51 protein-coding genes are annotated in these 49,130 nt (G+C 66.0%); 15 read left to right on the top strand and 36 right to left on the bottom strand.

Going from position 1 to position 49,130, the window contains the following annotated elements; translation table 11 throughout:
* The 6 genes from HCU76_RS33545 to accD all read left to right on the top strand — a co-directional run.
* Positions 1-1,297: FimV/HubP family polar landmark protein (locus HCU76_RS33545; protein WP_305729965.1), on the top strand; the 1,297-nt coding region annotated here is incomplete at its 5' end.
* A 28-nt stretch (positions 1,298-1,325) separates the two neighbouring features.
* Positions 1,326-2,138, top strand: a complete 813-nt coding sequence (gene truA / locus HCU76_RS33540) for a tRNA pseudouridine(38-40) synthase TruA (protein WP_213959515.1) — start codon at positions 1,326-1,328, stop codon at positions 2,136-2,138.
* 29 nt (positions 2,139-2,167) lie between these two features.
* Positions 2,168-2,842 carry a phosphoribosylanthranilate isomerase gene (locus tag HCU76_RS33535; RefSeq protein WP_256354663.1) on the top strand — a complete coding sequence of 225 codons (675 nt, stop codon included), beginning with the start codon at positions 2,168-2,170 and terminating at the stop codon, positions 2,840-2,842.
* A 56-nt stretch (positions 2,843-2,898) separates the two neighbouring features.
* On the top strand, positions 2,899-4,182 hold the full coding sequence (gene trpB, locus HCU76_RS33530) for a tryptophan synthase subunit beta (RefSeq protein WP_213959517.1): 1,284 nt from the start codon (positions 2,899-2,901) through the stop codon (positions 4,180-4,182).
* Positions 4,179-5,024, top strand: coding sequence for a tryptophan synthase subunit alpha (trpA, locus tag HCU76_RS33525; protein ID WP_213959518.1), 846 nt, complete (start codon positions 4,179-4,181; stop codon positions 5,022-5,024). Before trpB ends, trpA begins: the two co-directional genes overlap by 4 nt.
* A gap of 185 nt (positions 5,025-5,209) precedes the next feature.
* Entirely contained in the window at positions 5,210-6,082 is an 873-nt protein-coding gene (gene accD / locus HCU76_RS33520) for an acetyl-CoA carboxylase, carboxyltransferase subunit beta (RefSeq protein WP_213959519.1), read from the top strand.
* Positions 6,083-6,164: 82 nt separating this feature from the next.
* On the opposite strand, the gene HCU76_RS33515 is transcribed toward accD, so the two are convergent.
* From HCU76_RS33515 to HCU76_RS33480, 8 genes are all read right to left on the bottom strand, one after another.
* Entirely contained in the window at positions 6,165-6,836 is a 672-nt protein-coding gene (locus HCU76_RS33515; protein WP_213959520.1) for a GntR family transcriptional regulator, read from the bottom strand.
* 23 nt (positions 6,837-6,859) lie between these two features.
* The gene (locus HCU76_RS33510; RefSeq protein WP_345944808.1) at positions 6,860-8,164 is read right to left on the bottom strand and encodes an FAD/NAD(P)-binding oxidoreductase; all 1,305 of its coding nucleotides are present in this window, start codon (positions 8,162-8,164) and stop codon (positions 6,860-6,862) included.
* Complete coding sequence (locus HCU76_RS33505; RefSeq protein WP_213959559.1) at positions 8,161-8,403, bottom strand: (2Fe-2S)-binding protein; 243 nt, start codon at positions 8,401-8,403, stop codon at positions 8,161-8,163. The genes HCU76_RS33510 and HCU76_RS33505 overlap by 4 nt, the downstream gene beginning before the upstream one ends.
* An 11-nt stretch (positions 8,404-8,414) precedes the next feature.
* Positions 8,415-9,521 carry an FAD-binding oxidoreductase gene (locus tag HCU76_RS33500; RefSeq protein ID WP_213959522.1) on the bottom strand — a complete coding sequence of 369 codons (1,107 nt, stop codon included), beginning with the start codon at positions 9,519-9,521 and terminating at the stop codon, positions 8,415-8,417.
* 204 nt (positions 9,522-9,725) lie between these two features.
* The gene (locus HCU76_RS33495; protein ID WP_218511697.1) at positions 9,726-10,661 is read right to left on the bottom strand and encodes a 4-hydroxyproline epimerase; all 936 of its coding nucleotides are present in this window, start codon (positions 10,659-10,661) and stop codon (positions 9,726-9,728) included.
* A 6-nt stretch (positions 10,662-10,667) separates the two neighbouring features.
* On the bottom strand, positions 10,668-11,801 hold the full coding sequence (locus tag HCU76_RS33490) for a branched-chain amino acid ABC transporter substrate-binding protein (RefSeq protein ID WP_218511696.1): 1,134 nt from the start codon (positions 11,799-11,801) through the stop codon (positions 10,668-10,670).
* A 44-nt stretch (positions 11,802-11,845) separates the two neighbouring features.
* Positions 11,846-12,760: a dihydrodipicolinate synthase family protein gene (locus tag HCU76_RS33485; protein WP_218511695.1), complete on the bottom strand. Its 915-nt coding sequence runs from the start codon at positions 12,758-12,760 to the stop codon at positions 11,846-11,848.
* Positions 12,761-12,918: 158 nt separating this feature from the next.
* Positions 12,919-13,470 (bottom strand): YggT family protein, encoded by a 552-nt coding sequence (locus tag HCU76_RS33480; RefSeq protein WP_218511694.1) that lies wholly within the window; start codon positions 13,468-13,470, stop codon positions 12,919-12,921.
* 131 nt (positions 13,471-13,601) lie between these two features.
* Here HCU76_RS33480 and HCU76_RS33475 point away from each other — a divergent pair, with 131 nt between their 5' ends.
* From HCU76_RS33475 to HCU76_RS33455, 5 genes are all read left to right on the top strand, one after another.
* The gene (locus tag HCU76_RS33475; protein WP_218511693.1) at positions 13,602-14,252 is read left to right on the top strand and encodes an LON peptidase substrate-binding domain-containing protein; all 651 of its coding nucleotides are present in this window, start codon (positions 13,602-13,604) and stop codon (positions 14,250-14,252) included.
* A gap of 152 nt (positions 14,253-14,404) precedes the next feature.
* Entirely contained in the window at positions 14,405-15,964 is a 1,560-nt protein-coding gene (gene lysS / locus HCU76_RS33470; protein WP_218511692.1) for a lysine--tRNA ligase, read from the top strand.
* Positions 15,965-16,139: 175 nt separating this feature from the next.
* Positions 16,140-17,408, top strand: coding sequence for an Hsp70 family protein (locus HCU76_RS33465; RefSeq protein WP_218511691.1), 1,269 nt, complete (start codon positions 16,140-16,142; stop codon positions 17,406-17,408).
* 13 nt (positions 17,409-17,421) lie between these two features.
* Complete coding sequence (locus HCU76_RS33460; protein WP_218511690.1) at positions 17,422-17,946, top strand: YgjP-like metallopeptidase domain-containing protein; 525 nt, start codon at positions 17,422-17,424, stop codon at positions 17,944-17,946.
* 69 nt (positions 17,947-18,015) lie between these two features.
* Positions 18,016-18,813 carry a bifunctional 2-polyprenyl-6-hydroxyphenol methylase/3-demethylubiquinol 3-O-methyltransferase UbiG gene (locus tag HCU76_RS33455; protein ID WP_218511689.1) on the top strand — a complete coding sequence of 266 codons (798 nt, stop codon included), beginning with the start codon at positions 18,016-18,018 and terminating at the stop codon, positions 18,811-18,813.
* A 163-nt stretch (positions 18,814-18,976) separates the two neighbouring features.
* On the opposite strand, the gene HCU76_RS33450 is transcribed toward HCU76_RS33455, so the two are convergent.
* From HCU76_RS33450 to HCU76_RS33335, 24 genes are all read right to left on the bottom strand, one after another.
* Entirely contained in the window at positions 18,977-19,906 is a 930-nt protein-coding gene (locus tag HCU76_RS33450; protein ID WP_218511688.1) for a glycosyltransferase family A protein, read from the bottom strand.
* Between the two features lie 12 nt (positions 19,907-19,918).
* Positions 19,919-20,716, bottom strand: coding sequence for a 2-keto-4-pentenoate hydratase (locus tag HCU76_RS33445; RefSeq protein ID WP_218511687.1), 798 nt, complete (start codon positions 20,714-20,716; stop codon positions 19,919-19,921).
* Between the two features lie 14 nt (positions 20,717-20,730).
* Entirely contained in the window at positions 20,731-21,801 is a 1,071-nt protein-coding gene (gene nagZ, locus HCU76_RS33440; RefSeq protein WP_218511686.1) for a beta-N-acetylhexosaminidase, read from the bottom strand.
* 58 nt (positions 21,802-21,859) lie between these two features.
* Positions 21,860-22,252, bottom strand: a complete 393-nt coding sequence (gene acpS, locus HCU76_RS33435) for a holo-ACP synthase (protein ID WP_213959535.1) — start codon at positions 22,250-22,252, stop codon at positions 21,860-21,862.
* 76 nt (positions 22,253-22,328) lie between these two features.
* On the bottom strand, positions 22,329-23,102 hold the full coding sequence (locus HCU76_RS33430; RefSeq protein ID WP_213959536.1) for a pyridoxine 5'-phosphate synthase: 774 nt from the start codon (positions 23,100-23,102) through the stop codon (positions 22,329-22,331).
* Positions 23,099-23,872 (bottom strand): DNA repair protein RecO, encoded by a 774-nt coding sequence (recO, locus tag HCU76_RS33425; RefSeq protein WP_213959537.1) that lies wholly within the window; start codon positions 23,870-23,872, stop codon positions 23,099-23,101. The genes HCU76_RS33430 and recO overlap by 4 nt, the downstream gene beginning before the upstream one ends.
* Before the next feature lie 164 nt (positions 23,873-24,036).
* Complete coding sequence (era, locus tag HCU76_RS33420; protein WP_213959538.1) at positions 24,037-24,996, bottom strand: GTPase Era; 960 nt, start codon at positions 24,994-24,996, stop codon at positions 24,037-24,039.
* A 114-nt stretch (positions 24,997-25,110) separates the two neighbouring features.
* Positions 25,111-25,794: a ribonuclease III gene (rnc, locus tag HCU76_RS33415; protein WP_213959539.1), complete on the bottom strand. Its 684-nt coding sequence runs from the start codon at positions 25,792-25,794 to the stop codon at positions 25,111-25,113.
* 18 nt (positions 25,795-25,812) lie between these two features.
* Positions 25,813-26,172: a DUF4845 domain-containing protein gene (locus tag HCU76_RS33410; RefSeq protein ID WP_213959540.1), complete on the bottom strand. Its 360-nt coding sequence runs from the start codon at positions 26,170-26,172 to the stop codon at positions 25,813-25,815.
* A gap of 433 nt (positions 26,173-26,605) precedes the next feature.
* The gene (gene lepB / locus HCU76_RS33405; protein ID WP_213959541.1) at positions 26,606-27,595 is read right to left on the bottom strand and encodes a signal peptidase I; all 990 of its coding nucleotides are present in this window, start codon (positions 27,593-27,595) and stop codon (positions 26,606-26,608) included.
* A gap of 159 nt (positions 27,596-27,754) precedes the next feature.
* Positions 27,755-29,566, bottom strand: a complete 1,812-nt coding sequence (lepA, locus tag HCU76_RS33400; protein ID WP_213959542.1) for a translation elongation factor 4 — start codon at positions 29,564-29,566, stop codon at positions 27,755-27,757.
* Between the two features lie 522 nt (positions 29,567-30,088).
* Positions 30,089-31,579: a DegQ family serine endoprotease gene (locus HCU76_RS33395; RefSeq protein ID WP_213959560.1), complete on the bottom strand. Its 1,491-nt coding sequence runs from the start codon at positions 31,577-31,579 to the stop codon at positions 30,089-30,091.
* 92 nt (positions 31,580-31,671) lie between these two features.
* Positions 31,672-32,748, bottom strand: a complete 1,077-nt coding sequence (locus HCU76_RS33390; RefSeq protein ID WP_213959543.1) for a MucB/RseB C-terminal domain-containing protein — start codon at positions 32,746-32,748, stop codon at positions 31,672-31,674.
* A 23-nt stretch (positions 32,749-32,771) separates the two neighbouring features.
* Complete coding sequence (locus HCU76_RS33385) at positions 32,772-33,452, bottom strand: sigma-E factor negative regulatory protein (RefSeq protein ID WP_213959544.1); 681 nt, start codon at positions 33,450-33,452, stop codon at positions 32,772-32,774.
* 14 nt (positions 33,453-33,466) lie between these two features.
* A complete protein-coding gene (gene rpoE, locus HCU76_RS33380) occupies positions 33,467-34,144 on the bottom strand; it encodes an RNA polymerase sigma factor RpoE (RefSeq protein ID WP_218628392.1) in 678 nt (225 codons plus the stop codon).
* A complete protein-coding gene (locus tag HCU76_RS33375) occupies positions 34,141-34,632 on the bottom strand; it encodes a hypothetical protein (RefSeq protein ID WP_213959545.1) in 492 nt (163 codons plus the stop codon). Before HCU76_RS33375 ends, rpoE begins: the two co-directional genes overlap by 4 nt.
* Before the next feature lie 16 nt (positions 34,633-34,648).
* Positions 34,649-35,893: a beta-ketoacyl-ACP synthase II gene (fabF, locus tag HCU76_RS33370; RefSeq protein ID WP_213959546.1), complete on the bottom strand. Its 1,245-nt coding sequence runs from the start codon at positions 35,891-35,893 to the stop codon at positions 34,649-34,651.
* A gap of 94 nt (positions 35,894-35,987) precedes the next feature.
* Positions 35,988-36,227, bottom strand: coding sequence for an acyl carrier protein (gene acpP / locus HCU76_RS33365; protein ID WP_140843300.1), 240 nt, complete (start codon positions 36,225-36,227; stop codon positions 35,988-35,990).
* A gap of 105 nt (positions 36,228-36,332) precedes the next feature.
* Positions 36,333-37,076, bottom strand: a complete 744-nt coding sequence (gene fabG, locus HCU76_RS33360) for a 3-oxoacyl-ACP reductase FabG (RefSeq protein WP_213959547.1) — start codon at positions 37,074-37,076, stop codon at positions 36,333-36,335.
* A complete protein-coding gene (fabD, locus tag HCU76_RS33355; protein WP_213959548.1) occupies positions 37,073-38,032 on the bottom strand; it encodes an ACP S-malonyltransferase in 960 nt (319 codons plus the stop codon). The genes fabG and fabD overlap by 4 nt, the downstream gene beginning before the upstream one ends.
* A 52-nt stretch (positions 38,033-38,084) precedes the next feature.
* Positions 38,085-39,062 (bottom strand): beta-ketoacyl-ACP synthase III, encoded by a 978-nt coding sequence (locus tag HCU76_RS33350; RefSeq protein WP_213959549.1) that lies wholly within the window; start codon positions 39,060-39,062, stop codon positions 38,085-38,087.
* Positions 39,062-40,150, bottom strand: a complete 1,089-nt coding sequence (gene plsX / locus HCU76_RS33345) for a phosphate acyltransferase PlsX (RefSeq protein WP_213959562.1) — start codon at positions 40,148-40,150, stop codon at positions 39,062-39,064. Before plsX ends, HCU76_RS33350 begins: the two co-directional genes overlap by 1 nt.
* Before the next feature lie 61 nt (positions 40,151-40,211).
* Positions 40,212-40,394, bottom strand: a complete 183-nt coding sequence (gene rpmF, locus HCU76_RS33340; protein ID WP_213959550.1) for a 50S ribosomal protein L32 — start codon at positions 40,392-40,394, stop codon at positions 40,212-40,214.
* 178 nt (positions 40,395-40,572) lie between these two features.
* Positions 40,573-41,121, bottom strand: a complete 549-nt coding sequence (locus tag HCU76_RS33335; RefSeq protein ID WP_213959551.1) for a DUF177 domain-containing protein — start codon at positions 41,119-41,121, stop codon at positions 40,573-40,575.
* Between the two features lie 98 nt (positions 41,122-41,219).
* On the opposite strand from HCU76_RS33335, the gene HCU76_RS33330 reads away from it, so the two are divergent.
* Genes HCU76_RS33330 through HCU76_RS33320 form a run of 3 tightly spaced genes read left to right on the top strand, consistent with a single transcriptional unit; the run spans position 41,220 to position 43,714 of the window.
* Positions 41,220-41,801, top strand: a complete 582-nt coding sequence (locus tag HCU76_RS33330; RefSeq protein WP_213959552.1) for a nucleoside triphosphate pyrophosphatase — start codon at positions 41,220-41,222, stop codon at positions 41,799-41,801.
* The gene (locus tag HCU76_RS33325) at positions 41,798-42,556 is read left to right on the top strand and encodes an SAM-dependent methyltransferase (protein ID WP_213959553.1); all 759 of its coding nucleotides are present in this window, start codon (positions 41,798-41,800) and stop codon (positions 42,554-42,556) included. The genes HCU76_RS33330 and HCU76_RS33325 overlap by 4 nt, the downstream gene beginning before the upstream one ends.
* A gap of 3 nt (positions 42,557-42,559) precedes the next feature.
* Complete coding sequence (locus HCU76_RS33320; protein ID WP_213959554.1) at positions 42,560-43,714, top strand: MFS transporter; 1,155 nt, start codon at positions 42,560-42,562, stop codon at positions 43,712-43,714.
* A 3-nt stretch (positions 43,715-43,717) separates the two neighbouring features.
* On the opposite strand, the gene HCU76_RS33315 is transcribed toward HCU76_RS33320, so the two are convergent.
* From HCU76_RS33315 to HCU76_RS33300, 4 genes are read right to left on the bottom strand one after another with little or no spacing between them, the layout of a single operon-like run.
* Positions 43,718-44,761, bottom strand: coding sequence for a S49 family peptidase (locus HCU76_RS33315; protein ID WP_213959555.1), 1,044 nt, complete (start codon positions 44,759-44,761; stop codon positions 43,718-43,720).
* A gap of 14 nt (positions 44,762-44,775) precedes the next feature.
* Positions 44,776-45,144: a Rieske 2Fe-2S domain-containing protein gene (locus HCU76_RS33310; RefSeq protein WP_213959556.1), complete on the bottom strand. Its 369-nt coding sequence runs from the start codon at positions 45,142-45,144 to the stop codon at positions 44,776-44,778.
* Positions 45,145-45,168: 24 nt separating this feature from the next.
* Entirely contained in the window at positions 45,169-45,837 is a 669-nt protein-coding gene (locus HCU76_RS33305) for an HAD family hydrolase (RefSeq protein WP_213959557.1), read from the bottom strand.
* Complete coding sequence (locus HCU76_RS33300) at positions 45,830-46,843, bottom strand: RluA family pseudouridine synthase (protein WP_213959558.1); 1,014 nt, start codon at positions 46,841-46,843, stop codon at positions 45,830-45,832. The genes HCU76_RS33305 and HCU76_RS33300 overlap by 8 nt, the downstream gene beginning before the upstream one ends.
* Positions 46,844-47,387: 544 nt before the next feature.
* Here HCU76_RS33300 and HCU76_RS33295 point away from each other — a divergent pair.
* A partial coding sequence (locus HCU76_RS33295) for an Rne/Rng family ribonuclease (protein WP_218511685.1) occupies positions 47,388-49,130 on the top strand: 1,743 nt, incomplete at its 3' end.

Raw genomic sequence — 49,130 nt, 5'->3', positions numbered from 1 at the left:
GCCCGCGCCTGCCGCAGCCAAGCCGCCGGCCGCCACGCCGGTGAAAGCGGCTGCACCCGCCGAGCGCGGCTTCTTCGCGGAGTTGATGGACAGCCCGCTGATGCTCGGCGCCGCTGCGCTGGTCGCCCTGCTCATCGGGTTCCTGCTCTACCGTGTGCTCGGCCGCAAGCGCCAGGACGCGGGCGACAGCGTGTTCCTGGAGAGCCGCATCCCCAAGGACTCCTTCTTCGGCGCCAGCGGTGGCGAATCGGTCGACACCAAGAACCGCGGCGCGACCGCGTCGTCGCTCTCGTACTCGCCAAGCCAGCTCGATGCCGGCGACGTGGACCCGGTGGCCGAAGCCGATGTCTACCTCGCCTATGGCCGCGACCTGCAAGCCGAGGAAATCCTGCGCGAGGCCCTGCGTGTCACGCCGGAACGCACCGCCATCCACCTCAAGCTGCTCGAGATCCATGCCAAGCGCCGCGACCTGCGCGCCTACGAAGCCCTGGCCGCCGACGTGCACAAGCTGACAGGCGGCACCGGCACCGAGTGGAACCGCGTGGTCGAGATGGGTCGCGAACTGGACCCGGGCAACCCGCTGTACCAACCCGGCGCACGCTCGCTGCCAGCGAGCGCGGCGCCCCTCTCGAGCGCGGACGACAGCCCGGTCACCATCCCGATGGAACCCACGGCCGTGCGGGCCGCACGCGAACCCATCGCAGCGCCGCCGGCCTTCGTGGCATCGGTAGCGCCGCTCGACTTCGACCTCGATCTGAGCAAGCCCCCGGTTGCCAAGGCGCCCGTGCAGCCGGTTCCGATCCCGGTCGCCGTCCCCGTGCCCACGCCGCCAAGCGCCAGCCTGCCGCCGGCACGTCCAGCCGTCATCCCGGACATCGACGACTACGAGCGCACCGTGCGCGCCCCGCTCGACGACGGCCACCAGCACACCGAGTTCGCCAACGATTTCGACACGGCCCCCGCCGCGCTGGAACCGATGCGCCGCGCCCCCTCGCACCACGACGACGAACGCACCCAGCCGGCCACGCTGCGCGCCGGCCTGCCCGGCGATTCGGGCTTCATCGAATTCGACATGAGTTCCATGACCGGCCGTGCGCCGCTCGAAACCAGCCGGGGCAGCCTCGAAGGCCATGACGACCCGCACGAGAGCCCGCATGCGATCAAGCTGTCGCTGGCGCGTGAACTGCAAGCCATCGGCGATGCCGAAGGCGCTCGCTCGCTGGTCGAGGAAGTGGCGGCCGAAGCCACCGGCGACCTCAAGGCCGAAGCCAGGCAGTTGCTGACGCAGCTCGCCTGAACCATGCCCCGCCCATGACCGTTGCGCTGTGAGGCTGGCCCTCGGCATTCGCTACAACGGTCAGGGCTACCAGGGCTGGCAGAGCCAGCTCTCCGGGCTGACAGTGCAGGACAAGCTGGAGAAGGCCCTGGCGGACTTCGCCCAGCGACGCATCGGCACCCTCTGCGCGGGTCGCACCGATGCCGGTGTACACGGCATCCTTCAGGTCATCCATTTCGACACCGACGTCGAGCGCACGCCCAACTCCTGGGTGCGCGGCACCAACCGCTTCCTGCCGGACGACATCGCGGTGCAATGGGCCGTGCCGGTGCCCGACGAGTTCCACTGCCGCGCGCAGGCGCTGGCGCGCCGCTACCTGTACCTGCTCTCGCAATCGCCGGTGCGGCCGAGCCTGGAGGCGGGCCGCGTCGGCTGGTCGATGCGCGCCTTGGATGGCGACGCCATGCGCGCTGCTGCGGCGCTGCTGGTCGGCGAACATGATTTCAGTTCGTTCCGGGCGTCGGCCTGCCAAGCGAAGTCGCCGGTGAAGAACCTGCGCCGCATCGAGGTCCAGCGCATCGGCGAGGGCGAGCGCTGCCGCTGGCAGTTCGAATTCGAGGCCGACGCGTTTCTGCATCACATGATCCGCAACATCATGGGCTGCCTGGTGCGCATCGGCCATGGCGACGAGCGGCCGGAGTGGATCGCCGAGGTCTTGCAGGCACGCAGCCGCGTCGTCGCCGCGCCGACGTTTTCTCCCGACGGGCTCTACTTCCTTGGGCCGTTGTACGACGCCAGGTGGGGCTTGCCGGCCGAGGCGACGATGCAGTCCGACCGCCCTGCCTATGATGGCTGGGCATGAGCGCGGCGCCACGCTGCGCCAGCCAAGAAATGACCCCCACGACCCGAATCAAGATCTGCGGGCTGACCCGCGAGCAGGACGTCGATGCCGTCGTCGAAGCCGGCGCCGACGCGATCGGCTTCGTGCTCTACGCCAGGAGCCCCCGCGCCGTGAGCGCCGAACGCGCGGCCGCACTGGCTTCCCGGCTGCCGCCCTTTGTCACGCCCGTGCTGCTGTTCGTCAATGAAGGCGCCGCCACCACCATTGCATCGCTCGCCCGCGTGGCAGGTGCCATGGCCCAGTTCCACGGCGACGAATCGCCCGCACAATGCGACGAAGGCGCCGGCAACGGCCGATTCCGCTACATGCGCGCCGCCCGCATTCCGATCGGTGCGGCCGGCGCGGCCTTCGACCTCGTAAAATACGCGGCTGATTTCTCCAACGCCCAGGCCATCCTGCTCGACGCGCATGTCGACGGATTCGGCGGAGGCGGCAAGGCATTCGATTGGTCACTCCTTCCACACGTCGCAAACGCTCACCTCGTCTTGTCTGGTGGGTTGTCGCCTGCCAACGTCGGCGATGGCATCCGTGCGCTGCGCCCGCGTTGCAAGACGCTGGCCGTTGACGTGAGTTCCGGCGTGGAAGCCTCAAAGGGCATCAAGGACGCCGGCAAGATCCGCGAATTCATTGCCGCCGTACGCGCGGCGGATTCGACCGCCACCTGACCGTCGCACCCCATGTTTCCTCCGGGCGTGGGCTGCGGCCAACGAGCTAGAGAAACATGGACACCACCACCTACCAGCAACCCGACGCCAGCGGCCACTTCGGCCCCTATGGCGGCACCTTCGCCAGCGAGACGCTGACCCACGCGATCAACGAACTGCGCGATGCCTACGCGCGCTTCAAGGACGATCCGGCCTTCCTCGCCGAATTCCACTACGAGCTGAAGCACTTCGTCGGCCGGCCCTCGCCGGTCTACCACGCGGCGCGCACCAGCCAGGAAATGGGCGGCGCCCAGATCTACCTGAAGCGCGAAGACCTCAACCACACCGGCGCGCACAAGATCAACAACGTGATCGGCCAGGCCATGCTGGCCAAGCGCATGGGCAAGCCGCGCGTGATCGCCGAGACCGGCGCCGGCCAGCACGGCGTGGCCACAGCCACCATCTGCGCGCGCTACGGGCTTGAATGCGTGGTCTACATGGGCAGCCAGGACGTGAAGCGCCAGAGCCCGAACGTCTACCGCATGAACCTGCTGGGCGCGACCGTGGTGCCGGTGGAATCGGGCAGCAAGACGCTCAAGGACGCGCTCAACGAGGCCATGCGCGACTGGGTCACCAATGTCGAGAACACCTTCTACATCATCGGCACCGTGGCCGGCCCGCACCCGTACCCGACGATGGTGCGCGACTTCCAGAGCGTGATCGGCATCGAGTGCGTCGACCAGATGCCGGCCATGCTGGCGGCGCAGGGCATCACCGGCGAGGCGGAAGGCAGGCAGCCCGACGTGGTGGTCGCCTGCGTGGGCGGCGGCAGCAATGCGATGGGCATCTTCTACCCGTACATCCCGTTCAGGAACACGCGGCTGATCGGCGTGGAAGCGGCCGGCGAAGGGCTCGACAGCGGCAAGCATTCCGCCTCGATCCTGCGCGGCAGCTCGGGCGTGCTGCATGGCAACCGCACCTACCTGCTGCAGAACGAGGACGGCCAGATCACCGAGACGCACAGCATCAGCGCCGGCCTGGACTACCCCGGCGTCGGCCCCGAGCACGCGTACCTGGCCGACATCGGCCGCGCCGAATACGTCGGCATCACCGACGAGGAAGCGCTGCATGCGTTCCACTACCTGTGCCGAACCGAAGGCATCATCCCCGCCCTTGAATCCAGCCATGCGATGGCCTATGCGATGAAGCTTGCGAAGACCATGCGACCCGACCAATCGATCCTTGTGAACCTTTCGGGTCGCGGCGACAAGGACATCGGGACGGTGGCCGATTTGTCGGGCGTCGATTTCTACGACCGCCCGTCGATGCGCGGCCTGCAAGTAAAAGGAGGCAAAGCATGAGCCGCATCGCTGCAACCTTCGAGGCGCTCCAGAAGCAGGGCCGGCGCGCGCTGATCCCCTATGTGACCGCCGGTTTCCCCTTCGCCGACATCACGCCGGAGCTGATGCACGGCATGGTCAAGGCCGGCGCCGACGTCATTGAACTCGGCGTGCCTTTCTCCGACCCGATGGCCGATGGGCCGGTGATCCAGCAGGCCGGTGAGAGGGCGCTGGCGCTGGGCATCGGCATGAGGCAGGTGCTGGCGATGGTCGCCGAATTTCGAAAGTCCGACGCGCAGACACCGGTGGTCCTGATGGGCTACGCCAACCCGGTCGAGCGCTACGACGGCATCCACGGCAAGGGCGCGTTCGTGCGCGATGCGGCGGCAGCCGGCGTCGACGGCGTGCTGATCGTCGACTACCCGCCGGAAGAATGCGAGGACTTCGCGGCCGCGCTGCGCGCCGCCAACATCGACCTGATCTTCCTGCTGGCCCCGACCAGCACCGACGAGCGCATGGCGCAGGTGGCACGCTTGGCCAGCGGCTATGTCTACTACGTCTCGCTCAAGGGCGTGACGGGCGCGGGGCACCTCGATACCGACGCGGTCGGACAGATGCTTCCGCGCATCCGCAGGCACGTGAGCATTCCGGTGGGCGTGGGCTTCGGCATCCGGGATGCGCGCACGGCGCAGGCGGTGGGCGCGGCAGCGGACGCGGTCGTGATCGGCACCAAAATCATCCAGTTGATCGAGGAACAGCCGCGTGACAAGGTGGTTCCGGTGGTGGGCGAGTTCCTGGCGGGGATTCGCCAAGCGCTGGATTCGCTGCCGGCGGCTACCGCGAAGGGCGTGGCTGGTCGATAATTGATCGTTTCGCCCTCACCCCGGGCCTCCCGGCCCTCTCCTGCTTGCGGGAGGGGAGTGAGCAGAGGGGCTGGTCGATGACTCCACGTTTTTCCCTCACCCCGACCCTCTCCCGCTTGCGGGAGAGGGAGTGAATGGTCAAGAAGGTGCCCTTCTTGAATTCTCAGGATTCCAGGATTTCTTATATGAGCTGGCTTGAAAAACTGCTTCCGTCCAAGATCGTCCAGACCGACCCGAGCGAGCGTCGGCAGGTGCCCGAAGGCCTGTGGATCAAATGCCCGAGTTGCGAGACGGTGCTTTACAAGACCGACCTCGAGCACAACCAGAATGTCTGCCCGAGCTGCAGCCATCACCATCGGATCGGCGCCCGCGCGCGGCTCAACGCCTTTCTCGACGCGGAAGGCCGCTACGAACTCGGCCAGGAAGTGCTGCCGGTCGACGCGCTCAAGTTCAAGGACAGCCGCAAATACCCCGAGCGCCTGAAAGAAGCGCTCGAGAGCACCGGCGAGACCGATGCGCTGGTGGTCATGGGCGGCTCGGTGCACTCCATCAGCGTGGTGGTCGCCTGCTTCGAGTTCGAGTTCATGGGCGGCAGCATGGGCAGCGTGGTCGGCGAGCGCTTCGTGCGCGGCGTCGAGACCGCGATCGAGCAGAAGGTGCCCTTCATCTGCTTCACCGCCACCGGCGGCGCGCGCATGCAGGAAGGCCTGCTGTCGCTGATGCAGATGGCCAAGACCAATGCGGCGCTCACGCGACTGGCCAAGAAGGGCTTGCCCTACATCAGCGTGCTGACCGACCCGACCATGGGCGGTGTCTCGGCCGGCTTTGCGTTCGTGGGCGACGTGGTGATCGCGGAGCCCAAGGCGCTGATCGGCTTTGCCGGCCCGCGCGTCATCGAATCCACCGTGCGAGTGACCTTGCCCGAAGGCTTCCAGCGCGCCGAGTTCCTGCAGACCAAGGGCGCGATCGACTTCATCAGCGACCGCCGCGAACTGCGCAAGACGATTGCCAGCACGCTGGCCATGCTGCTGCGCCAACCCGCCGACGCGGTGTCCTGAAGTCCTGTGGCAACACCGACGGCCCGGCAAAGCCGGTTCCGTGGTGTTCCCGGGATTTGGCGGCCCCGGTTTCCGACGCCGCTTACTTGTCGATGACCCGTCGCGCGAATCTCTCGAGGTAGTCCAGCAACTGGTTGGCGCCGGCCACGGCCGCGGCCTCGTCGCCCGTGGCGATGCCTTCTGCGAGTTTCATGTGCATGCGCGCGGCTTCGCCGATCTCGCCCTCGTGCTGGTAGGCGTACCAGAAGCGGCGGCATTGCACGACCAGCGGCACCACGCACTTGACCGCCGACTGGTTGTGGCTGGCCTGGTGGTTGACCACGTCGAGTTCGTGGTCGGCCTGCATGTAGTCATGGAGATTGCCGCGCGACGCGGCCTTGATCATCTTCCCGGCGCGCAGGACGATGGCCTTGCGCTGCTCGGCCGTGGCCCGGCGCGCCGAACATCCTGCTATCAGGCACTCCAGCACGCGGCGCGTCTGGATCACGTCCAGGTGGTCGGCCAGGTCGATGGATGACACCAGCAGGCCGCGACGCGGCTGCTGCACGACCAGCCCGCTGGACACCATGCGCAGCAGCGCCTCGCGCACCGGCGTGCGCCCCAAGCCCGTGCGCTCCACCAGGTCGCCCTCGACCACGGGGCTGCCCGGCTCGAGTTGCAGCGTGGCGATCAATGCCTCGATGGCGTCGTACGCGACGTCCGCGGCGCGGCGCTTGGACGGTGCGGGAGAGGCTGCGGGGGCGAGTGAAGGCATGGCGGGGGCGCTGTCTGCGGGCCTCATTCTCCCTGCGTCATGGGGGAATCCGGAAGCGGCGGCGCGAAGCCGGCAAGGGTGGAGGCGCGCACCGGCGACAACGGGGGACGCGGCGTCCCTGGCGACCAGCCAAACAGAAACTGCGCCGCCGCCCCGCAGACCCGACCTTGGCAAGCTCCCATGCCGCAGCGCGTGTGCAGCTTGGCATCGTTCCAGTCGGCGCAGCCGGTCAGCGCGCCCAGCGGCACGTCCTCGCAGCGGCAGAAGACGGTGTCCGGTTGCGCCAGCGTGCGAATCCCTGCCCCGGGCGAGAAGCGGCGATGCAGTTGCACGGCGAAAGCGTCCCAGCGTGCCAGCGCCTCGCGCATGCCATCCGACGGAATGGTGCGCCCCACCGCCGAATGCCCCGCGATCGCACCCTGCAGCAGCGCCCGCTCGCTGCCGCCGATGCCGGTGCATTCGCCGGCGGCGAAGATGTCCGGCACGCTGGTCGCCTGGTTGGCATTCACGTTGAGCGCGGGTCCGCTTGGCCGCGGCGTGACCGCGCAACCCAGCATGCGGCCCAGTTCGGTGTTGGGCACCAGGCCGAAGCCGCATGCGAGGCGATCGCAGGCGAACTCCTCCATCCCGCCGTGCCCGCGCCGAAGCGTCACCGATGCCAGGCGACCATGGCCCCGGGCCGAAAGCACGTGGGTGCTGCTGCGGTAGCCCGGGTGCATCAGGTTCAGCGCCTGCAGCGCCTTGCCCGGCCACCGCGCCAGCTGCGCAGCGAAACCGAGCACGTCGCGCAGCGGGGCCTGCTCCGCCACGCGCAACACCCTGGCGCCAGCCTGGGCGGCGGTGGCAGCCGCGGCGAGCAGCAAGGGCCCGGTGCCCGCGACCACGATGCGTTCGCCCTTGACCGGCATGCCGCCCTTGATCAACGCCTGCAACGCGCCGGCGCCGGTCACGCCGGGAAGGGTCCAGCCTGCAAAGGGCAGCAGCAGTTCACGGGCGCCCGTGCACAGGATCAGCTTCTTCCATTGCAGCAGCCACCCGCGTTCCGCGTCTTCCAGCAACAGTTGCCGCGCGCGGGGCGCAGCGACCACGCGCGTGCCACAGTGGACGCGGATGTTGGCGCGCTGGACCATGGCGTTGCGGGACTCGCGCGCCGCCGCAGGCAGCTCGACGCCCGGTCCATCGCGCCAGATCTGGCCACCCGGCGCCGGGTTGTCGTCGATGACGACCACCGAGCCCCCGCCGAAAGCCGCCGCGACCGCCGCGGCCATGCCTGCCGGGCCGGCGCCGATGACGAGGACATCGCATTCGTCGAGCGTGAGCTGGGTCACGTCAGTGTCTCCACTTGCATTCCGGCGACGCAGGCGGTCTGGCAGGCCAGGCGGCGCGCGCCGTCGATGGTCACGCGGCATTCCTGGCAGATGCCCATGCCGCAGAACGGCGCACGCAGTTCGCCACTGACGGAGCGACGCGCCACACCCAACCCGGCGACGTCCGCGATGCGCAGCGCAGCGGCCACCGAACTCCCGGCCGAGACAGCGACTGGTTTGCCGTCGATTTGCAACACGATGGACGCATGCTTCATGCCGCAGTCGCCTGTACAAAGCGCCCTGCCGCGTAGGGCGCCGGGTCGAAAGCCGCGGTGCGCCCCGTCATCAGGGCGGCCAGCAAGTCGGCGCTGCCCGTGGCGGTGGTCACGCCCAGGCCTTCATGCCCCACGGCCAGCCAGAGGCTTTCGCGCGAAGGATGCGGGCCCAGCAGCGGCAGGCTGTCGGGCGTGGCGGCGCGCAGGCCGGTCCAGGTTCGCAGGATGTTGAGCCCGGCCAGCCCGGGTACGTAGTCCATCGCGCGCCCCAGCATCCGGGCGAGCATGTCGGGCTCCACGCGCGGGTCGACCGTGTCGAACTGGCGCGACGAGCCCAGCAGCAACTGGCCGGTGGGCCGTGGCTGCAGGTTGAAGGCGACCGAGGGCTTTTCGCTGTGGTGCGCGCTGGTGACGTAGCCCAGTTCCACCAGCTGGTGGTGCACCGTGCCGGGGTAGCGGTCGGTGATGGCGAGATGACCCTTCTTGGGACGGATCGGAAGCCCGGGGCACAGTTGCGTGGCCTGCATGCCGTTGGCCAGCAGCACTTGCGGCGCCTGGCGCAGGCCGCCGCCGACCAGGCGCACGCGGCCGTCCTCGATGGCCTCGACCTGCGCATGCTCGACCTCGATGCGTCCACCACCCTGGGCCAGCAGCCAGCGGGCGGCGTTGGGCGCGTAGACGATCGCGTCGCCCGTGACTTCGAGCGCTCCAGCAAGGCCTGCCCGCAGCGCCGGCTCGGCGCCTGCCAGCGCTTGCGCATCGAGCATGCGGCAGGCGACGCCGTGCAGCGCCAGTCGCGCCTGCTTGTCCTCTGCGGCCGCCATCTCGGCGGCGTCGCCTGCGATCCAGAGCGTGCCGCAAGGACTCCAGGCGCAGTCGGCGGGCATGCGCGGCGCGAGGCCGCGCCACAGTTCGAGGGAGCGGCGGCTGAGTTCCAGTTCCGCCGGGTTGTCGTCCATGACGACGAGGTGCCCCATGCCGGCCCCGGTCGCGCCACCCAGGCGCGCATCCAGCACATGGACCCGCAGCCCCGCCTGAGCGAGCGCATGGGCGCAGGCGGCGCCCACGATGCCGGCGCCAATCACCAGAACATCAGCGTGCATCGGGAAGCCGACCGCGAGGCGTCGGAAGGCGTGGAAATTTCGTGGCGAGGGCGCCGCGGTTATCAAGCGATCGACGCGGCGTCGAAAGACGTGAAGATTTCGCAGCGAGGTCGCCGAGGTCGGGTTGAGGCGCGGAACTGCACTCTCGTGCAGTGAGCACCGCAGACCCGAGATCGGTGGTCGCAGTAGAAATATTCACGCCTTTCAGGGGTGGATGCCCCAGGCGAATGGATCGTCGTCATCGACCAACAGGTTGGCTTCAGCGCTGATGTGCGCACGGCCGCGCAGCGTGGGAACGACCTGGCCGCCGACCATGGCGTAGCTGGCCTCGAACACGCTGCCGATCACGCTGGCCTGGCGCCACACGTCGCCGGGCGCCAGCTTGCCGTCGGCGGCGAGGCAGGCGACCTTGGCGCTGGTGCCGGTGCCGCACGGTGAACGGTCATAGGCGTCGCCCGGGCACAGCACGAAGTTGCGGCTGTCGGCATCGTCAGTGGGGCCGGCGAAGAGTTCGATATGGTCGATCTCGGCGCCATCGGCGCCAGTGACGCCCTGCGCCGCCAGGGCCGCGCGTACAGCGACCGTGTAGGCCGTGAGCGCGGCGAGGTTGTCGCTGGCCACGCGCTGCCCGTGATCGCTCGCCAGGAAGAACCAGTTGCCGCCCCAAGCCACGTCGCCATGCACGCGATCATGGCCCGGCACGTCGACCGGCACCTGCGCCAGGTGGCGATACGCCGGCACATTGCGCACGCTCACCGAGCCGTCGTCGTGCAGCGTCGCGGTGACAGTGCCGACCGGCGTCTCGATCCGGTGGTCGCCGACGCCGATGCGCCCCATGTGCGCCAGCGACACGACCAGGCCGATGGTGCCGTGCCCGCACATGCCGAGGTAGCCGGTGTTGTTGAAGAAGATGACGCCGGCCGCCGCTTCGGGCGAGACCGGCTCGCAAAGCAGGGCGCCGACGACGACGTCGCTGCCGCGCGGCTCCAGCACCGTGGCCGCGCGCCATTGGTCGTGGTCACGCGCCAGCAGCGCCTTGCGCTCGGCCATGCTGCCGCGACCCAGGTCGGGGAACCCGCCGATGACGAGCCGCGTCGGTTCGCCGCCGGTGTGCGAGTCGATGACCTGGATGCGGTGCATGTCGATTCAATAGCTCGCGAGGGGCGTCGGCGCGGCGTTCTTGAACGTCGACACCGTGATCGGCGCCTGCGTCATGTTGCCCTTGTCGTCATAGCTGTAGGTGCCGACCGCGCCCTTGTAGCTCGTCTTGTTGAGGTAGGCCGCGACCTTGTTCTGGTCGACCGAACCGGTCTTCTCGATGGCCTCGCCGATGAACATCAACTGGTCATAGAACGAGGCGGCGTAGGCATCCGGATCGAGGTTGAATCGCTTCTTGAACTTGGCCTTGAAGGCCGCGCCGCCGGCCGCCTTGTCGAGCATCGTGCCGCCCTGGGCGCAGTACACGACGTCGTTGACCGCGTCGCCGCCGATCTTGCCCATCTCGGGGCTGCAGAGCGTGTCGCCGCCCAACAGCTTGGCCGACATGCCCAGGCCCTTCATCTGCCGCACCATCGGCGCGGCCTGCGGTGCGTACCCGCCGAAGAAGATGGCCTGTGGGTCCTGCGCCTTCAGGCGCGTGAGGATCGGCTGAAAGTCGACCGATTTGTCGGTGGTGAACTCCTGGCCCAGCACGGTCAGGCCCTGCTTCTTCGCTTCCTTGACGAACTCCTCGGCCACGCCCTGGCCGAAGGCGGTGCGGTCGTCGATCACGCCCACCTTGGTGGCCTTGAGCACCTTGGCCGCGTAGACGGCCATCGCGGAGCCGATCTGGTTGTCGCTGGCGATGATGCGGTACAGGTTCTTGTAGCCGCCCATCGTGACCTTGGGATTGGTGCCCACGGTCGACACCAGCGTGTCGCCCTGGCTGTAGACGCGCGACGCCGGGATGGCCACGCCGGAGCAGTACGGTCCCATGACGAACTTGACGTTGTCGTCGACCAGTTTCTGCGCGACCGCGACGCCGGCCTTGGCATCGCACTGGTCATCTTCGGAGACCTGCACGAACTTCAGCGTCTTGCCGCCGACCGCGATCTTCTTCGCGTTGAGTTCCTCGATGGCCAGGCGCACGCCGTTCTCGTTGTCCTTGCCGGCGAATGCGTTCGGCCCCGACAACGGCCCGGTCTGCCCGATCTTGACGACCTGTTCCTGCGCCATCGCATGACCCGCGAATGCCACGGCCGCGATGGCCGCCACCGAAACGATATTCCGCTTGTTCTTCATTCCCTTGTCTCCTTCAGTTTGTGGAAAGTCCAACCGGTTTGCCGTCAGGCCACCGATTGATATTGAACCGGCCGCGTCGCCAACGCCTTCTGCACGATCGCTTCGATGGCTTTGCGCTCGTCGCCGATCAGCGGCAAGCGTGGACGACGCATGTGCTCGGTGCCGACACCGACCAGCACATCGATCAGCTTGAGGTTCTGCACCAGTTTCGTCGATACGTCGAGGTGGAGCATCGGTGTCATCCACTGATACAGCTTGAGCGCCTCGGCAAACTTGCCGGCCTTCATGAGGTCGTAGAGCGCCACCGTCTCGCGCGGAAAGGCGCAGCCGACACCGGCCAGCAGGCCATCGCAGCCCAGCGCCAGGCCTTCGTAGGCCAGGTCGTCCACGCCGAGGAACAACTGGTAGCGGTCGCCCAGCGCATTGCGCAGGTCGGTGATGCGGCGGATGTTGTCCGTGCTTTCCTTGATGGCCGCGATCCATTGGCAATCGGCCAGTTCGACCATGTGCTCCGGCTTCAGGTCGACGCGATAGGCGACGGGATTGTTGTAGACCATCACCGGCTTCTGCGCCGCCTCGGCCATGGTTCGGACATTCAGCATTGCCTCGCGCGCATCGGCCACGTAGATGACTGACGGCATCACCATGAAGCCGGCCACGCCGAGCTTGTTGGCCCCGTCGATGTAGCGCAGCGCCTCGCGCGTGCTGGTCTCGGAGACATTGGCCAGCACCGGGATGCGACCGTTGGCGGCTTCCAGCGCGACGCGGGCGACTTCCAGCTTTTCCTCCAGCATCAGCGTGCTGGCTTCGCCGAGCGAGCCACAGGTCACCAGGCCGTGGATGCCGTTGCGGATCTGGAAGTCGATGTGCCGCGCGGTGCCTTCGGCATCGATGCTTTCATCGGCATGGAACTTGGTGGTGACGGCAGGGAAGATGCCTTGCCAGCGGGGGGTGCTCATTGCGTGACGCTCCTGGATTGGGGGCATCGCGCTCCGTGGCGAGGCCTGGAAGCGAGTTTAAATATATTAGCAAGATATCAACGATATCTTTTACCGCCTGTAGCAATCTCGTGCACCGCGACCGGCAAGGCGCAGCCTCGGCCCCTCTCCGGCTGCCCTCACCCCAAGTGCATTGCCCAGCCCCGCAGGTCGACCAGCACGAAGGCGACGATCTGCAACAGCACCACGGCGATGAGCGGCGTGAGGTCGACGCCGCCGATCAACGGCACATAGCGGCGCAGCGGTCGAACCAGCGGCTTGGACAACCGCGCGATCAGGTCCTGCAGCATCGACGAAGCCCCGGGCACCCACGACAGCACGGCATAGACGATCAGCAGCGCCATCAATCCCGAGACGGCCAGCCGCATCAAGTCGACCAGCGCCACCAGCGGCAGGGTCGTCCAGCGCGTCGCCTCGCCCATCCACATCAGGAACAGGCACTTCACCAGCACCAGCAGCCAGGCCGCCAGGGCGCTCGGTAGGTCCCACCGGCGAAACGGCGGCACCACCCGGCGCAGCGGCACCACGATCCAGTCCGACACCGCGAATACGAAGCGTCCCAGCGGATTGCCGAAGGGCACACGCTGGTATTGCATGTAGAGCCGCAGCAGGCATGCGCCGCCGAGCAAGCCGACGATCACTTCCAGGAGATACGAAAAAATCTGAGTCATTGGCGCAATCAGGAACGTGCGGTGATGATAGCCACCGGTCCGGCCGGCGGCGGGCAACAATGGCGATCTGTTCCGCGCGAAAAGAGAAATGCTCGCGCGGCTCCAGCCAGCCAAACGCCAGGGAATTCGTCATGCAGCAGCCTCCGCCGACGACCACACCATTGCCGCTCTTCCCCCTGGGTACGGTGCTGTTCCCCGGCGGGTTCATGCCTTTGCGCATCTTCGAAGTGCGCTACCTCGACCTCATCAACAAGTGCTACAGGAGTGGCGAGCCCTTCGGCGTGGTGAGCCTCACGCAAGGCAGCGAGGTGCTCCGGGCCGGCGCGCAGACGGAGCGCTTCGCGGAGGTCGGGACGGTGGCCAGGATCCGCTCCTTCGATTCGCCGCAGGCCGGCCTCCTGCAGATCGAATGCGTGGGCGCCCAGCGCTTTCGCATCCACAGCAGTGCGCAGCAGCAGTACGGCCTCTGGATGGCGCAGGTGGAGAAGATCGAGGACGATGTCGCGCTGGCCGTTCCCGACGACCTGCGCCATGCCGCCGTGGCGCTGCAGCGCCTGGTCGACACGCTCGCGGAACGGCGCAGCATGCAGGCCATGCACGACATGGGCTTGCCGATCTACAAGCCCTACCGCTTCGACGATTGCGGCTGGGTGGCCAACCGCTGGTGCGAGTTCCTGCCGATCCAGACCCAGGCCAAGCAGCGACTGCTGGAACTCGACAGTCCGCTGATGCGGCTCGAACTGGTCTCCGATCTGCTCGCACACACGGGCATTGCTGAATAGTTTGCTACTTTTTTCATAGCATCCGATGCAGGATTGACGGGCACTCCGGCCCCGATTCGGGAGAACCCCATGGGCTAAAATGCCCGCCTTGCGCAACGCGACTCCCATTCGCCCGCCGCGCCCTCCCCCTCACCTGTTTCGCAGCAGCACCCATGTCCGATCACCTGACGCCATCCGTTTCCACGCCCGCAACCGTCGCAGCCACGCCCGCCGTCGACGACAACCAGCTCATGGCGGAGCGTCGCGAGAAACTCAAGGCCATCCGGGCAGCCCAGGCCGAGGGCAAGGGCGTCGCCTTCCCCAACGATTTCAAGCCGGCCCACCGCGCCGCAACGCTGATCGCCGCGCACGGCGAGACCGAAGCAGAGCCCCTCGAAGCGCAAGCCGTGACGGTGAGCGTCGCCGGCCGCATGATGCTCAAGCGCGTGATGGGCAAGGCCAGCTTCGCCACGCTGCAGGATTCGACCAGCCGCATCCAGCTCTACGTCACCCGCGATGCCATCGGCGAGGAAGCCTACGCCGACTTCAAGAAGATGGACCTGGGCGACATCCTCGGCGCCGAAGGCACGCTGATGAAGACCAGGACCGGCGAGCTCTCGGTGAAGGTGAGGAAGCTGCGCCTGCTGACCAAGAGCCTGCGCCCGCTGCCCGACAAGTTCCATGGCATGGCCGACCAGGAGCAGAAGTACCGCCAGCGCTATGTCGACCTGATCACCGACGAAGCCGCGCGTGCCCGCTTTGCCGCCCGCAGCAAGGCCGTGAGCGCGCTGCGCGAGTTCATGGTCGCCAACAACTTCCTCGAAGTTGAGACGCCGATGCTGCACCCCATCCCCGGGGGCGCCAATGCCAAGCCCTTCAAGACGCACCACAACGCGCTCGACCAGGAGATGTACCTGCGCATCGCGCCCGAGCTGTACCTGAAGCGCCTGATCGTCGGCGGCTTCGAGCGCGTGTTCGAGATCAACCGGAGCTACCGCAACGAAGGCATCTCGGTTCGGCACAACCCCGAGTTCACGATGATGGAGTTCTACGCGGCCTACTGGAACTACCAGGACCTGATGGACTTCACCGAGATGATCATCCGCACGATTGCGAAGAAGACCGTCGGCACCGAGCAGCTCACCTACCAGGGCAAGGCCGTGGACCTGAGCCAGCCCTTCGAGCGCCTGACGATCCGGGAGGCCATCCTCAAGCACACCGACGCGGGCGCCAATGTCGATGACACCCCCTGGCTCATCAACGCCCTGCGCAAGATCGGCCTGAGCGAAGAGAAGGACAAGCTGTCGCAACGCAGCCTTGCTTCTCTGCAGGTCATGTACTTCGAGGAGACCGTCGAAGAGAAGCTCTGGCAGCCGACATTCATCATGGAACACCCGACCGAGATCTCGCCGCTGGCCCGCGCCAACGACGACCGGCCGGAAGTCACGGAGCGCTTCGAGCTCTACATCACCGGCCGCGAATTCGGCAACGGCTTCAGCGAGCTGAACGATGCCGAGGACCAGGCCGCACGCTTCAATGCGCAGGTCGCGGCCAAGGACTCGGGCGATGACGAGGCCATGTTCTACGACCACGACTTCGTCCGCGCCCTCGAATACGGCATGCCGCCCACCGGCGGCTGCGGCATCGGCATCGACCGGTTCATGATGCTCTTGACCGACTCGCCCAGCATCCGCGACGTGATCCTGTTCCCTGCCTTGCGCCGCGAGGCATAGGCCTGCCGGAATACGGGAGCGGACAGCCGTACGCAGAGGACGCGAAGGTTACGCGAAGGACGCGAAAGGAACACCAAGTTTCTTGTTTGAATTCTTTCGCGTCCTTTGCGTTTCTTCGCGACCTTCGCGTACGGTCAAGTCCGGTCCCGTGTTCGAGTTGATTGATTCCTACCGCATGAAGCGCTCACCCTCCCCCACCGCCATTGGCATCGACTTCGGCACGTCGAACTCGGCCATCGCCTCGGCGGTCGCCGACGGGCCGGCGCGACTGCTGCCGCTCGAAGGCAGCTACACGGCGATGCCGACCGCGCTCTTCTTCAACGCCGAGGACCGCAGCACGCACTTCGGCCGTGAAGCCGTTGCCCTGTACCTCGCCGGCACCGAAGGCCGGCTGATGCGCTCGCTCAAGAGCCTGCTCGGCAGCGCGCTGATGCAGGAGCAGACGGCCGTGTACGACGGCATGCTGAGCTTCGAGGACATCATCGCGCGCTACCTGCACGAACTGGCCACGCGGGCCGAGCGCGAACTGGGTCATCGGCCCGAGCGCGCCGTGATCGGCCGGCCGGTCCACTTCGTCGACGACGACGCCAAACGGGACCAGCGCGCGGAAGACAGCCTGCGCGCAGCCGCGCGCGTCGCGGGCTTTCGCGAGGTCAGATTCCAGCTGGAACCGATCGCGGCGGCATTCGACTACGAGCAGCGCGTGGCGAAGGAATCGCTGATCCTCATCGCCGACATCGGTGGCGGCACCTCCGATTTCACCGTCGTCCGCGTCGGCCCCGAGCGCATCGCGCGCGCCGATCGCAGCGACGACGTGCTCGCCACCACCGGCGTGCACATCGGCGGCACCGACTTCGACCAGCGCCTGAACCTCGAGCGCGTCATGCCGCACCTGGGCTTTCGCCACCTCGGGCCGCAAGGCCGCGAAGTGCCGAACACGGTGTTCTTCGAACTCTCGACCTGGCATTTGATCCACTGGCAGCAGACGCCCAAGGCCATCCGCCAGACCCAGCTCCTGCGCACCAACTACAGCGACACGCGACTGCACGATCGGCTCATGCGCGTGCTCAGGCAGGCCGATGGCCATCGCATCGCCAACGCCGTCGAGCAGGCCAAGATCGAAGCCTCGGTCTCCGATGCCGAAGTCATCATCGAACTCGACAGCGCCGAGCCCGGCCTCACGACCACGCTGACACCCCAGGACATGGCAAAGCAACTCGCGGCGCAACTCGAATCCGTCGTCGCCTGCGCGCATGCCTGCGTGCACCGCGCCGGCCTGCGCAGCGGAGACCTCGACGCGATCTACCTGACCGGCGGCTCGTCCGCGCTGCGCCCGTTCCAGCAGGCCTTGCGCCATGGTTTCGTCGGCGTCCCGCTGGTCGAGGGCGACCTGTTCGGCGGCGTCGCGGCCGGCCTCGCCTACGCGGCGCGCGGCAAGGCATGAGGCCGGGTCGCCGATGAAGTACCTCGCCGGCTACCCGCCCGCGCTGCTGGCGCAGGTGAAGCAGCAGATGGAGACCGCCACTGGCCTCTCCGGCATGCTGCAGAAGCGCTACCCGTCCGCCCACGAGATCCGCACCGACCGCGCGCTGTACGACTACGCGAACGGCCTCAAGTCCGATTTCATGCGCAACGCCGAGCCGCTGTCGAAGGTGGCTTTCGACAGCAAGCTGCACGTCATCCGAAACGCGCTCGGCACGCACACCACGGTGCAGCGCGTGCAGGGCAGCAAGCTCAAGACCAAGCGCGAGATCCGCGTGGCCAGCCTGTTCAAGGAGGTGCCCGAGGAATGGCTGCGCATGATCGTCGTGCACGAGCTCGCGCACATGAAGCAGCGCGAGCACGACAAGGCCTTCTACGCCCTCTGCACGCACATGGAGCCGGCCTACCACCAGCTCGAATTCGACCTGCGCCTGTACCTCACGCACCTCGATGCCGGCGGCGAGCGCCTCTGGCCCACGGACGGCTTGCGCACGCCGTAGCGGCCGCCTCGCAAATCACTGCATCCATTTGCGGGACAGACCACGAGTCCGCCGCTACAGTCCCGCTTCATGACACAGTTCCTCTGGCAGGACCGGGACCGGCAGCCATACAACTACGTCTTCAATCCGCGCCCCGAGTGCCTGGCCTTGATCCAGCGCACGCCGACGGTGGCGCTGGACATCGGCTGCGGCTCCGGCGCCGTCGGCCACGCGCTGCGCCAGCGCTTCCCGGATTGCGCACTGTGGGGCTGCGAGTTCGACCCTTCCGCCGCTCAGTTGGCCCGCCAGCATTTCGACCACGTCGTCGAACAGGACGTCGAGACGATCGACTTCAATGCGATGGGATTGAGCAAGCCCTTCGACCTGGTGTGCCTCTTCGACGTGCTCGAACACCTGGTCAACCCGTGGCAGTTGCTGCACGGCCTGCTGCGCATCATCGCGCCCGACGCGCAGGTACTCGTGAGCCTGCCCAACGCATCGAACCTGCCGATGCTCTACGACGCATTGCGCGGCCACTGGCACTACCGCCGCTGGGGCCTGCTGGACTTCACCCACCTGCGCTTCTTCGCCGACTTCGACGCACGCAAGATGTTCTACCAGGCCGGCTACCGCGTGCTCGACCATCGGGTCACCTACCTCGGCGAAGGCGGCGCGATCTTCCAGCGCCACTGCGGAGAGACCTTTCCGCTGACCTTGAGCGTGGGCGACCTGTCCATGAAGGTCCAGTCGACCGAGGACCTGTCGCGCCTGTGTGCCGACCAGAACCTGTACCTGATCACGCCGCACCATGACGAGCTGCGCGACGACGCAGAGCGCGCCTTCGCCTCGGCGGCATACCCGCACACCTTTGCCTTTGGCGGCGATTGATGGCCTCCCGGATTCGGGACCGGACAGCCGAACGCAGAAGGAATACCAAAGCTACGCAGAGGTCGCAAAAGAATCCAAAGAAAATTTTGGTATTCCTTCTGCGACTTCTGCGAAACCTCTGCGACTTCTGCGTTCGGTCCCCGCTTCCGTTGCCACATTGACATCAAGCCTCGTCCAGATGCCCCTGCCAAAGCGCGCAACGTTGCGCCAGGTAAGCCTCGACCGCGGCGCGATCCTCTCCCGACACGCTCGGCCGCGGCGACGCCATCGCCTTTCGCAGCACCGCCACACCGCGCGTGGCCGATTCGCGATCGAGGAACACCACCGCGTTGGCCCGCAACAGCGGCTCCATCGCCTGCACCTCGGCAAAGCTCAGGTCCGGAAACCACTTCAGCAGCAGCCGCGTCTTGGCCTGGATGACGCCGACCTGCAGCGCGACCATGTCGACCGAGGCCTGGCCCTCGTGCGTGCGATAGCGCGTCATCACGCCGGGCAGGTTCGCGAAGCGGCCGCCGGCCAGCGTGCAATCGACCCACATGCCGTAGTCGCAACTCAGCGGGAAGCGCGGGTCGTTGACGATGGAATGCTCGCGCAGGAACGCCGTTCGGACCGTGCTGGCCGGATTGCCGATGTTGTTCATGCCGGTCAGCAGGTTGGCCTTGATGGTGCCGTCGTCGGCAGGCAAGCCGGCCACGCCATTGTCGCGGCCGAAGTACAGCAGGGCGCCGCCGCAGACATCGACTTCCGGGTGCGACTCCATGAAGGCCACCTGCTCGGCCAGCCGCGTCGGCTCGGCCAGGTCGTCCTGGTCGAGCCGCGCCAGGTACTTGCCGCGCGCGAGCCGCAACGCGAGGTTGGAGGCATTCGCGACGTTGAGATTGGCCGGCTGCCGGTACGCCCTGAAGCGCGGGTCGCGGCAGGCATCTTCGAGGATGGCTGGCGAGTCGTCGGTCGAATGGTCGTCGATGAGGAGGCACTCCCAATCGCCGAAGGTCTGCGCCGAAATCGAGTCCAGCGATTCGCACAGGTAGGCGGCGCCGTTGTAGACCGGCACGTAGAAGGTCACGAGTGGCGTGCGCTGCGCATCGGCCACTGCGGTCGCTCCTCAGGCAGTGAAGCGTGCCGACACCGTGCCGAGCACGCCGAAATCGACCTGTACCGAATCCCCCGCGACGATTTCCAGCGGCACCACGCAGGTGCCCGTGGTCACGATCTGCCCCGCGCGCAGCGTGATGCCCAGTTGCGACAACTCGTTGGCAAGCCACGCGAGCGCGATGCGCGGATCGCCCAGCACGTTGGCGCCGACGCCATCGCGCTGGTAGCTGCGTGCGGTGCCGGTCACCGTGGCGTGTACGCGATGCGCCGCAAGATCCAGGTCGCGCCACGTCACCGGCACCGTGGGGCCGAGCACGAACTCATGGGCGCAGGCGTTGTCCGCGACGATCTGCGCCTCGCCTGCCGTCACGAAGTCCGCGAAGCGGGAGTTGGGCACTTCGATGCCAAGGCAGAGGTCGCCCACCGCCGCGAGCGCCTCCTCGACGCTGTACGCCTTCGCGCGCGGCGGCATGTCGCGCGCCATCCGAAAGACGAACTCGGCCTCGGTCACCGCCATGCGGTTGCCTTTCATCGAGAAGGCGCTGCCGTCCGGGTGTACGCGCTCGGCCATCAAGCGGCCGGCGAGCGGTCCGCTCACGTTGATGTGCTGCTGCCCGGCCGCGCTGGTGGCGGCGATCTTCCAGCCCGCGATGGGCTTGTCGCTGCGGCCTTCCAGCATCGCCTGGATGGCGTAGCCCTCCGCACGAGTGGTGGGGCGATCAGCAGGCAACAGGTGATCGATGGCCGCACCCAGTTGCCATGCGCTCCAGAACGCGTTGGCGGCCTCGCTCATCTGGTTGGGCGTCATGGTTTTTCTCCGGGTCAGGCTTGCAGCAACGCGCGGGCGCGCACATGGGGTTCGGATGCGACCAACTCCGCCCACGCCGGCGCGGGTGTGCGTGGCAGCAGCGCGCGGCGGCGCCGTTCACTTTGCGCATCCGGTGCCCAACGTCCGTCGTCGCGGGCCCTGGTCATGTCGACCAGCAATTCGTCGAGCGGTGCGCCCTCGCCCACGCTCTGGTTGCACAGCAGCGCCAGGTCGCAGCCGGCGCCGAGCGCGGCCAACGCGGCATCGCCATAGCTCAGCAGCGTGCCGTCGATCCAGCGCGCCGCCTCCATGCTCAGGTCGTCGCTGAACACCGCCCCGTCGAAGCCCAGCCGGGTGCGCAGGATGTCGCCGAGCCATTTGCTGGAAAAGCCCGCCGGTCGCGCATCCACCTTCGGGTAGATCACGTGGGCCGGCATGACCGCGGTGAGCGTGTTGGACAGCCAGTCATAGGGTCGGGCGTCGTCCGCGAGGATCGCCTTGAGGCTGCGCCGGTCGACCGGCATCGCCACATGCGAATCCGCCTTGACGAAGCCATGCCCCGGAAAGTGCTTGCCGCAGTTGGCCATGCCCGCCTGCAGCAGCCCTTGCATCAGGCTCTTGGCCAGCAACGAGGCCACGCGCGGGTCGCGGTGGAAGCTGCGGTCGCCGATGACGCTGCTCTCGCCATGATCGAGGTCGAGCACCGGCGTGAAGCTGAAGTCCACGCCGCAAGCGCGCAGTTCCGACGCGAGCACCCAGCCGCAGGCGGTGGCCGCGCGCGTGGCATCCATCGGGTCCTGCATCCAGCGTTCGCCGAGCGTGCGCATCGACGGCAGCCGCGTGAAACCGTCCGTGCGAAAGCGCTGCACGCGGCCGCCTTCGTGGTCGACGCAGATCAGCATGTCGGGCCGGATCTTGCGGATCTCGGCATTGAGCGCCGTGAGCTGCGCGCGGCTTTCCCAGTTGCGCGCGAAGTGGATGATGCCGCCGACCAGCGGATCGGCCAGGCGGCGCCGGTCGGCGGCGGTGAGTTCAGTGCCCGCGACGTCGATGATCAGCGGGGCGTGGATTGCTTCGGTACTCATTGGATGACCTTCGCGCTGCGCGCTGCGGTGCGAGCGCCTTCGGGCGGCCGGGCGCCGCTCATGTCTTTTCAACGACGACGAAACTCGCCGCATAGTCGGTTTCATCGGTCACGGTGACGTGGGCGATCAAGCCTCGCGCCTCGAACCATTCCTTCAGGGCGCCGTGCAGCACGATGGTCGGCTTGCCGCTCGGCAGGTTCGCGATCTCGCAGGAGCGCCAGGTCATGGGCATGCGCATGCCCATGCCGATGGCCTTGCTGAACGCCTCCTTGGCGGAAAAGCGCGTCGCCAAGTAGCTCACGCCGCGCTTCGGCCAGCGCGCGCTGCGGGCTTGCCAGGTTGCGAACTCCGCGTCGCTCAAGACCTTGCGCGCAAAGCGCTCCCCCTGCCGCTCGAAGGTGCGGGCGATGCGGCGCACATCGCAGATATCGGTTCCGATGCCGTAGATCATCGGACCCCCACGCTCGGCACCGACGTGTTCTCGCTGACCCTGGCGCCGATCCAGTCGCCCGCCATGCCCGGCGCGCTCATTCCGCCTCGGCAATGCATTGCAGATAGGACCTGGTCGTCACCTCGTAGCCCAGCTCCAGCGCATCGGACACGAAGGCGTGGCCGATCGACACCTCCCGCACGCCCGGCACGGCGCGCAGGAATTCCGTGAGGTTCTCGCGGCTCAGGTCGTGGCCGGCGTTGACTTCGAGGCCCGCGGCCTGGGCGGCGCGCGCGGCCTCGGCATAGAGCGCCAGCACGGCGTCGGCGCGCGAGGTCCCCCGCGAGGCCGCATAGCCTTCGGTGTATAGCTCGACCCGGTCCGCGCCCACGGCCTTGGCCGCCGCCATCATCCCGGGCTCCGGGTCCATGAAGAGGCTCACGCGCACGCCCAGCGCCCGCGTCTCGGCGATCAGCGGACGCAAGCGTGCCGCGTCCTCCGGGAAGGTCCAGCCGTGGTCGCTGGTCGACTGCGTCTCGCTGTCCGGCACGAAGGTCGCCTGCTGCGGCCGCAACTCGCGCACGAAGTCCATCAGGTTGTGGAACGGGTTGCCTTCGATGTTGAACTCGACGCCCGGCCACTCCTTGGCGATCAGTGCCGAAAGCTGATGCACGTCGTCCGGGCGGATATGGCGCGCATCGGGCCGCGGATGCACGGTGATGCCCTGCGCCCCGGCATCGAGGCAGGTCGCCGCCGCGAACAACACGCTCGGGATGCCGAGCGAGCGCGTGTTGCGCACCAGCGCGACCTTGTTGAGGTTCACCGAGAGCGCCGTCCCGGTGTGCTTCCTGGCAGTGGTGTTGGTATTCATAGGCCTTGCAGGTCCCGGATCATTTGGCGGGTGCGCAGTGTGGTGACGCCGCAATGGTAGTTGAGCAAGGTACGCAATTGCGTGCGCAATGCGGCCCCCAGCCCGGGCTCCATGCCCGCCACGTGATGCACCGTGGCCGAGAATGGCGCGCGGTCGTCGAGCGTTTGCTGCAACGCCAGCCATTCGGCACCGCGCAAGGCAGCCAGTTCGTCGGGCCCGGCTTCGCGCAAGCCGGCTTCGGCGACCAGGCTGTAGCGCGCGTCGGGGTCCAGTGGCGCCAATGTCGACGTCTGGGCCGCCAGCGACGGCAGCAGTCCGATCTCGCGCAGCAGCAGCAATTCGAAGGCGCGCAAGGCCGACGACTGCGTCGCCGCCTGGGCATCGCCATGGTTCGTCGCCAGCACCTGCACCACCGCCGCATAGGCATCGAACAGCGCCTCATGCGCATCGTCGCGCGCCAGCAGCCGCATCATCAGTTCGTTGACGTAGTAGCCCGACAGCAGCGACTCGCCCGTCGGCATGACGTGCCCGCCCATCCACTCCGCGCCCTTGAGCGTGCGGATCTCCGCGTCGCCGCTGTAGTTGAGTTGCAGCGGCTGCAACGGCAGCAGCACCGGGCGAAAGTTCGAACTCGGCCGCTTGGCCCCCTTCGCCACCAGCGCGATGCGCCCATGGTGCCGCGTGAAGACCTCCAGGATCAGGCTCGACTCGCTCCAGTCGTAGCGATGCAGCACATAGGCCGGCTCGTGGGAAACGCGGTGCGTGGCCATGTCAATGAAGGGAATCGGAAAGCGGACTTCCGAACGCAGAAGTCGCAAAGGATTCGGAAAGGTCGCAAAAGAAGACCTTGGAGAATTCTCTTTCGAATCCTTTTGCGACTTCTGCGAAACCTTTGCGACTTCTGCGTTCGCCTTCCGTATTCGAATCCGAGGGCCTATTCGTACCCAAAGCTGCGCACCCGCGCCTCGTCATCCGCCCACCCCGATCGCACCTTCACCCACAGTTCCAGGAACACCTTGGCATCGGCCAGCTTCTCCAGCTCGACGCGGGTCTCCATGCCGATGCGCTTGATGCGCTCGCCCTTGTCGCCGATCACCATCGCCTTGTGGCCATCGCGCTCGACCACGATGGTCGCGGCGATGCGCAACAGGCGCTTCTGGCCCTTTTTCTGCGGCGGCTCTTCCTCGAACTTGTCGATGATGACGGTCGAGGTGTAGGGCAACTCGTCGCCGGTCAGCCGGAACAGCTTCTCGCGCACCAGCTCGCTCGCCAGGAACTTCTCGCTGCGGTCGGTCAGTTCGTCCTCGCCGTAGAACCACGGCTGCTCCGGCAGGTACTTCTCGCAGATGCCGAACAATCGCTCGATGTCTTTCGCGTTCTTGGCCGACATCGGCACGATCTCGGCGAAGTCGTGCTTGGCCTGCATGGTCTGCAGCCACGGCGCGATGTCGCCGCGGCGATGCACGTTGTCGAGCTTGTTGGCCAGCAGCACCGTCGGAATGCCCTTGCCCAGCAACTTCAGCACGCGTTCGTCGGCCGGCGTGAAGCTGCCGGCCTCCACCACGAACAGGATCAGGTCCACATCGCCGACCGCGCCCTGCACCGTCTTGTTGAGCGACTTGTTCAGCGCATTGGCATGCAGCGTCTGGAAGCCCGGCGTGTCGACGAACACGAACTGCGTCGCGCCGATCGTGCGCATGCCCGTGATGCGGTGCCGCGTGGTCTGCGCCTTGCGCGAGGTGATGCTGATCTTCTGGCCGACGAGAGCGTTGAGCAACGTCGACTTGCCCACGTTCGGCTTGCCGACGATGGCGATGAGGCCGCAGTGTTGCGGGCCGGTGTCGCCCGCGCCCTCATCGGTGGGCGTGGTGGAATTTGGGGTATCCGAGGTCATGGTGGCATTGTCGTGGAACACCGCGGAGCGGACCGTGCCGAACCGCTGGAGTTTGCCCCCGGTCAAAGGGGGCGGAGAAGCGACGCGAGGCGTCGCGGAGCCCGGGAGCGGGCGTTACTTTTTCGACTTGAGCCGGATCAACATGGCCGCCGCGGCCGCCTGCTCCCCGGCGCGGCGTGAACCGCCGATGCCGCGTTCGCTCAGGTCCAGTTCCGGCACCTCGCAGACGACATCGAAAGTTTGCTTGTGTGCCGCGCCGAGCGTGTCGACCACGCGATAGAGCGGCAGCTTCATTTTGTGGCCCTGCAGCCATTCCTGCAATTCGGTCTTCGGATCCTTGGAGGCAGCCTCCATGCGCGGATTGATCTCGACCGCCTCGTACAGTCGATGCACCAGGGCTTCCGCCGCGGCGTAGCCGGCATCGAGGTACACCGCGCCGATCAGGGCTTCCAGCGCATCGGCCAGGATCGATGGCCGGCTCGGCCCGCCCGACTTGGCTTCGCCTTCGCCCAGGCGCAGCAATGGCGAAAGCTGCAACCGCAGCGCGATCTGGTGCAAGGTGTCCTGCTTGACGAGGTTGGCCCGCACGCGCGAGAGGTCACCTTCCGGCAAGGCTGCGAGACGGCGGTACAGCAGATGCGCCACCGCCAGGTTCAGCACCGAGTCGCCAAGAAATTCGAGGCGCTCGTTGTGGTCCGCCGAAAAACTGCGATGCGTCAGCGCAAGCTGAAGCAGGCGCCCATCCGCGAATCGATGCTGCAGGCGCGCCTGCAGCGCAACATGGCCGCCCTCACTCACAACGATTGCTCACGACATTCAGCGCGATTGGCCCTTGTATTTCATCGTCAGGTACGCAGGTCCGAACAGATGGATCTCGCGCTCGTACGAATACGAGACGACCACCTTCTCGCCCACCTTTTCAACGACGATGTCCTTGCCGGACAGCTTGAAGTCGTCGATGGCCTGGGCACGATCGAAGATGGAACGCACCTCGGGGACGGTCACGCCTTCCTTGGCCTTGTTGGCCGCCTTGTCGATGGCCTGGTATTCGACCAATGTCGGAATCACCTGCGCCACCACCACGCCCACGCAAGCCAGCACGATGGCCACGAACAGGAGTCCGATGAACGAAATGCCGCGCTGCTTGTCTCTTGGAGTCGACCGATATGCCCTCATTGCCCTCTGTCCTTCGAATAATGTTGCTTGCTCGTTGAACGGCGCGAATGCGACCGGACGAGATCCACTCATGCTTGAAAGGCCTGCTCGCGCGACATTGGCCGGACACGAATCCCGGGCATGCGCGACGGGGATTGTCGCGCTCGCCACATGGGAAACAGGGTGCCCGCCAATACCTTGCGAATCAAACCGTCAACACTGTAACGACAAATGTCACGGTTCGGTAACGACTTGATCCGCCATTCGGCATCGATCAGACGGCCTGCCCGGGCTAGGCGCCCCCTCTGTTGAGCCGCTTGCAGCGCCCAGAAGGTGTGAAGATTTCGTAGCGAGGGCGCCAGCCAGGAGGCCGGTTCGCGGACCGGAACCGCACTTTCGTGCGGTGAGGACCGCAGGCCCGAGATCGGCGTCCGCAGTAGAAATATTCACCCTTCTACTCGAAGCCGCCGATGCGCTTCCAGTTGCCGAAGTTCATCCAGACGAAAAACGCTCGCCCGACGATGTTCTGGTCCGGCACGAAACCCCAGTAGCGGGAGTCCGCCGAATTGTCCCGGTTGTCGCCCATCATGAAGTAGTGGCCCGGCGGCACCTTGCAAACCACGCCCTCCACGTTGTAGCGGCAGTCGCCCTGGCCTTCGAACGGAATCACCTCGGCTTCCGACAGGCCGGCCCGGCGACTGTCGTTGTTGAGGATCTTGTGCTTCTTGTCGCCAAGCACCTCCTCGAACTGGGGCGTTTCCTTCATGTAGGTGTCTTTGTCGTCATTGCTGTCGCCGAAGTACGGCGGCAATGGCGTCTTGCTGACCGGTTGCCCATTGATGGTCAGCTTCTTGTTCAGGTAGGCCACCTCATCGCCCGGTACGCCCACCACGCGCTTGATGTAGTCCATGCTCGGCTTGGGCGGATAGCGGAACACCATCACATCGCCGCGCGCCGGCGGCGTCCCCTGGGTGATCTTGGTGTTGAGCACCGGCAGGCGCAGGCCGTAGGTGAACTTGTTGACCAGGATCAGGTCGCCGGTCAGCAGGGTCGGCATCATCGAGCCTGAAGGGATCTTGAACGGCTCGAACAGGAAGGAGCGCAGCAGGAACACCGCCACGATCACCGGGAACAGCCCCGCGGTCCAGTCCAGCCACCAGGGCTGCATCAACAGGCGTTCGCGCGCCTTGTCGTCGACCGTGTCGACCTTCGTGATGCCCTGCTGCGCCAGTCGCTCGTTGCGCGCGCCGAGCGAGGCTTCGTAGACGGCCGCCGCCTTTGCACGCCGCGGCAGGAAATAGAAGCGCTCGGCCAGCCAGTAGAGGCCGGTGACCACGCTGGCCAGGAACAGCAGCAGCGCGAAGTTGCCTTCGACCGCGCCGAAGTACCAGGCGCCGATGTAGCCGACGAACGCGGCGAGGATCACGGAGGTAAGAAAGGCCATCTTTTTAGTTCGATGCAAATTGCGCCGCGCGTGCCATATGAAACTGGCGCGCCGTCATGCCGGGAACACCGCGGAGCCGGCTCTGCCGTGCCGCTGGTGTTGGCCCCGGCAAGGGGTTGGAGGAGCGACACAAGGTGCCGCGGAGCCTGGTGGGGAGCATCAATCCTCGACTTGCAGGATCGCGAGAAAGGCCTCTTGCGGAACTTCCACGGAGCCAATCTGCTTCATGCGCTTCTTGCCCGCTTTCTGCTTTTCGAGCAGCTTGCGTTTGCGCGACACGTCACCGCCATAGCACTTGGCGAGCACGTTCTTGCGGAGGGCCTTGATTGTCTCACGCGCAATGATGTTGACTCCGATCGCCGCCTGGATGGCAACGTCGTACATCTGCCTGGAAATGATCTCGCGCATCTTGCCCACCACCGCGCGGCCGCGGTACTGGCTCTGGCTGCGGTGCACGATGATGGAGAGAGCATCGACCTTCTCGCCGTTGAGCAGGATGTCGACCTTGACGACGTCGGAGGCCCGGTACTCCTTGAACTCATAGTCCATGGATGCATAGCCTCGGCTCACCGACTTCAGCTTGTCGAAGAAATCGAGCACGATCTCGCCGAGCGGCATCTCGTAGGTCAGCATCACCTGGCGGCCGTGGTACGCCATGTTCATCTGGATGCCGCGCTTCTGGTTGGCCAGCGTCATCACCACGCCGACGTATTCCTGCGGCATGTAGAGGTGCACCGTGACGATGGGCTCGCGGATCTCCATCATCTTGCCGACGTCGGGCATCTTCGACGGGTTCTCGACCATGATCACCTCGCCGCCGGTCTTGACCACCTGGTAGACCACGCTCGGCGCGGTGGTGATCAGGTCCTGGTCGAACTCGCGCTCGAGGCGCTCCTGCACGATCTCCATGTGCAGCAGGCCCAGGAAGCCGCAGCGGAATCCGAAGCCCAACGCCTGGCTCACCTCGGGCTCGTAGTGCAGCGACGAGTCGTTGAGCTTGAGCTTCTCGAGCGCGTCGCGCAGCGACTCGTACTCGCTGGCCTCGGTCGGGTACAGGCCGGCAAAGACCTGGGGCTGGATTTCCTTGAAGCCGGGCAAGGGCTCGGTTGCTGTGAAAGCCGCGCCACCGGTGCCGGCCTTGATGAGCGTCACGGTGTCGCCGACCTTCGCGGCCTGCAGTTCCTTGATGCCCGCGATGATGTAGCCCACCTCGCCCGCTTCGAGCGATTCACGTGGCTCGTTGTTCGGCGTGAAGACACCAAGGCTGTCGGCGTTGTACATCGCGCCCGAGGCCATCATCTTGATGCGCTCGCCCTTGGCCAGGCGACCATCGACCACGCGCACCAGCATCACCACGCCGACGTACGCATCGAACCAGCTGTCGATGATCATCGCGCGCAGCGCCGCATCGGGATTGCCCTTCGGCGGCGGCACGCGCGCGACCACCGCCTCGAGAATCTCCTCGATGCCCATGCCGGTCTTCGCGGAGCACGGGATCGCATCGGTGGCATCGATGCCGATCACGTCTTCGATCTCGGTGCGCGCGTTGTCGGGGTCTGCATTCGGCAGATCCATCTTGTTGAGCACAGGCACTACTTCAACACCGAGGTCGAGCGCTGTGTAGCAGTTGGCCACTGTCTGCGCTTCGACACCTTGCGATGCATCGACGACGAGCAATGCGCCTTCGCATGCAGAGAGCGATCGACTCACTTCATAAGAGAAGTCGACATGGCCCGGTGTATCGATCAGATTGAGGTTGTAGACCTTGCCATCGAGTGCCTTGTAATGCAGCGCAGCGGTCTGTGCCTTGATGGTTATCCCACGCTCTTTCTCGATGTCCATCGAATCCAGGACCTGCGCTTCCATGTCGCGTTCAGCGAGGCCACCGCAACGTTGAATCAGGCGGTCTGCGAGCGTCGACTTGCCGTGGTCGATGTGCGCAATGATGGAGAAATTTCTGATGTGATTCATCAAGGGGAACGCTTAAGTACTTGAATTGCCTTGCACGCAGAAGGGGTGGGGCAAGAAAAAAGGGCGCGTCTGCTGGAGACGCGCCCTGAACCAACAAGCAATGGCAACTGCAGTAGTTGGAACTTCATTGTAGGCAAAAAGGGGGTCGCGTACATGCGGGGACGGGCTCTCGACGGGTCGTTGCAGGTCAGCAACATCTAACTTATATACATGTTATCCACAGGGTAGGTGGAGCACTCTCTTAACAACTTGTGGGTGATCTGTGGAGCACCAGTGGACGGATGGCTGGAATCTCGCATCGTGGAGAAGCCGTTCCACGCTTATGCGTGCAGTCGGCCCAAAGGCACGCCTATTCTACTGAAAACCATCATTAGCCCAATATCAAGTTAGCGAGCGCAAACTACACTTGAGGCGTTTTCAAGGTCAAAAAAAATTTCCAAGGGCGTGGCAAGTAGGCCGAAAGATGCAAAAAAAGGCCCCAATCCCGACTAATGGTTGGGGCCACTTGACGCCGCGCGAGCCTCAGCGCGCGGGTCGGATCAGCGCATATTGGGCCCACTCGCCGCGGCGGAACAGCACGCTGACGGCCTTGGATCTGTCGGCCTTGCCAATCGCGCCTTCAAACTCCTTCATGTTCGCAACCTCGGTGTTGGCCACCGCCAGGATCACGTCGCCCTCGCGCAAACCGGCGCGCGCTGCTCCCTCGGTCGCGGCGTCCACCTTCACCCCGCCCTTGAGCTTGAGCTCCTTCTTCTGCGCATCATTGAGGTCGCTCACTGCGAGGCCCAGCGATTTCGCCGCGGCGGATGCGGTCGACTTGGGCACTGGCTCCTCGCGATCATTCGAAGCGCGCTTGGCCGGCTTGTCGGGCTCGATCTCGGCAATGACGACCGTGAGATCGCGCGACGCGCCGCGGCGGAACACCGTGAGCGTGCTCTTCGTGCCGGGCTTCGTATTGCCCACCAGTCGCGGCAGGTCGCTCGGCTTCTCGATCGACTTGCCGTCGAACCTGGTGATGATGTCGCCCGGTTCCACGCCGCCCTTCTCGCCCGGCGAGCCCGCTTCGACACTGCGCACCAACGCGCCTTGCGCCTTGCCAAGGCCGATCGACTCGGCCACGTCCTTCGTGACCTGGTCGATCTGCACGCCGATGCGTCCGCGCGACACGCGGCCATTGGTGCGCAGCTGCTCGCTCACGCGAATCGCTTCGTCGATGGGAATCGAGAACGAGATGCCCATGAAGCCGCCCGAGCGCGAATAGATCTGGCTGTTGATGCCAACCACTTCGCCGCGCATGTTGATGAGCGGGCCGCCCGAGTTGCCGGGGTTGATGGCCACGTCGGTCTGAATGAAGGGCAGGTAGTCGCCGGTATCGCGCTGCTTGGCGCTCACGATGCCTGCGGTGACGGTGTTCTCGAGTCCGAACGGCGAGCCGATGGCCATCACCCATTCGCCCACGCGCAGCCGGCTGATGTCGCCGATCTTCACTGCCGGCAGGCCGGTGGCCTCGATCTTCACCACGGCAACGTCGGTGCGCTTGTCGGCGCCCACGATCCGCGCCTTGAACTCGCGCTTGTCCGTCAGTGTGACCAGCACTTCGGATGCGTCTTCCACCACATGGGCGTTGGTCATCACATAGCCGTCGCCCGTCAGGATGAAGCCGGAGCCCACGCCGCGCGGACGTTCGCGTTCTTCTTCCGGGGGCTGCTGCGGCCGGTTCTGGCGCGGGCCCTGGCGCGGCTGGCCCGGCATCGGCTGCCCGAAGAAGCGCCGGAAGAAGTCCTGCATCTCCTCGTCCATCTCCGGGCTGTTGCCACGCTGGGTGACCTTCTCGATGGTGCGGATGTTGACCACGGACGGCCCGACCTGATCGACCAGATCGGTGAAGTCCGGCAGCGTGCGCGTCTGCGCATGCGCGGAAGTCGCCGGCAGGAAGGTGGCGCTCGCGGTTCCCGCCAGTGCGAATGCCAGCAGCGCTGCGCGGATGCGACTTCCCTCAACCTTGAAAATCATCATGTTTTCTTTCAACTGAACAATGAGCGAGAACGAACCACGAGACGGTCTTGTGAATATGGGGCGTCCAAAAGGTTCGACAACGGGCGCGTTCAATGCGTTCGCGCCAATCCTTGTGCAAAGGCCTCGAGTGTCTGCGGCGGCACCTCGCCCACGGCCGTCAGCCACCAATCACCATTCTTGTCGGTGAGCCGGCGCGTCAACGTATAAGTGGCGCCGAGCGTCAGCACGACCTCCTGCGAACGCCGCTGCGCATCGTAGGGCTCGAGGAACAGCGACACCGACGCCAGTCCATCCGAGAAGGTCCATTGCAGGGTATTTTCGCCGTTCGTGCTTCCACCCATGGCGCGCCGATAGCAGCTGAGCGGCTTGAAGCCCGCGACCGGTGACTTCAAGACCCATCCTTCCGACTGGGCCGTGGTGCGCTGCAACTCGGACTTCTCGACCTTGTAGCCGGCCGTGCCGGCCATCATCTGCGACAGCGTGTGCATCTTGATCGGCGCGTCGAGCTGAAGCTCCGAGAACGCAGATTGTTCGACCACATTGCCTTCACTGTCCAGTGTCTGCAACTTGACGACCAGACCTGAACGACGCTCGCTCCACACGCGATAGCCGAAGCGCAGCGTGTCGCGCGGCACCAACTGCACCACGTCGGCATCGAAGCCGGCCACGCGGTCGCGGCCGGTGACCCGCGCGCTGTACAACTCGCCCAGCGAGGAATCCGGCGCGCCCAGCAGGTTCGGGAACAGCTCGAGGTTCTCGCGGCGCTCGCTCCGGGCCACCCGGCTTTCGGGCAGGAAGGTCATCACCTTGTCGTTGCGGCGGAATGTCGTGCGAGGCACGCCGGAAAGCGCCTCGATGCGCTCCATCTGCTGGTCGCCTTCGCAGACATGCCAGATGCGCGCGCTGGACAGGTTGCCGACTGCGGCCGACACCACGAAGGTGCCGACATAGCTGCGCTGGCGCGACGCCGACCGCATGCGCTGCAGCCACTCGACCACGCCCATGGACGGAGGCGGGTCGGTCGCAAGGCCTGGCGACGCTCCCTTGTCGGTCGGCGGGACAGCGGGCCGCGCACCATGCACCTGTGCGGATGCCACCTGCCACAGGCAGAGCACGGTCAAAGCCAACGCGGCCCGGCGTGCGACCGTCGACGGCCAAGCAGTCATTGCGACGAGACGGGACAGCACGATCAGCGCGACGGCCCTTCGAACGTGGCATTGCGCAGGAACATCGACGGCATCTGCGAGCCGCCACCCGCCTGCTGGTGCGCGGCAAGCAACTCATCGAGCCGGGCGTCCCGCAACATCACCTGCGGCGCACCGTTGCCGACCTGCACGCGGGTCGGCACGGCGACGGCGCTCGTCGCATGCGGGTCCGCCGCCGCCAGCACCGAGCCTGCCGGAGGCAGTGGCGGCACTTGCGCCTCCGGCTGCTGCAACGGTTGCACTTGCGCCATCTGGGCGCCAGCCGGCGCGCCGCCCAGCGTGCTGGCCAGGCTCCAGCCGATCGCCGCCACCGCCACCAACGAGGCGGCGCCCGCGACGAGCTTCCACCGGAACACCGGCTCGTTGGCCGGCTCGGCGCGCAGCGGCAGCGCAACCGCCGCCGGCGCCACGGGCACGGCAAGCCGCAGCGGCGGCTCGTGCGCAAGGCGTTGCTGAAGCTTGGCCAGGAATGCGTCGCTGTCGCTGCAAGGCGCATGCGAGCCCGAGCGCAGCACATCGCCGACCAGGTGGTAGGTGCGCCAGGTGGCCCGCAATTCCTCCTGCACGCCGATGTCGGCAACGGCCTCGGCGAAGGCCTGGCCCTTCAACTGCCCGTCCGCCAAGGCGGACACCTGTTCGCGAATACTGTCTGATGGATGGTTCATCTCTTTCACCCTGCTTACCAACGTTTGCCGGACTGGTTGTCGAGCAGCGGTTTGACCCGCGCCGATATCGCCTCGCGCGCACGGAAGATCCGCGAGCGCACAGTGCCGATCGGACAATTCATGACCTCGGCAATCTCTTCGTAACTCATGCCCTCGATCTCGCGCAGCGTCACTGCCTGGCGCAATTCGGCCGGCAGCGCATCCATGGCAGCCTCGACCGCACTTGCGATCTCCTGGGCCGCCAGCACCGTTTCGGGGGTTTCGTCGGTGGTTGGTTCGTTTGTCGGGCGGTAAGTTTCATCTTCGTCTTCGGAAGATGGCCGCAATGCGCTTTCGGACACGGTCGGATCGCGCTTCATGTCGACCAGCGCCTTCTTGGCGGTGTTGACGGCAATGCGGTAGAGCCAAGTGTAGAACTGGGCCTCGCCGCGAAACTGGTGCAACGCACGATACGCCCGGATGAAGGTCTCCTGGGCGATGTCTTCGACCAGGTCGACATCGCGCACCATGCGGCCGATGAGCCGCTCGATCCGGCGCTGGTACTTGAGCACCAGCAATTCGAACGCCTTGTGGTCACCTGCGACGGTGCGCTGGACCAACTGGAAATCAACCTCGCCCGGCCGCGGACCTGCTGCGGGATCGGCAATCGAACCCGTCTCGGGTGGCACGGGTGGCGGCGCGGATGCGGTCATGGAGAGTCTTGCGAGGCGCCCTGCGGCGCCGATGGCTGCGGCGCAGCGGCTGGCCCGTCGGGTTCAGCCGGCGAGGCGCGCGAATATACCGCACGGCGCAGTGCCAGCCAGCGTTCGGGGGCACTGCCGCGCTCCAGCCACTGCCAGCGGCTGCGCTGCTTCGGCGCCCAAATGCGCACCAGCATCAGGGACTGGAAATCGAGCGCCGGCGTCAGGCGCGCTGCGCGGAGGTTAGCCGCGCCCGTCATCTGCCAGCCGCGCCCGTCGAAACGCAACTCCCCCGGACGCTGGCGCTCCAGCAACGCCCTGGCGCCGAGCGCCGCCAGCAGCACGCTGAATGCGAGCACAGGCCCTCGCCAACCCTGGGCACCCACCTGCCAGCACACCCAGCCTGCGCAGCAAGCACCCGCCGCCCAGATCGCCACCAGGAGGCGCGCCGCAATGCGCGAGCGCCCCATCGGATAGCTCACCGATGGGGCGCTGTGCATGGGGATTCCCGAAGACTCAAGCCCGCTTGAACACCAGCGTGCCGTTGGTGCCGCCGAAGCCGAAGTTGTTCTTGACCGCGATGTCGATCTTCATGTCCCGCGCCTCGTTGGCGCAATAGTCCAGGTCGCACTCCGGGTCCTGGTTGAAGATATTGATCGTCGGCGGACTTTTCTGGTGGTGCAGCGCGAGCACGGTGAAGACCGACTCGATGCCGCCCGCACCGCCAAGCAAGTGGCCTGTCATCGACTTGGTGGAGTTCACCACCAGTTTCTTCGCGTGCTCGCCGAAGCAGTTCTTGATCGCGTTGGTCTCGTTCAGGTCGCCGAGCGGCGTGGAGGTGCCATGCGCATTGAGGTATTGCACTTCGTCCCTGTTGACGCCCGCATTGGCCAAAGCCATGTCCATCGAGCGCTTTGGGCCGTCGACGTTGGGCGCGGTCATGTGATACGCATCGGCGCTCATTCCAAAGCCGAGCACCTCGGCATAGATCTTGGCGCCGCGCGCCTTCGCGCGCTCGTATTCCTCGAGCACCAGCACGCCCCCGCCCTCGCCCAGCACGAAGCCGTCGCGGTCCTTGTCCCACGGACGGGACGCGGTCTTCGGGTCGTCATTGCGCGTGCTGAGCGCACGTGCGGCCGCAAAGCCGCCAATGCCGAGCGGAGAGACGGTGGACTCGGCGCCCCCTGCGATCATGACGTCGGCATCGCCGTACTCGATCATGCGGGCCGACAGGCCGATCGCATGGAGGCCGGTGGTGCACGCGGTGACCACTGCGATGTTCGGGCCCTTGAAGCCGTACTTGATCGACACATGGCCCGAGATCATGTTGATGATCGACGCCGGCACGAAGAATGGCGAGACACGGCGCGGGCCGCGGTTCACCAGTTCGGCATGCGTCTCCTCGATCAGCGGAAGTCCGCCGATGCCCGAGCCGATGTTGCAGCCGATTCGAACGGCTTCTTCATGCGACAAGGCCTCGCCCGTGGGCAATCCGCTGTCGACCACGGCCTGCATGGCCGCAGCCATCCCGAGGTGGATGAAGCGGTCCATGTGACGCGCTTCCTTCTCGGGGATGTATTGTGTGATGTCGAAACCCTTGACCTCGCCTGCGAATTTGCAGGCGAAGGGGCTCGCATCGAAACTGGTGATCGTGTCGATGCCCGTCTTGCCGGCCAACAAGTTGGTCCAGCTTTCGGCAACGGAGTTTCCGACAGGAGCGATGCAACCGAGTCCGGTCACGACGACGCGGCGTTTGGTCATGCCGGCAAACCTTTCTGGATGCGTTGGAAACCGTGTCGGGGCGCGCAGGGTGCAAAGGTGCGCCGAGGGCCCGGACGGTCGTCAGCGTGGCCTGTCAGGCCTTTTGATTCTTGGAGGCGTAGTCGACGGCGTTTTGCACCGTGGTGATCTTCTCGGCATCCTCGTCGGGGATCTCGATGCCGAATTCGTCTTCGAGGGCCATCACGAGTTCAACAGTGTCGAGCGAATCGGCGCCGAGGTCGGCCACGAAGGCCTTCTCGTTGGTCACTTGGGACTCTTCCACACCGAGTTGTTCGGCAATGATTTTCTTGACTCGTGCTTCGATATCGCTCATTTGGTTCCCTCTGAGGGTTGTAAAGAATCGTTGGATTTTAGCCGGCCGAATTGTGGCATTTGCCGCAGCTCGCCGTCCGATGAAAAGCAGGGCCCTTGCCCTTGCTTACATATGCATGCCGCCATTGACGTGCAGTTCCTGCCCTGTCACATATCCCGCTTGCGGCGACGCGAGGTACGCCACGGCATTCGCGATGTCGGCCGGCTTGCCCAAGTGGCCCAGCGGGATCTGGCCCAGCAGCGCTTGCTGCGCCGCCTCGGGAAGCTTGGCCGTCATGTCGGTTTCGATGAAGCCGGGCGCCACGCAATTCACGGTGATGGCACGGCTGCCCAGCTCGCGCGCGAGCGCTCGGGTCATGCCGGCCACCCCGGCCTTGGCGGCCGCGTAGTTGGCTTGGCCCGCATTGCCCGACGCTCCCACCACGCTGGTGATGCTGATGATGCGGCCATAGCGCTGCTTCATCATGGGCTTGATGACGGCGCGCGAGATGCGGAAGACGGAGCGCAGGTTGGTGTTCAGCACCGCGTCCCAGTCCTCGTCCTTGAGGCGCGCGGCCAGCATGTCGCGCGTGATGCCGGCGTTGTTGACCAGCACGTGCAGGCCGCCATAGGCCTTGACGATCTCGTCGACGAGCGCATCGACGGCCGGCCCCTCGTTCACGTCCAGCGCGCGGCCGCGGCCACCGTAGGCGCCAAGCGCCGCAGTGATCTTCTGGGCGCCCTCTTCCGTGGTGCCGGTGCCAATGACCTTGAGTCCACGCTGCGCCAGTTCCAGCGCAATCGCGGCGCCAATGCCGCGTGATGCGCCCGTCACCAGGGCAATCTGACCTTCGAACTGGATGCTGCTCATGCTGTGGTGCTCAACAGGGTATGGGTTTCGGCAAGCGTTGCAGGGTCGTAGACCGAGGCCGCAGCCAGGTCGGGCGCAATCCGCTTGGCCATCCCGGCCAGAACGCGGCCAGGGCCGCATTCGATGATGGCCGTGACGCCGCGTGCCTTCAACGCCTGGACACTCTCGACCCAGCGCACCGGGCCGGCCGCCTGTCGCACCAGCGCCTCGCGGATCCGCGATGGCTCGGTCTCGACCGCCACATCGATGTTGTTGAGCACCGGAATCCGGGGGGCTGTCAGTTCTATCGTCGCGAGTCTCTCGCGCAGCGCCAGGGCGGCCGGCTTCATCAGGCTCGAATGGAACGGGGCCGACACCGGCAGCGGCAAAGCACGTTTGGCGCCGCTGGCCTTCAGCACTTCGCAAGCCTTTTCGACTGCAGCCTTGCTGCCGGCGATCACTGTTTGCATCGGATCATTGAAGTTGACCGCTTCGACGACTTCGGCGCTGCCCGAGCCAAAGCTCGCCGTCACCTCGGCGCAACCCGCGATGACCTTGGCGGAATCCATGCCAAGGATGGCTGCCATCGCGCCGGCACCGACGGGCACGGCCTTCTGCATCGCGTCGGCACGAAATCGCACGAGCGGTGCGGCTTGGGCCAGGCTGAGCACGCCAGCGGCAACCAACGCCGAATACTCGCCCAGCGAATGGCCGGCGACGACGGACGGCTGCGCACCACCCTCGGCGAGCCAGGCGCGCCAGGCAGCCACGCCGGCCACCAGCATCACCGGCTGGGTGTTCGTCGTCAGGCCGAGCGCTTCCTTGGGGCCTTCATGAATCAGCTTGGCAACATCTTCGCCGAGCGCATCGGAGGCTTCCTGAAGCGTTTGGCGAACGGCCGGGTGATCACCCCAGGCGTCGAGCATGCCGACGGCCTGCGAGCCCTGGCCCGGAAAAACAAATGCGAAGGACGTCATCGTTGTCATGTCTCCAGTCGCGTGGCGCGCCCTTCTTGCGGGCGCCTCACGCTCAATAATTCAATAGCACCGCACCCCAGGTGAAGCCCCCACCCACGCCTTCCAGCATGCAGGTGTCCCCCTTCTTCACCTTGCCGCTGCGTACGGCGTCATCGAGTGCGAGCGGAATCGATGCAGCCGACGTATTGCCGTGCTCATGCACCGTCACGATGAGCTTGTCGCGCGACAGCTTCAGCTTCTTCGTGGTGCCCTCCATGATGCGGATGTTCGCCTGGTGCGGAATGAGCCAGTCGATATCGGCTTCGGTCTTGCCGGCCTTGGCCAGCGTCGTCCGCGCCGATTCCTCCAGCACCCGCACCGCCAGCTTGAAGACTGCCTGGCCGTCCATGTGCAGCAGCGGCTTGCCCAGCACCTCGCCGCCAGACACATGCCCCGGTACGCAAAGAATGCCGACATGCTTGCCGTCGGCGTGCAAATCGCTGGCCAGGATGCCGGGCTCCTCGCTGGCCTCGAGCACCACCGCGCCGGCGCCGTCGCCGAACAGGACGCAGGTGGTGCGGTCGTTGAAGTCGAGAATGCGCGAGAACACTTCCGCGCCAACCACCAAGGCACACTTCGCGGTGCCGGTGCGAATCAAGGCGTCGGCGACAGTCAGCGCGTAGACGAAGCCGCTGCACACGGCTTGCACGTCGAATGCGGCACAACCGGCAATGCCGAGCTTGTGCTGCAGGATCGCGGCTGACGAGGGGAACACCATGTCTGGCGTGGACGTCGCCACGATGATCAAGTCGACGTCGCCAGCGGTGCGGCCCGCCGCCTCGAGCGCCTTTCGAGCGGCCTCCAACCCCAGGTCGCTGGAGTTGACGCCTGGATCTGCGAAGTGACGCGCGCGGATACCGGTGCGCTCGATGATCCATTGATCAGAGGTTTCGATGCCATGCGAAGCGAGTTGCTTCGCGAGGTCATCATTGGTCACTCGTCGGGGCGGTAGAAAGCTGCCGGTGCCGGTGATTCGCGAATAGAGGGTCATCAAGCGTGGATTGCCGCCGCTTCGGCCGGCGCCGCTGGCTCTTGCCGCGCAAGAAGTGGCGCGGCGTGGGCGATGCGGGCCCGCACGCGTTCGAGCAGGTTGTTGCGAGCGGCATCATAAGCGCGATCCAGCGCATGCCCGAACGCGACCTCGTCGGCGGAGCCGTGGCTCTTGAACACCAGGCCGCGCAATCCGAGCAATGCCGCGCCGTTGTAGCGGCGATGATCGAGCCGCTTCTTGAGGGATTTTAGGACCGGATACGAGACGATCGCGGCCACTTTGCTGAATATGCCGCTGGAATACTCTTGCCGGAGGAAGTCGACGATCATTGCGGCGACGCCCTCCGTAGCCTTCAAAGCGACGTTTCCGACGAAGCCATCGCAGACGACGATGTCCGTGGTGCCCTTGAAAATGTCGTTGCCTTCAACATTGCCGAAGAAATTCAGGTCGCCCGAGTCGCCCGCCATTTTCAGCAACTGACCGGCCTTCTTGATGACCTCGCTGCCCTTGATGGCTTCCTCGCCGATGTTCAGCAGGCCAACGGTGGGGGAATCATTGCCGGTGAGCGCGGAAACCAGCGCCGATCCGAGCACTGCGAACTGGAGCAGGTCTTCCGCATCGCAATCCACATTGGCTCCGAGGTCGAGCACCGTGGTGGCGCCACCCTTGCTGTTGGGCATCTGCGGGGCGATGGCAGGCCGGTCTATACCTTCGAGCGTTTTTAGCAGATAACGCGCGATCGCCATCAATGCGCCCGTGTTGCCAGCAGATATCGCCGCTTGCGCGGCACCATCCTTGACTTGCTGGATCGCGATGCGCATCGAGGAATCCTTCTTCCTCCTCAGGGCGATCTCGATCGGGTCGTCCATGCCGACGACTTCGCTGGCCGGCACGACGCGGGCACGTGGATGGGTCAGGCCCGCCAGCGCGGCAGGCGCTCCGACCAGCAGCAGCGATGCGTCCTGATGACGATCGAGGAAGGCACGACAGGCGGCAAGCGTGACGCGCGGGCCATGGTCGCCGCCCATGCAATCGACGGCAAGCGTGATTGCGGCGGACGCCGGCGTGGGGGCAGCGGACGTGAGCATCAAGACAAAGGCCCGACGCTACAGCAAAAGTAGCTTCGGGCCTTGGCGTCGAAACGGGGCGTCAGGCTTCGGACTTGGTCTTCAGCACCTTGCGGCCACGATAGAATCCGTTGGGGCTGATGTGGTGACGCAGATGGGTTTCGCCGGTGGTCGGCTCGACAGCGATGCCGGGCACGTCCAATGCGTTGTGTGAACGGTGCATGCCGCGCTTCGAAGGCGACTTCTTGTTTTGCTGGACTGCCATGGTGGCTCCTGGACTGGAAAAAGGTTAGTGGAGGTGCGCCCGGCGTACTGTCAACAGTTAGCCGGCATTGCCGGAATTGCTGCAACCGGCATGGGGCCAGTAAATCAAAGGCGAAGCGCGCGAAGCCCATGATTATAGCCCAAGCTCGTCGAAGGAGCCAAGTCGACCGTGCACGAGGCTACTCCGGCTTGCCACCGCGCAACTTGCCGAGCACCGCGAAGGGGTTGGGCCTGGAGCCGTCGGCAACGTCGAAATCGGCATCCGCTGCGGACAACGGGGGAGCGTCCGGACAGGCGTCGTGGCGAGGCGTGACCGGGATTTCCATCAGCAGTTCGTCCTCGATCAACGCGTGGAGATCGAAATCCCGGCTGGTCACGAGGATGTCTTCCTCTGACTCCTCGTCCTCGATTGCCGCCGTTTCCTCGTCCCTGACGAATCGAAACCAGCGATCAACGCTCAAGCCGATGTCCACCGGCGCCAGGCATCGTTGACAGACTAGCGGCACCACCGCGTCGGCTTCCAGATGCAGCCAGGCGTCCGGGGCGCCGGTCACGCCGGTACGCTGCTCGCCTTCCGCCGTCCATGTCACCTCCGCATCCGGCGACACGCCGGTGGTTTCAGCCGCCAGGCGGGTGAAGTCGAGCAGGGGCGTGTGGCCGGACAAGGTGACGCCGTCTTCTGCAAAGGCAGCAACGTCAAGGCGTCGGGGGGCAAATTCTCTGGTCATCGCGGGCAGTCTAAGCCAATGCAGGTCAATCCCGGGGGTGGCGTGCGCCAGGCCATGCGGGAGAACTCGTTGCCGGCCCGTCCCCCACAATCAGGCCTATGCAACGCACCGTGATCCTTGCCTCCACGTCGCGCTATCGGCGCGAGTTGATGAATCGCCTGCGCCTGCCCTTTGAAGTGCATGCGCCCGAAGTCGACGAAACCCCGCTTCCCGGCGAAAGCCCCGGCGCGCTCGCGAGCCGATTGGCCCTGGAGAAGGCGCGCGCGGTCGCCCGGCGCTTTCCGGAGGCCGTCGTGATTGGTTCCGACCAAGTGGCCGACCTCGCCGGTGAATCGCTCGGCAAACCCGGTGATCACCAGCGCGCAACCGCACAGTTGCAGCGCATGCGCGGACAGACCCTTGTTTTCCAGACCGCCGTGGCCGTGGTGTGCCAGGCCACCCACTTCGCACAACAAGACATTGCACCTGTGCGCGTGGTGTTCCGCAATCTCGACGACGCTGCAATCGAGCGCTATTTGCGCCTCGAACAGCCCTACGACTGTGCAGGCAGCGCGAAGAGCGAAGGGCTGGGCATTGCCCTGCTGGAATCGATCGACAGCGATGACCCCAGTGCGCTGGTCGGCCTGCCGCTGATCCGCACCTGCCGCATGTTGCGCGCCGCGGGCGTGGACCTGCTATGAGCCGGGGCACGCTCTACCTCGTGCCGGCGCCGCTGGATTTCGGCTGCGACGACCAGGCGCCCTTGCAGGACGCCCTGCCCCTCGGCACCTTGCAGAAGGCAGCGGCGATCACGCACTGGATTTGCGAGAACGCAAAGTCGGCGCGTGCGTACCTCAAGCGCATCGACGCTGTCGCGCCCTTGGCCGCATCATTGCAGGCGCAAGAGATCACCGAACTGCCGCGCGATGTGCACAAGAAGGGTGACCATGCCGGACAGTTCGACGCTCGGCCCTTGCTGGCGGCCGCGCTGAACGGCCATGACATCGGCCTGCTCAGCGAAGCCGGCATGCCGGCCGTGGCCGACCCGGGCTCGTCGGTCGCACGTGCGGCACACGATCTTGGCATTGCCGTCGTGCCGCTGACGGGGCCGGTGTCGTTGTTGCTGGCACTGGCCGCGAGCGGCCTCAACGGCCAGAACTTCGCGTTCGTCGGCTACTTGCCGCAAGAGCCCGGTGCACGCAACCAGCGCATCCGCGAACTGGAAACGCTGGCGCTGCGCACCGGCCAAACCCAGCTCTTCATCGAGACGCCCTATCGCAATGCCGCCTTGCAGCAAGCGCTCGTGCAAACCTTGCAGCTCAACACGCGGCTGGCCATCGCACGGGGGTTGACGCTGGCGGGAGCGAGCGTGCGCAGCGACACCATCAAGGGCTGGCGCGCGGCTCCCGGGCAGTCCGAAGACCGCCTGCCGGCCGTCTTCGCGATCGGGCGCTGACCTGTGGGCGGCGGGATCGGCGCCGGCACCCGTTGGGCTTCGCGCACGCAGTTCTTCGCGTCGGGTTTCATATTCGCGACCTGGGGCGTGCATATCCCGACCGTCAAGGGCCACTACGCTGTCGACGAGGCACAGTTGGGATTCGCCATGCTGGCGGCGGGGTTCGGCGCGCTGGCCGGCCTGTCCCGCGCCGGCCACTGGATCGGCCGCTATGGCGCACGCGACACGGCGCGACTCTGCGGCACGGTCTATGCCTTGCTGATCGCCGCGTTGATCGTCATGCCGGGGTATGGCGCGCTGCTTGGGTTGTTGGCCGTGTTCGGCATCGCCACCGGTGTGTTCGACGTGGCCATCAACACCGAAGCCGCGAAGCTGGAACTGCTCGATGGCGGCACCCTGATGAGCGGCATGCATGGCATGTTCAGCCTGGGCGGCATGGCCGGCGCCATGACCGGCGGCGCCGCGCTCGCGGCGGGAATGTCGCCGCAAACGCATCTGCTCTGGGTGGCGGGCGTGACTGCGCTCGCGATCCTGCTGGCGTCGCAATACATGCTGCCTCGAGCGGCGACCTCCTCCGCGTCGCCTGTGGCCGAGGGATTCAGCTTGCCGCGCGGTGCGCTGGTCATCCTCGGCGTTCTCGCAGCGTTGGGGCTGATCGCCGAAGGTGCGATCTACGACTGGAGCGTGCTGTACCTCCAGCAGGAACTCGGCAGCCCGCAGGGCCAGGCCGCCCTCGCCTATGCAAGTTTTTCCGCCGCCATGGCTGCGGCCCGATTCGGCGGCGATGCCATGCGGGCTCGCTTTGCACCGGCCGTGCTGTTGCGCGGGAGCGCGGTGTTGGCGGCGGCGGCCATGGCCCTGGTGCTCGTCGCGCGCCAGCCCTGGCTCGCGCTGGTCGGATTTGCCGGCGTAGGCGTGGGGTTTGCCAACGTGGTGCCCATTCTTTTCTCGGCGGCGGCGCGGGTGCCGGGGGTGGACCCGGCGCGCGGCATCGCGGCTGTCTCGGCCGCGGCGTACCTGGGGTTCATGGCCGGGCCACCCGCGATCGGCTTCGTGGCACGCGTCAGTTCGCTCGGGTGGGCGCTGTGGCTGGTGGTCGGCTTTGCGGTCGCACTCGCCGCCTCGGCTCGGCGCGTCGACGCGCCGCCGCAGGGTTGAAGATCAGCGCACGCCGGGCGACAGGCGCAGGGCGCGGACGGTGGCGTCACCCATCGCGGCGCCAAACTTCTTGGCCAGCTTTTCCGCCACGTTGTCGCGCCGCGTGTAGTCGATCACCTCTTCGGCCTTGACCACTTCGCGCGCCACGAAGTCGACATTGCCAAGCTGGTCTGCCAGGCCGAGCTCGACGGCCTGCTGGCCGCTCCAGAACAGTCCGCTGAACAGGCCCGGCGTCTGCAACTTGAGCCGGTCACCGCGCCCCGTCTTGACGACGTTGATGAACTGCTCGTGGATCTGGTCGATCATCTGCTGCGCATGGGTGCGCTGTGCGTCGTTCATCGGGCTGAACGGGTCGAGGAAGCCCTTGTTCTCGCCCGAGATGATCAGGCGCCGCTCGACGCCGAGCTTTTCCATCGTGCCGGTGAATCCGAATCCGTCCATCAGCACGCCGATGCTGCCGACGATGCTGGCCTTGTCGACGAATATCTTGTCCGTCGCGGCGGCGATGTAATACGCAGCGGACGCACATGTCTCTTCGACCACCGCGTAGACGGGCTTGTTGTACTTGGCGCGCATGCGCCTGATCTCGTCGTTGATGATGCCGGCCTGCACCGGGCTGCCGCCGGGCGAGTTGATCAGCAACACGACAGCCTTGGCGCCGTCGTCTTCGAATGCCGTCTTCATCGAGGCCACGATGGCTTCGGCACTGGCATCGGCGCCGTTGGCAATTTCACCCTTGATCTCGACGACCGCGGTGTGGGCTGTCGACTTGGCGGTGGTCGGTGTCGCACGCGACAGGCCGATCCAGAGCACGACCGCCAGGAACGCCAGCCAGGTCAGCCGCACGAAGGTCCGCCATCGGCGCGCCGCCTTCTGCTCGTTGAGCGAGGCAAACGCCAACTTCTCGAGGGTGGCGCGCTCCCATCCGCTGGACAGCGTCGGATCACCCTGCCCTGCCCTCTTGCCAGCGGCCTGCGACGCCGCAAGGGGCGCCGTGGATTCAAAGGGCTCGAAACCCTCGGGTTCCTTTCGGGTGGGGTCAGTCATTTGGAGAAGCCGCTCTAGAAGGCCAAGGGTTGAAGGTCCCAGGCAGTATGCCAGTGCACCACGCCGTCACGTTCGCTCAGGGCTATCTTGACCAGGCCGCCGCGGCAGGGTCCGCCGGCGCACTCGCCGGTATCCGGCTTGTAGACGGCGCCGTGCGTGGCGCAGAGCAGCCATTGGCCGGTGTCATCGAAGAAACGGTCCGGCTGGAAGTCGAGTTCCATTGCCACATGGCTGCAGCGATTGAGGAAGGCATGCGGTCGTTTCTCGAAGCGGATGGCAAAGGCGCGGCAGCTTTCTCCGCGAAAGACCACATCGAACGGCACGGCACGCCCGCCTTCGACCAAGTCGGAAGCGTTGCACAGGGGAATCGCTTGCTCGGTCATGGGATGTTTCAACTTCCTGGCGTCTCAACCGTTGGCGAGCAACCAGTCTTGCAACGAGGCCACGGAATGGGCGATGAACAGCGGATGGAGCGCGTCGAAGTCATCGGGCTCATGCGCGCCGTAGCTCACGCCGATGCTGGAACAGCCGGCATTCAGGGCCAGTTGAAGGTCGTGCGTGGTGTCGCCGATCATCAGCGTGCGTTCGGGTGGAACGGCAAGCTCTTCCATCAATTCCAGCAGCATGCGCGGGTGCGGCTTGCCAGCGGTCTCGTCGGCGGTTCGGGAACTGTCGAATCGGTCGTGCAAGGTCGAGGTGGCGAGTGCCGCGTCCAGGCCGTTGCGCGACTTGCCGGTGGCGACGGCAAGCTTGTGGCCGCGCGCGCGCAGCGCATCGAGCATCTGCAGCACGCCTTCGAACAGCACCAGGTCGTTGTGGTGACCGATGTAGTGGTGGCGATAGCGCGCACCGAGCTGGGCGTACTTCTCGCGCGGGACGTCGGGCGCCGCCTTGGCGAGCGCTTCGACCAGGCCGAGGCCGATGACCCAGGCCGCGTCCTTGTCGGACGGCCTGGCGCCACCCACGTCGACCACGGCCGCCTGGATGGATCGCACGATCAGCGCCGTGGAGTCGTACAGCGTGCCGTCCCAGTCGAAGGCGATCAGGTCGAAGCGGCGGGTGCGGGCGTCAGTCATGGCTGGACAGTTCGAGAACGGTGGCCGGCGGGAGCAATCGCGCCAGTTCCGGCGGAAGCATCGCCTCGACTGCGATGCGCTCGCCGGTGGATGGATGATTGAATTGCAGGCGCCAGGCGTGCAGGAACATTCGCTTCAGGCCCGCCTTCTGCAGGGCGCGATTGCGCTCGAAATTGCCGTACTTGTCGTCGCCGGAGATCGCGTGGCCCTCCGACGCAAGGTGCACGCGGATCTGGTGCGTGCGGCCGGTCTTGATGGTCACGGCCAGCAAGGACATCGGATGGCTCTCGCCGGGCAGCGCGAAGCGGGCCTTGACGCGCACCAGGGTCACGGCGCGCATCGCATCCGCATGGTCCTTGGCGACCACACGCACGCGGCGCTCCCCGTCAGGCAGGAGATATTTGGCGAGGGGAGCGTCGAGTACCTTCCTCGAGGCGGGCCATTCGCCGTCGACCAGCGCCAGGTAGGTCTTGCCGGTCTCACGCTCGCGAAACTGGTCCTGCAACGCCACCAGCGCGCTTCGCTTCTTGGCAACCAGCAACACGCCCGAGGTTTCCCGGTCGAGCCGGTGGACCAGTTCCAGGAATTTCGCGCCCGGTCGGGCGGTTCGCAACTGCTCGATGACACCGAAGCTCACGCCGCTGCCACCGTGGACAGCGACGCCCGCCGGCTTGTCGATGGCCAGCAGGGCATCGTCCTCATACAGCAGGGGAAACTCACGCGCCGGTGCGGGCGGCGTGGCGCCCTCCTCGGACCGGGCCGATACGCGCACCGGCGGCAGCCGCAGCACGTCGCCGGCCTCGATGCGCGTCTCCGCCTGCACGCGCCCCTTGTTGATGCGCACCTCCCCCGACCGGATGATCCGGTAGACATGGGTCTTGGGAACGCCCTTCAGGTGGCGGAACAGGAAGTTGTCGAGTCGCTGACCGGCAGATTCCGTATCAACCGTCAAAAACCGAACTTCTGCCGCCGCGGTGTCGGGCTTCGCACCTATAATGTTTTTCACCAGCGCGGTCGTGTAAGTGCTTGATAAGACAGAAGTTTAGAGCACTCATGTCTGCGTTGTGAGGTCGATGCCGCTTTGTCGCGTCGCCTGCAAGCCAAACGCAAGAGCGCACGGCGGCCGGCGCAGCGTCCAAGTCAAGCCGACGCCCAACGAAACACCGATACGGAATACCAGCAGGCAGGCCCACAGGCTGTCTGCGGATCAAAGCGAGTCCCCTAGTGTTGATGCTGCTGATTCAAATGTGCTTGCGCTGGCTGATGCCCGCGCCTGCAAACATTGAGTCGCCCGCAGAGCGCGCCATCATTGCGCACCCCGCTATCAAAAAGATAGCTAATCAACACCGCATCTGGCTCGCGCCCATCCACGCGCCCCCACCCCCACTGTCCTTGTTGAGCTGACGTTCAATATCGGGCCGCCTGCGCTTTTGCGTGAACGGCCAGGGCAAGCGGGATCAAGCGGCAATTCCCCTCGTTTCGCAAGCGTCGTCCGTGCATCGTGCGCCCGTCATGGGCCGGTAAAACGATAGAAACAAGGACAACGCATCATGAAGCGGATGCTGATCAATGCCACGCAGGCCGAAGAACGCCGCCTGGCCATCGTCGACGGACAAAAGCTCCTCGACTACGAAATCGAAATTGAAGGACGCGAGCAGCGCAAGGGCAACATCTACAAGGCCGTCGTCACGCGCGTCGAGCCTTCGCTGGAAGCCTGCTTCGTCGACTACGGCGAAGACCGCCATGGCTTCCTGCCGTTCAAGGAAATCTCGAAGCAGTACTTCGCCGAAGGCGTATCGGCCAGTTCGGCGCGCATCAACGAAGCGATCCGCGAAGGCCAGGAACTGGTTGTGCAGGTCGAAAAAGAAGAGCGCGGCAACAAGGGGGCGGCACTCACCACCTTCATCTCGCTGGCCGGCCGCTATGTCGTCCTGATGCCGAACAATCCGCGCGGCGGTGGCGTCTCGCGCCGCATCGAGGGCGACGACCGGGCCGAGCTCAAGGAAGCGATGGACCAGCTGGAGTACCCGAAGGGCGCCAGCATCATCGCCCGTACGGCCGGCATAGGCCGTTCGGCACCCGAGCTGCAATGGGACTTGAACTACCTGCTCAAGCTCTGGAGCGCCATCGACGGCGCGGCCAAGGGCGGCAAGGGCGCCTTCCTGATCTACCAGGAATCGAGCCTCGTCATCCGCGCCATCCGTGACTATTTCAATCACGACATCGGCGACATCCTGATCGACACGGACGACATCTACGACCAGGCGCAGCAGTTCATGGCGCATGTCATGCCCGAGCATGCCGCTCGCGTGAAGCGCTACCGCGACGACGCGGCCCTGTTCAGCCGCTTCCAGATCGAGCACCAGATCGAGTCGGCCTACGCACGCACCGTGCAGCTGCCGTCGGGCGGCGCCATCGTGATCGACCACACCGAAGCGCTGGTTTCGGTGGACGTCAACTCGGCCCGCGCCATCAAGGGCGGCGACATCGAAGAGACCGCCACCCGCACCAACCTCGAAGCCGCCGACGAAGTGGCCCGCCAGATGCGCCTGCGCGACCTGGGCGGCCTGATCGTCATCGACTTCATCGACATGGACGAGTCGAAGAATCGCCGCGAAGTCGAAAGCCGCCTGCGCGACGCGCTGCGCCAGGACCGCGCCCGCGTGCAGTTCGGCTCGATCAGCAAGTTCGGCCTCATGGAAATGAGCCGCCAGCGCCTGAAGCCGGCGTTGAGCGAAGGCTCATCGATCCCCTGCCCACGCTGCGGCGGCTCCGGCCACATCCGCGACACCGAATCGAGCGCGCTCCAGATCCTGCGCATCATCCAGGAGGAGTGCCTGAAGGACAACACGGCCGCCGTGCACGTGCAAGTGCCGGTCGAGGTGGCCTCCTTCCTGTTGAACGAGAAGCGCCCCGAAATCGCCAAGATCGAGCTCAAGCAGCGCGTCACGGTGCTGATGGTGCCGAACAAGACGCTCGAGACACCCAACTACAAGCTCGAACGCCTGAAGCACGACGATCCGCGCCTCGACCACATCGACGCCAGCTACAAGATGGCCGACGAGTTCGAGGATCCGACCTCGGTCACGCGCCGCTCGCAAGAGCCGACCAACAAGCAGACGCCGGTGATCAAGGGCGTGCTGCCCGACGCGCCCGCACCCGTCGCGGTGCCGAAGCCCGAGCCCGTGCGCGCACCCGCGCCCGTCGCGACGGCACCGGTCGTGGTGCCTGTTGCGCCGCCGCCGCCGGCCGAAACCGGCTTCTTCGCCAAACTCAAGAGCTTCTTTGGCGGC

Origin of the sequence: Variovorax sp. dw_308, assembly GCF_019207085.1 — a bacterium.
Classification (GTDB): domain Bacteria; phylum Pseudomonadota; class Gammaproteobacteria; order Burkholderiales; family Burkholderiaceae_C; genus Variovorax.
The sequence above is the reverse complement of the archived record's forward strand: the minus strand, read 5'-3'. Positions and strand labels throughout refer to the sequence as shown.

Excerpts from the sequence above, each read along its gene's own strand:
- HCU76_RS33535 (WP_256354663.1), top strand. The coding sequence starts at position 2,168 with ATGACCCCCACGACCCGAATCAAGATCTGCGGGCTGACCCGCGAGCAG.
- trpB (WP_213959517.1), top strand. The coding sequence starts at position 2,899 with ATGGACACCACCACCTACCAGCAACCCGACGCCAGCGGCCACTTCGGC.
- trpA (WP_213959518.1), top strand. The coding sequence starts at position 4,179 with ATGAGCCGCATCGCTGCAACCTTCGAGGCGCTCCAGAAGCAGGGCCGG.
- accD (WP_213959519.1), top strand. The coding sequence starts at position 5,210 with ATGAGCTGGCTTGAAAAACTGCTTCCGTCCAAGATCGTCCAGACCGAC.
- HCU76_RS33515 (WP_213959520.1), bottom strand. The coding sequence starts at position 6,836 with ATGCCTTCACTCGCCCCCGCAGCCTCTCCCGCACCGTCCAAGCGCCGC.
- HCU76_RS33500 (WP_213959522.1), bottom strand. The coding sequence starts at position 9,521 with ATGCACGCTGATGTTCTGGTGATTGGCGCCGGCATCGTGGGCGCCGCC.
- HCU76_RS33495 (WP_218511697.1), bottom strand. The coding sequence starts at position 10,661 with ATGCACCGCATCCAGGTCATCGACTCGCACACCGGCGGCGAACCGACG.
- HCU76_RS33490 (WP_218511696.1), bottom strand. The coding sequence starts at position 11,801 with ATGAAGAACAAGCGGAATATCGTTTCGGTGGCGGCCATCGCGGCCGTG.
- HCU76_RS33485 (WP_218511695.1), bottom strand. The coding sequence starts at position 12,760 with ATGAGCACCCCCCGCTGGCAAGGCATCTTCCCTGCCGTCACCACCAAG.
- HCU76_RS33480 (WP_218511694.1), bottom strand. The coding sequence starts at position 13,470 with ATGACTCAGATTTTTTCGTATCTCCTGGAAGTGATCGTCGGCTTGCTC.
- HCU76_RS33475 (WP_218511693.1), top strand. The coding sequence starts at position 13,602 with ATGCAGCAGCCTCCGCCGACGACCACACCATTGCCGCTCTTCCCCCTG.
- lysS (WP_218511692.1), top strand. The coding sequence starts at position 14,405 with ATGTCCGATCACCTGACGCCATCCGTTTCCACGCCCGCAACCGTCGCA.
- HCU76_RS33465 (WP_218511691.1), top strand. The coding sequence starts at position 16,140 with ATGAAGCGCTCACCCTCCCCCACCGCCATTGGCATCGACTTCGGCACG.
- HCU76_RS33460 (WP_218511690.1), top strand. The coding sequence starts at position 17,422 with ATGAAGTACCTCGCCGGCTACCCGCCCGCGCTGCTGGCGCAGGTGAAG.
- HCU76_RS33455 (WP_218511689.1), top strand. The coding sequence starts at position 18,016 with ATGACACAGTTCCTCTGGCAGGACCGGGACCGGCAGCCATACAACTAC.
- HCU76_RS33445 (WP_218511687.1), bottom strand. The coding sequence starts at position 20,716 with ATGACGCCCAACCAGATGAGCGAGGCCGCCAACGCGTTCTGGAGCGCA.
- nagZ (WP_218511686.1), bottom strand. The coding sequence starts at position 21,801 with ATGAGTACCGAAGCAATCCACGCCCCGCTGATCATCGACGTCGCGGGC.
- acpS (WP_213959535.1), bottom strand. The coding sequence starts at position 22,252 with ATGATCTACGGCATCGGAACCGATATCTGCGATGTGCGCCGCATCGCC.
- HCU76_RS33430 (WP_213959536.1), bottom strand. The coding sequence starts at position 23,102 with ATGAATACCAACACCACTGCCAGGAAGCACACCGGGACGGCGCTCTCG.
- recO (WP_213959537.1), bottom strand. The coding sequence starts at position 23,872 with ATGGCCACGCACCGCGTTTCCCACGAGCCGGCCTATGTGCTGCATCGC.
- era (WP_213959538.1), bottom strand. The coding sequence starts at position 24,996 with ATGACCTCGGATACCCCAAATTCCACCACGCCCACCGATGAGGGCGCG.
- HCU76_RS33410 (WP_213959540.1), bottom strand. The coding sequence starts at position 26,172 with ATGAGGGCATATCGGTCGACTCCAAGAGACAAGCAGCGCGGCATTTCG.
- lepB (WP_213959541.1), bottom strand. The coding sequence starts at position 27,595 with ATGGCCTTTCTTACCTCCGTGATCCTCGCCGCGTTCGTCGGCTACATC.
- lepA (WP_213959542.1), bottom strand. The coding sequence starts at position 29,566 with ATGAATCACATCAGAAATTTCTCCATCATTGCGCACATCGACCACGGC.
- HCU76_RS33395 (WP_213959560.1), bottom strand. The coding sequence starts at position 31,579 with ATGATTTTCAAGGTTGAGGGAAGTCGCATCCGCGCAGCGCTGCTGGCA.
- HCU76_RS33390 (WP_213959543.1), bottom strand. The coding sequence starts at position 32,748 with ATGACTGCTTGGCCGTCGACGGTCGCACGCCGGGCCGCGTTGGCTTTG.
- HCU76_RS33385 (WP_213959544.1), bottom strand. The coding sequence starts at position 33,452 with ATGAACCATCCATCAGACAGTATTCGCGAACAGGTGTCCGCCTTGGCG.
- rpoE (WP_218628392.1), bottom strand. The coding sequence starts at position 34,144 with ATGACCGCATCCGCGCCGCCACCCGTGCCACCCGAGACGGGTTCGATT.
- HCU76_RS33375 (WP_213959545.1), bottom strand. The coding sequence starts at position 34,632 with ATGCACAGCGCCCCATCGGTGAGCTATCCGATGGGGCGCTCGCGCATT.
- fabF (WP_213959546.1), bottom strand. The coding sequence starts at position 35,893 with ATGACCAAACGCCGCGTCGTCGTGACCGGACTCGGTTGCATCGCTCCT.
- acpP (WP_140843300.1), bottom strand. The coding sequence starts at position 36,227 with ATGAGCGATATCGAAGCACGAGTCAAGAAAATCATTGCCGAACAACTC.
- fabG (WP_213959547.1), bottom strand. The coding sequence starts at position 37,076 with ATGAGCAGCATCCAGTTCGAAGGTCAGATTGCCCTGGTGACGGGCGCA.
- fabD (WP_213959548.1), bottom strand. The coding sequence starts at position 38,032 with ATGACGTCCTTCGCATTTGTTTTTCCGGGCCAGGGCTCGCAGGCCGTC.
- HCU76_RS33350 (WP_213959549.1), bottom strand. The coding sequence starts at position 39,062 with ATGACCCTCTATTCGCGAATCACCGGCACCGGCAGCTTTCTACCGCCC.
- plsX (WP_213959562.1), bottom strand. The coding sequence starts at position 40,150 with ATGCTCACGTCCGCTGCCCCCACGCCGGCGTCCGCCGCAATCACGCTT.
- rpmF (WP_213959550.1), bottom strand. The coding sequence starts at position 40,394 with ATGGCAGTCCAGCAAAACAAGAAGTCGCCTTCGAAGCGCGGCATGCAC.
- HCU76_RS33335 (WP_213959551.1), bottom strand. The coding sequence starts at position 41,121 with ATGACCAGAGAATTTGCCCCCCGACGCCTTGACGTTGCTGCCTTTGCA.
- HCU76_RS33330 (WP_213959552.1), top strand. The coding sequence starts at position 41,220 with ATGCAACGCACCGTGATCCTTGCCTCCACGTCGCGCTATCGGCGCGAG.
- HCU76_RS33325 (WP_213959553.1), top strand. The coding sequence starts at position 41,798 with ATGAGCCGGGGCACGCTCTACCTCGTGCCGGCGCCGCTGGATTTCGGC.
- HCU76_RS33315 (WP_213959555.1), bottom strand. The coding sequence starts at position 44,761 with ATGACTGACCCCACCCGAAAGGAACCCGAGGGTTTCGAGCCCTTTGAA.
- HCU76_RS33310 (WP_213959556.1), bottom strand. The coding sequence starts at position 45,144 with ATGACCGAGCAAGCGATTCCCCTGTGCAACGCTTCCGACTTGGTCGAA.
- HCU76_RS33305 (WP_213959557.1), bottom strand. The coding sequence starts at position 45,837 with ATGACTGACGCCCGCACCCGCCGCTTCGACCTGATCGCCTTCGACTGG.